Annotated in this window: 59 protein-coding genes, 1 other RNA gene and 1 pseudogene (1 of these 61 cut by a window edge); 27 read left to right on the top strand and 34 right to left on the bottom strand. The window is 66.0% G+C overall.

Annotation, left to right across the window (positions count from 1 at the left end; genetic code table 11):
• From EAH84_RS10265 to mtgA, 3 genes are all read left to right on the top strand, one after another.
• Window positions 1-299, top strand: partial view of an RluA family pseudouridine synthase gene (locus EAH84_RS10265; protein ID WP_140871788.1) — the 3' portion only. The gene continues 649 nt to the left of window position 1, outside the view; only the last 299 of its 948 coding nucleotides appear in the window; its start codon lies beyond the left edge, outside the window; it ends in the stop codon at window positions 297-299.
• Window positions 300-357: 58 nt separating this feature from the next.
• Window positions 358-1,260, top strand: a complete 903-nt coding sequence (gene rpoH, locus EAH84_RS10260; RefSeq protein ID WP_140871615.1) for an RNA polymerase sigma factor RpoH — start codon at window positions 358-360, stop codon at window positions 1,258-1,260.
• Window positions 1,261-1,367: 107 nt separating this feature from the next.
• Window positions 1,368-2,042, top strand: coding sequence for a monofunctional biosynthetic peptidoglycan transglycosylase (mtgA, locus tag EAH84_RS10255; RefSeq protein ID WP_140871612.1), 675 nt, complete (start codon window positions 1,368-1,370; stop codon window positions 2,040-2,042).
• 19 nt (window positions 2,043-2,061) lie between these two features.
• Here mtgA and EAH84_RS10250 read toward each other — a convergent pair whose 3' ends face one another.
• The 9 genes from EAH84_RS10250 to EAH84_RS10210 all read right to left on the bottom strand — a co-directional run bounded on the left by EAH84_RS10250 (window position 2,062) and on the right by EAH84_RS10210 (window position 7,831).
• Entirely contained in the window at window positions 2,062-2,304 is a 243-nt protein-coding gene (locus EAH84_RS10250; protein WP_140871609.1) for a hypothetical protein, read from the bottom strand.
• Window positions 2,305-2,379: 75 nt separating this feature from the next.
• Window positions 2,380-2,703 (bottom strand): YbaB/EbfC family nucleoid-associated protein, encoded by a 324-nt coding sequence (locus EAH84_RS10245; protein ID WP_140871607.1) that lies wholly within the window; start codon window positions 2,701-2,703, stop codon window positions 2,380-2,382.
• Complete coding sequence (locus tag EAH84_RS10240) at window positions 2,700-4,355, bottom strand: DNA polymerase III subunit gamma/tau (RefSeq protein WP_140871604.1); 1,656 nt, start codon at window positions 4,353-4,355, stop codon at window positions 2,700-2,702. Before EAH84_RS10240 ends, EAH84_RS10245 begins: the two co-directional genes overlap by 4 nt.
• 131 nt (window positions 4,356-4,486) lie before the next feature.
• Window positions 4,487-4,580: signal recognition particle sRNA small type (gene ffs / locus EAH84_RS10235), an RNA gene on the bottom strand.
• Window positions 4,581-4,629: 49 nt separating this feature from the next.
• Window positions 4,630-4,866, bottom strand: coding sequence for a hypothetical protein (locus tag EAH84_RS10230; protein ID WP_140871599.1), 237 nt, complete (start codon window positions 4,864-4,866; stop codon window positions 4,630-4,632).
• A gap of 48 nt (window positions 4,867-4,914) precedes the next feature.
• A complete protein-coding gene (locus EAH84_RS10225; RefSeq protein ID WP_140871596.1) occupies window positions 4,915-5,205 on the bottom strand; it encodes a hypothetical protein in 291 nt (96 codons plus the stop codon).
• A 111-nt stretch (window positions 5,206-5,316) separates the two neighbouring features.
• On the bottom strand, window positions 5,317-5,634 hold the full coding sequence (locus EAH84_RS10220; protein WP_140871594.1) for a 2Fe-2S iron-sulfur cluster-binding protein: 318 nt from the start codon (window positions 5,632-5,634) through the stop codon (window positions 5,317-5,319).
• Window positions 5,631-6,716 carry a cysteine desulfurase family protein gene (locus EAH84_RS10215; protein WP_140871592.1) on the bottom strand — a complete coding sequence of 362 codons (1,086 nt, stop codon included), beginning with the start codon at window positions 6,714-6,716 and terminating at the stop codon, window positions 5,631-5,633. The genes EAH84_RS10220 and EAH84_RS10215 overlap by 4 nt, the downstream gene beginning before the upstream one ends.
• On the bottom strand, window positions 6,713-7,831 hold the full coding sequence (locus tag EAH84_RS10210; protein ID WP_277753730.1) for a cysteine desulfurase family protein: 1,119 nt from the start codon (window positions 7,829-7,831) through the stop codon (window positions 6,713-6,715). Before EAH84_RS10210 ends, EAH84_RS10215 begins: the two co-directional genes overlap by 4 nt.
• A 71-nt stretch (window positions 7,832-7,902) precedes the next feature.
• On the opposite strand from EAH84_RS10210, the gene EAH84_RS10205 reads away from it, so the two are divergent.
• The gene (locus EAH84_RS10205; protein ID WP_140871589.1) at window positions 7,903-8,559 is read left to right on the top strand and encodes an alpha/beta hydrolase; all 657 of its coding nucleotides are present in this window, start codon (window positions 7,903-7,905) and stop codon (window positions 8,557-8,559) included.
• Window positions 8,560-8,763: 204 nt separating this feature from the next.
• Here the strand turns inward: EAH84_RS10205 and EAH84_RS10200 are convergent, their stop codons facing one another.
• Entirely contained in the window at window positions 8,764-10,134 is a 1,371-nt protein-coding gene (locus tag EAH84_RS10200) for a hypothetical protein (protein WP_140871586.1), read from the bottom strand.
• Between the two features lie 181 nt (window positions 10,135-10,315).
• Between EAH84_RS10200 and yaaA the strand changes: the two genes are divergently transcribed.
• The 5 genes from yaaA (at window position 10,316) to EAH84_RS10175 (ending at window position 15,813) form a co-directional block, all read left to right on the top strand.
• On the top strand, window positions 10,316-11,056 hold the full coding sequence (gene yaaA, locus EAH84_RS10195) for a peroxide stress protein YaaA (protein WP_140871583.1): 741 nt from the start codon (window positions 10,316-10,318) through the stop codon (window positions 11,054-11,056).
• Window positions 11,053-11,745: an SDR family NAD(P)-dependent oxidoreductase gene (locus EAH84_RS10190; RefSeq protein ID WP_140871581.1), complete on the top strand. Its 693-nt coding sequence runs from the start codon at window positions 11,053-11,055 to the stop codon at window positions 11,743-11,745. The genes yaaA and EAH84_RS10190 overlap by 4 nt, the downstream gene beginning before the upstream one ends.
• Window positions 11,746-11,870: 125 nt before the next feature.
• On the top strand, window positions 11,871-14,645 hold the full coding sequence (gene gyrA / locus EAH84_RS10185) for a DNA gyrase subunit A (protein ID WP_140871578.1): 2,775 nt from the start codon (window positions 11,871-11,873) through the stop codon (window positions 14,643-14,645).
• Window positions 14,642-14,995: a DUF952 domain-containing protein gene (locus tag EAH84_RS10180; RefSeq protein ID WP_140871575.1), complete on the top strand. Its 354-nt coding sequence runs from the start codon at window positions 14,642-14,644 to the stop codon at window positions 14,993-14,995. Before gyrA ends, EAH84_RS10180 begins: the two co-directional genes overlap by 4 nt.
• 65 nt (window positions 14,996-15,060) lie before the next feature.
• Window positions 15,061-15,813, top strand: a complete 753-nt coding sequence (locus tag EAH84_RS10175; protein ID WP_194150385.1) for a hypothetical protein — start codon at window positions 15,061-15,063, stop codon at window positions 15,811-15,813.
• 197 nt (window positions 15,814-16,010) lie between these two features.
• Here EAH84_RS10175 and alaS read toward each other — a convergent pair whose 3' ends face one another.
• The 3 genes from alaS to EAH84_RS10160 are packed head-to-tail and all read right to left on the bottom strand — an operon-like array spanning window position 16,011 to window position 20,846.
• Window positions 16,011-18,650, bottom strand: coding sequence for an alanine--tRNA ligase (alaS, locus tag EAH84_RS10170; RefSeq protein ID WP_140871572.1), 2,640 nt, complete (start codon window positions 18,648-18,650; stop codon window positions 16,011-16,013).
• A gap of 31 nt (window positions 18,651-18,681) precedes the next feature.
• Window positions 18,682-19,590: a diacylglycerol/lipid kinase family protein gene (locus tag EAH84_RS10165; RefSeq protein WP_161978375.1), complete on the bottom strand. Its 909-nt coding sequence runs from the start codon at window positions 19,588-19,590 to the stop codon at window positions 18,682-18,684.
• The gene (locus EAH84_RS10160) at window positions 19,587-20,846 is read right to left on the bottom strand and encodes a M24 family metallopeptidase (protein ID WP_140871566.1); all 1,260 of its coding nucleotides are present in this window, start codon (window positions 20,844-20,846) and stop codon (window positions 19,587-19,589) included. Before EAH84_RS10160 ends, EAH84_RS10165 begins: the two co-directional genes overlap by 4 nt.
• Before the next feature lie 73 nt (window positions 20,847-20,919).
• On the opposite strand from EAH84_RS10160, the gene EAH84_RS10155 reads away from it, so the two are divergent.
• Window positions 20,920-22,254 carry a dicarboxylate/amino acid:cation symporter gene (locus EAH84_RS10155; RefSeq protein WP_140871563.1) on the top strand — a complete coding sequence of 445 codons (1,335 nt, stop codon included), beginning with the start codon at window positions 20,920-20,922 and terminating at the stop codon, window positions 22,252-22,254.
• A 19-nt stretch (window positions 22,255-22,273) separates the two neighbouring features.
• Here EAH84_RS10155 and EAH84_RS10150 read toward each other — a convergent pair whose 3' ends face one another.
• The 12 genes from EAH84_RS10150 to EAH84_RS10095 all read right to left on the bottom strand — a co-directional run bounded on the left by EAH84_RS10150 (window position 22,274) and on the right by EAH84_RS10095 (window position 33,565).
• Window positions 22,274-22,909 (bottom strand): glutathione S-transferase family protein, encoded by a 636-nt coding sequence (locus tag EAH84_RS10150; protein ID WP_140871560.1) that lies wholly within the window; start codon window positions 22,907-22,909, stop codon window positions 22,274-22,276.
• Window positions 22,906-23,769 (bottom strand): class I SAM-dependent methyltransferase, encoded by an 864-nt coding sequence (locus EAH84_RS10145; protein ID WP_241656549.1) that lies wholly within the window; start codon window positions 23,767-23,769, stop codon window positions 22,906-22,908. The genes EAH84_RS10150 and EAH84_RS10145 overlap by 4 nt, the downstream gene beginning before the upstream one ends.
• Window positions 23,745-24,800, bottom strand: a complete 1,056-nt coding sequence (locus tag EAH84_RS10140; RefSeq protein WP_140871557.1) for a hypothetical protein — start codon at window positions 24,798-24,800, stop codon at window positions 23,745-23,747. Before EAH84_RS10140 ends, EAH84_RS10145 begins: the two co-directional genes overlap by 25 nt.
• Window positions 24,801-24,872: 72 nt before the next feature.
• On the bottom strand, window positions 24,873-25,772 hold the full coding sequence (locus EAH84_RS10135; RefSeq protein WP_140871554.1) for an SDR family NAD(P)-dependent oxidoreductase: 900 nt from the start codon (window positions 25,770-25,772) through the stop codon (window positions 24,873-24,875).
• 92 nt (window positions 25,773-25,864) lie between these two features.
• On the bottom strand, window positions 25,865-26,281 hold the full coding sequence (locus EAH84_RS10130; protein WP_140871551.1) for a hypothetical protein: 417 nt from the start codon (window positions 26,279-26,281) through the stop codon (window positions 25,865-25,867).
• Between the two features lie 116 nt (window positions 26,282-26,397).
• Window positions 26,398-27,090 (bottom strand): phosphate regulon transcriptional regulator PhoB, encoded by a 693-nt coding sequence (gene phoB / locus EAH84_RS10125; RefSeq protein WP_140871548.1) that lies wholly within the window; start codon window positions 27,088-27,090, stop codon window positions 26,398-26,400.
• A complete protein-coding gene (phoU, locus tag EAH84_RS10120) occupies window positions 27,090-27,788 on the bottom strand; it encodes a phosphate signaling complex protein PhoU (RefSeq protein WP_140871782.1) in 699 nt (232 codons plus the stop codon). Before phoU ends, phoB begins: the two co-directional genes overlap by 1 nt.
• A gap of 8 nt (window positions 27,789-27,796) precedes the next feature.
• Window positions 27,797-28,561: a phosphate ABC transporter ATP-binding protein PstB gene (gene pstB / locus EAH84_RS10115; protein ID WP_425326455.1), complete on the bottom strand. Its 765-nt coding sequence runs from the start codon at window positions 28,559-28,561 to the stop codon at window positions 27,797-27,799.
• The gene (gene pstA, locus EAH84_RS10110; RefSeq protein WP_140871545.1) at window positions 28,555-29,844 is read right to left on the bottom strand and encodes a phosphate ABC transporter permease PstA; all 1,290 of its coding nucleotides are present in this window, start codon (window positions 29,842-29,844) and stop codon (window positions 28,555-28,557) included. Before pstA ends, pstB begins: the two co-directional genes overlap by 7 nt.
• A complete protein-coding gene (gene pstC / locus EAH84_RS10105; RefSeq protein WP_140871542.1) occupies window positions 29,837-31,213 on the bottom strand; it encodes a phosphate ABC transporter permease subunit PstC in 1,377 nt (458 codons plus the stop codon). Before pstC ends, pstA begins: the two co-directional genes overlap by 8 nt.
• On the bottom strand, window positions 31,210-32,253 hold the full coding sequence (locus tag EAH84_RS10100; RefSeq protein WP_140871539.1) for a substrate-binding domain-containing protein: 1,044 nt from the start codon (window positions 32,251-32,253) through the stop codon (window positions 31,210-31,212). Before EAH84_RS10100 ends, pstC begins: the two co-directional genes overlap by 4 nt.
• 64 nt (window positions 32,254-32,317) lie before the next feature.
• Complete coding sequence (locus EAH84_RS10095) at window positions 32,318-33,565, bottom strand: ATP-binding protein (RefSeq protein ID WP_140871536.1); 1,248 nt, start codon at window positions 33,563-33,565, stop codon at window positions 32,318-32,320.
• A 110-nt stretch (window positions 33,566-33,675) separates the two neighbouring features.
• Here EAH84_RS10095 and EAH84_RS10090 point away from each other — a divergent pair, with 110 nt between their 5' ends.
• From EAH84_RS10090 to EAH84_RS10075, 4 genes are read left to right on the top strand one after another with little or no spacing between them, the layout of a single operon-like run.
• The gene (locus EAH84_RS10090; RefSeq protein ID WP_140871533.1) at window positions 33,676-34,104 is read left to right on the top strand and encodes a hypothetical protein; all 429 of its coding nucleotides are present in this window, start codon (window positions 33,676-33,678) and stop codon (window positions 34,102-34,104) included.
• 5 nt (window positions 34,105-34,109) lie between these two features.
• Complete coding sequence (locus EAH84_RS10085) at window positions 34,110-34,373, top strand: HPr-rel-A system PqqD family peptide chaperone (protein WP_140871530.1); 264 nt, start codon at window positions 34,110-34,112, stop codon at window positions 34,371-34,373.
• Window positions 34,370-35,224, top strand: coding sequence for an HprK-related kinase A (locus EAH84_RS10080; RefSeq protein ID WP_140871528.1), 855 nt, complete (start codon window positions 34,370-34,372; stop codon window positions 35,222-35,224). The genes EAH84_RS10085 and EAH84_RS10080 overlap by 4 nt, the downstream gene beginning before the upstream one ends.
• Window positions 35,221-36,210, top strand: coding sequence for a nucleotidyltransferase domain-containing protein (locus EAH84_RS10075; RefSeq protein WP_140871525.1), 990 nt, complete (start codon window positions 35,221-35,223; stop codon window positions 36,208-36,210). The genes EAH84_RS10080 and EAH84_RS10075 overlap by 4 nt, the downstream gene beginning before the upstream one ends.
• Here EAH84_RS10075 and EAH84_RS10070 read toward each other — a convergent pair.
• Window positions 36,207-36,899 carry an HAD-IA family hydrolase gene (locus EAH84_RS10070; protein WP_140871523.1) on the bottom strand — a complete coding sequence of 231 codons (693 nt, stop codon included), beginning with the start codon at window positions 36,897-36,899 and terminating at the stop codon, window positions 36,207-36,209. The two genes, EAH84_RS10075 and EAH84_RS10070, sit on opposite strands and share 4 nt — an antisense overlap.
• Before the next feature lie 63 nt (window positions 36,900-36,962).
• Here EAH84_RS10070 and glmU point away from each other — a divergent pair, with 63 nt between their 5' ends.
• The 7 genes from glmU to EAH84_RS10035 all read left to right on the top strand — a co-directional run bounded on the left by glmU (window position 36,963) and on the right by EAH84_RS10035 (window position 45,693).
• Window positions 36,963-38,315: a bifunctional UDP-N-acetylglucosamine diphosphorylase/glucosamine-1-phosphate N-acetyltransferase GlmU gene (glmU, locus tag EAH84_RS10065; RefSeq protein ID WP_140871520.1), complete on the top strand. Its 1,353-nt coding sequence runs from the start codon at window positions 36,963-36,965 to the stop codon at window positions 38,313-38,315.
• 31 nt (window positions 38,316-38,346) lie between these two features.
• Window positions 38,347-38,712 (top strand): ribbon-helix-helix protein, CopG family, encoded by a 366-nt coding sequence (locus EAH84_RS10060; protein WP_140871517.1) that lies wholly within the window; start codon window positions 38,347-38,349, stop codon window positions 38,710-38,712.
• Complete coding sequence (locus EAH84_RS10055; protein WP_140871514.1) at window positions 38,709-39,089, top strand: type II toxin-antitoxin system VapC family toxin; 381 nt, start codon at window positions 38,709-38,711, stop codon at window positions 39,087-39,089. The genes EAH84_RS10060 and EAH84_RS10055 overlap by 4 nt, the downstream gene beginning before the upstream one ends.
• 15 nt (window positions 39,090-39,104) lie before the next feature.
• Window positions 39,105-40,943, top strand: coding sequence for a glutamine--fructose-6-phosphate transaminase (isomerizing) (gene glmS, locus EAH84_RS10050; RefSeq protein WP_140871511.1), 1,839 nt, complete (start codon window positions 39,105-39,107; stop codon window positions 40,941-40,943).
• A gap of 34 nt (window positions 40,944-40,977) precedes the next feature.
• Entirely contained in the window at window positions 40,978-41,868 is an 891-nt protein-coding gene (locus EAH84_RS10045) for an ROK family protein (protein WP_140871508.1), read from the top strand.
• A 73-nt stretch (window positions 41,869-41,941) separates the two neighbouring features.
• Window positions 41,942-43,846 carry a putative bifunctional diguanylate cyclase/phosphodiesterase gene (locus EAH84_RS10040; protein ID WP_140871505.1) on the top strand — a complete coding sequence of 635 codons (1,905 nt, stop codon included), beginning with the start codon at window positions 41,942-41,944 and terminating at the stop codon, window positions 43,844-43,846.
• A gap of 2 nt (window positions 43,847-43,848) precedes the next feature.
• Window positions 43,849-45,693, top strand: coding sequence for an ATP-binding protein (locus tag EAH84_RS10035; protein ID WP_241656548.1), 1,845 nt, complete (start codon window positions 43,849-43,851; stop codon window positions 45,691-45,693).
• A gap of 14 nt (window positions 45,694-45,707) precedes the next feature.
• Here the strand turns inward: EAH84_RS10035 and EAH84_RS10030 are convergent, their stop codons facing one another.
• Complete coding sequence (locus tag EAH84_RS10030) at window positions 45,708-46,052, bottom strand: DUF2794 domain-containing protein (protein WP_140871499.1); 345 nt, start codon at window positions 46,050-46,052, stop codon at window positions 45,708-45,710.
• Entirely contained in the window at window positions 46,052-46,750 is a 699-nt protein-coding gene (gene epsC, locus EAH84_RS10025; RefSeq protein WP_140871496.1) for a serine O-acetyltransferase EpsC, read from the bottom strand. Before epsC ends, EAH84_RS10030 begins: the two co-directional genes overlap by 1 nt.
• A 151-nt stretch (window positions 46,751-46,901) precedes the next feature.
• Between epsC and EAH84_RS10020 the strand changes: the two genes are divergently transcribed.
• From EAH84_RS10020 to EAH84_RS10010, 3 genes are all read left to right on the top strand, one after another.
• Window positions 46,902-47,666: a sulfite exporter TauE/SafE family protein gene (locus EAH84_RS10020; RefSeq protein ID WP_140871494.1), complete on the top strand. Its 765-nt coding sequence runs from the start codon at window positions 46,902-46,904 to the stop codon at window positions 47,664-47,666.
• A gap of 56 nt (window positions 47,667-47,722) precedes the next feature.
• Window positions 47,723-48,625, top strand: a complete 903-nt coding sequence (locus EAH84_RS10015; protein WP_140871491.1) for a hydrogen peroxide-inducible genes activator — start codon at window positions 47,723-47,725, stop codon at window positions 48,623-48,625.
• A 96-nt stretch (window positions 48,626-48,721) separates the two neighbouring features.
• Window positions 48,722-49,357, top strand: coding sequence for a fasciclin domain-containing protein (locus tag EAH84_RS10010; RefSeq protein WP_140871488.1), 636 nt, complete (start codon window positions 48,722-48,724; stop codon window positions 49,355-49,357).
• Here the strand turns inward: EAH84_RS10010 and EAH84_RS10005 are convergent.
• The 3 genes from EAH84_RS10005 to pgsA are packed head-to-tail and all read right to left on the bottom strand — an operon-like array spanning window position 49,354 to window position 50,625.
• Entirely contained in the window at window positions 49,354-49,797 is a 444-nt protein-coding gene (locus tag EAH84_RS10005; protein WP_140871485.1) for a molybdenum cofactor biosynthesis protein MoaE, read from the bottom strand. The genes EAH84_RS10010 and EAH84_RS10005 overlap by 4 nt on opposite strands.
• Complete coding sequence (moaD, locus tag EAH84_RS10000; protein WP_140871482.1) at window positions 49,794-50,054, bottom strand: molybdopterin converting factor subunit 1; 261 nt, start codon at window positions 50,052-50,054, stop codon at window positions 49,794-49,796. Before moaD ends, EAH84_RS10005 begins: the two co-directional genes overlap by 4 nt.
• Before the next feature lie 4 nt (window positions 50,055-50,058).
• Entirely contained in the window at window positions 50,059-50,625 is a 567-nt protein-coding gene (pgsA, locus tag EAH84_RS09995) for a CDP-diacylglycerol--glycerol-3-phosphate 3-phosphatidyltransferase (RefSeq protein ID WP_140871479.1), read from the bottom strand.
• A 113-nt stretch (window positions 50,626-50,738) separates the two neighbouring features.
• Between pgsA and EAH84_RS09990 the strand changes: the two genes are divergently transcribed.
• A complete protein-coding gene (locus tag EAH84_RS09990) occupies window positions 50,739-52,028 on the top strand; it encodes an MFS transporter (RefSeq protein WP_140871476.1) in 1,290 nt (429 codons plus the stop codon).
• Here the strand turns inward: EAH84_RS09990 and EAH84_RS16100 are convergent.
• Complete coding sequence (locus EAH84_RS16100; protein WP_170209856.1) at window positions 52,025-52,192, bottom strand: hypothetical protein; 168 nt, start codon at window positions 52,190-52,192, stop codon at window positions 52,025-52,027. The genes EAH84_RS09990 and EAH84_RS16100 overlap by 4 nt on opposite strands.
• Before the next feature lie 95 nt (window positions 52,193-52,287).
• Between EAH84_RS16100 and EAH84_RS09985 the strand changes: the two genes are divergently transcribed.
• Together EAH84_RS09985 and EAH84_RS09980 are read left to right on the top strand one after the other, a co-directional pair.
• The gene (locus tag EAH84_RS09985; protein ID WP_140871473.1) at window positions 52,288-52,743 is read left to right on the top strand and encodes a GreA/GreB family elongation factor; all 456 of its coding nucleotides are present in this window, start codon (window positions 52,288-52,290) and stop codon (window positions 52,741-52,743) included.
• A 60-nt stretch (window positions 52,744-52,803) separates the two neighbouring features.
• Window positions 52,804-54,096, top strand: a complete 1,293-nt coding sequence (locus tag EAH84_RS09980) for a glycoside hydrolase family 130 protein (RefSeq protein WP_140871471.1) — start codon at window positions 52,804-52,806, stop codon at window positions 54,094-54,096.
• Between the two features lie 263 nt (window positions 54,097-54,359).
• Here EAH84_RS09980 and EAH84_RS09975 read toward each other — a convergent pair.
• Window positions 54,360-54,683 (bottom strand): annotated as a pseudogene (locus EAH84_RS09975) (integrase core domain-containing protein); the annotation flags it as partial.
• A gap of 58 nt (window positions 54,684-54,741) precedes the next feature.
• A partial coding sequence (locus EAH84_RS09970; RefSeq protein ID WP_140871468.1) for an integrase core domain-containing protein occupies window positions 54,742-54,973 on the bottom strand: 232 nt, incomplete at its 5' end.

Genomic DNA, 54,973 nt, shown 5'->3' with positions numbered 1-54,973 from the left:
ATTACACGACCATCGAGAAACTCGATGGCGCCGCGCTCGTCGCCTGTCGGCTCGAAACCGGGCGGACACATCAGGTCCGCGTCCACATGGCGTCGATCGGCCACGCCTTGCTCGGAGACCCGGTCTATGGTAGAACAAAAGGGAACCAGAAGCTGATGCTCGATACGCTCGGGTTTCACCGACAGGCGTTGCACGCAGCGCATCTGGGCTTCATTCATCCGATCAATAGCCTCGCTTTGGCGTTTGAAAGCGCAATGCCTGCAGACATGCAGGAACTGTTCAGTCAGCTTCACGTATAGACATTCAAGCGCTTCGCCGCACCGCGGCATACGCGCCTCCAGGGAAGGGAGAATTATCATGGCAGGCCGCAGCAACGTCCCCGCGACCATCCCTGCGCTCGGCAGCGAGGCGGGGCTCAACCGTTATCTCGCCGAGATCAAGAAATTTCCGCTGCTCCAGCCCGAGCAGGAATATATGCTCGCCAAGCGCTTCCAGGAACATGGCGATACCGAGGCGGCGGCGCAGCTCGTCACCAGCCACCTTCGCCTCGTCGCCAAGATCGCAATGGGCTATCGCGGCTATGGCCTGCCGACGTCCGAGCTGATCAGCGAAGGCAACATCGGGCTGATGCAGGGCGTCAAGAAGTTCGAGCCCGATCGCGGCTTCCGCCTCGCGACCTATGCGATGTGGTGGATTCGCGCGTCGATCCAGGAATATATCCTGCGTTCGTGGAGCCTCGTGAAAATGGGCACCACCGCCGCGCAGAAGAAGCTGTTCTTCAATCTGCGCCGGATGAAGTCGAAGCTCGACGCGTTCGAGGATGGCGACCTGAAGCCCGAGGACGTGACCAAGATCGCGACCGATCTCGGCGTCGCCGAGCATGACGTCGTGAGCATGAATCGCCGGATGGCGATGGGCGGCGACACGTCGCTCAACGTGCCGATGCGCGAGGATGGCGAGGGTCAGTGGCAGGATTGGCTGCAGGACGACGCGCCGTTGCAGGACAAGATCGTCGCCGACGCGCAGGAAGCCGACGTCCGCCACACCATGCTCGTCGACGCGATGGACGACCTCAACGACCGCGAAAAGCACATCCTCACCGAACGCCGCCTGACCGACGACCCCAAGACGCTCGAGGAATTGAGCCAGGTTTACGGCGTCAGCCGCGAACGCGTCCGCCAGATCGAGGTTCGCGCGTTCGAGAAGCTGCAAAAGGCGATGATGCGGCTGGCGGGAGAAAAGCGGCTGCTCGCGGCGTAGGCCGAAAACACGACACCACCCCGGCCTTTGCCGGGGTGGTACGTTCTTCGGTGGGCGGCCTTTCAACCGGCTTGAAGCCAACGCGCCGCAGCCTATGGTCGCGCGCGATGATTACCCTCCTCCGCATTCTCTTCAAATCCGCCCTCATCTTCGTCGTCGTCACGGTGGCGTGGGTGGGTGTGTACCGCTTCGTCCCGGTCCCCTTCACCTGGACAATGATGGGCGATGTTCTCAACTTCAACGGCGTCACCAAACAATGGCTGCCGCTCTCCCGCATGGACCCCGATATGCCCCGCGCCGCGATCGCGGGCGAGGACTCGCGATTCTGCGCGCATCACGGGTTCGACTTCGACGCGATGGCCAGCGCCGCCTATCGCAACGCCCGCGGCGGCCGGATCCGCGGCGGATCGACGATCAGCCAGCAGACCGCGAAGAACGCGTTTCTGTTCCAGGGCGGCGGCTATGTCCGCAAGGCGTTCGAGGCCTATTTCACCGTCCTGATCGAAACGCTGTGGGGCAAGCGGCGGATCATGGAGGTCTATCTCAATATCGCCGAAACCGGGATCGGAACGTACGGCGCGGATGCCGCCGCGCTGCGCTATTTCAACCACGACGCGACCCGGCTCAGCCCGACCGAGGCGGGCCGGATCGCCGCGGTGTTACCGCTGCCTAAGAAACGCGCCGCGATCGATCCGCGCGGCTTCGTGCGGCGGCACGGCAACAGCCTCGCCCGCTACGTCGGCACGGTGCGACGCAGCGGGCTGGACGACTGCCTGAAATAGGCGATTCCGCTCGGCCGGATTATTTGCCCGGCGTGACCGCGCTGCCGACCTTTTCGGCGGTATCCCCGACGCTCTCGGCCGCCGAGGTTACCGCGGCGGTCTTCGCATTGTCGTTCCGGCTCTGGTTGAGCAGGAAGAAACCACCGATCACGACCGCCGCGAGCAGAATGATCGCGATCAGCCACCCGGCCCCGCCGCCGCCGCTGCGCTCGACCACGGTGGTGTGGGTCGCGGGGGTCTCGACGATACGTTCTTCGGTCATGTTACGCTCCTCACTGTTGTGGGCCAAAAACGCCGTCGCCGATGGGATTGTTCCTTAACCGTAACGGTAGCGCGGTCAGAACGGCAACTTGAACCCCGGCGGTAACGACAACCCGCTCGTCATCTTGGACATTTCGGCACCCGACACCGCGTCCGCCTTGGTCCGCGCGTCATTGAACGCCGCGGTCAGCAGGTCTTCGAGCATCTGCTTCTCGCTGACCTGGATCAGCGAATCGTCGATCTCGATGCCGATGATCCGGCCCTTGGCCGACGCCTTGACCTTGACGAGGCCAACGCCGCTCGCGCCCTCGACCTCGATCGTGTCGAGCGTGTCCTGCGCCTTCTGCAGCTCGCTCTGGACGTTCTGCGCCATCGCGAGGATTTCATCGAGATTCTTCATGCACTGCTCCGTTGGCCTGGCCATTGTTCGAGTTCCGCATCGGGAAACGCGTTGAGCGCCGCTTTGATCATCGGCGATTCGAGGATTGCCGCCTTCGCCATGGCTTCCGCCGATTTCTCGGCTTCGTTGATCGTCGGATCGCCGGGCGAATCCGCGATCGAAACGCGCCATCCCTGCCCGGTCGCCGCCTTCAGCGTGGCGTTGAGATCGGCGAGCGTATCGGCGGAGATCGGGCGGCTCCCGCTCAGCACCAGCGCAAGCGGCTCGTAGCTCACGACCCGCGCGCCATGCCGCATCTTCGCCGCCAACGCGATCGCGCCGTGCTCTTCGAGCCGATCGACCAGCGATTGGAACGTGGCGGGCAACGTCGCATGGGCGACCGGCGTTGGCTCGGACGCGGCAATGGGCGTCGGTGCTGACATCGGAGCGGCGCTCGTCGCCGGCTTCGTCACCTTGCCGCCGACGATCTGCCGCGCCAGCTCGCCCGGATCGGGCAGCGTCGAGGCATGGATCGCACGCAGCAGCGCCATCTCCGCTGCCTCGATCGGCAACGCCGCCTTGGCGATCTCGTCATGCCCCCGCAGGAACAATTGCCACAGCCGATGGAGCGTCGGAAACGACAGCGCCGCCGCCCACTCGCGCCGCGCTTCGCGCTCTTCGAGCGGCTGCGCGATATCGTCGGGCGTGCCCACTTTCGCCAGCGTCACGCCATGCACCGTCTCGAGCAACGACCGGAACACCGACAGCGGATCGACGCCGTAATCATATTGACGTCGCAGCGACGCGAGCGTGCCCGCGCCATCGCCCGCCAGGATCAGCCCGAGCAGGTCACGCACCGCACCGCGATCGGACAGCCCCAGCATCTGGCGCACCGCGTCTGCGCTTACCCCACCCCCTTCGAGACCGGCGTGCGCGATCGCCTGGTCGAGGATCGACAGCCCGTCGCGCGCGCTGCCCTCCGCCGCGCGCGCGATTAGCATCAACGCTTCGGGATCGGCGACGACGCCCTCCTGCGTCGCGACCATGAGGAAATGCTCGGCAAGCTTGTCCGCGGTGATCCGGCGCAGGTCGAACCGCTGGCAGCGCGACAGCACCGTCACCGGCACCTTGTTCACCTCGGTCGTCGCGAACAGGAATTTAACGTGCGCGGGCGGCTCCTCGAGCGTCTTGAGCAACGCGTTGAACGCGTTCTTCGAAAGCATGTGGACTTCGTCGATAATGTAGATCTTGAACCGCGCCGAGACCGCGGCGTAGCGCGACGCGTCGATGATCTCGCGGACGTCGTCGACCCCGGTATGGCTCGCGGCGTCCATCTCGATCACGTCGATATGCCGCCCCTCGGCGATCGCGCGGCACGGTTCGCATAGCCCGCACGGATCGATCGTCGGCCCGCCGGTGCCATCGGGGCCGATGCAGTTCAATGCCTTGGCGATCAGCCGCGCGGTGCTGGTCTTGCCCACCCCGCGCACGCCGGTCATCAGGAACGCATGTGCCAGCCGGTCGCGCCGAATCGCGTTGCCCAGCGTCTGGACCATCGCATCCTGCCCGATCAACTGGTCGAACGTCTGCGGGCGGTATTTGCGCGCGAGGACGCGATACGCCTCGGGCTTGGCAGGCTGGGACGGTTCCCCGAGATCGAAGGAGTCGGACATCGACCCACCATGTAGAATGTCGCGCGCGGGGATGTAAGCGAAAGCTTGGGTGGGGCACGTCACGGCCAAGCCGTGACGTCAGACGGCGCGGTGCGCCGCTGGCCGCGCTTGCGCGCGGAACGCACGCTTCGCGGTGGGAGCCGGGACGACCCGCGGCGAAATCGTTGCGGCTGCTTCCTTCCGGACCTGACCGGGTTGGCGACGACCACGTCCGCCCGACTCCCGCCGCGCATATGGCGGAGCCGGACGGCGGGTTCAAGTCACCCGTGTCGCATCAATAGCGAACGCGATACCGCACGTTACGGCACACCCGCACGAGATGGTGATGACGCCAATGGGTGCGGCACACGTGGCGGGTCCGATAGCGGTAATGGCCCGCGGGACCGGTATGGGTCACCACGCGGGTGCGGGTCACCACGCGATGCTGGGCGGCGGTCGCGGGGGCGGCGAGCGCCACAGGCGCGAGCCCGGTCATCGCGATCGACGCGGCGGCGAGAACAAATATTTTCATCATTCTTCTCCTGTGATCTCCCGGACTAACGACGGATCGGCGGGCTGATCAGCGATAGATGCGGTAGCAACGCCGGACGGGGCCGTAATATCCGCGCTGAACGCGGCAGACGACCCGCGAGCGAACATTCGACCGATAGCCATAGGCATAGCCGCGTCTGTGATTGCGCTGGCCGTAGTGATGACCCCGATCGTTGTGACCGCGGTTGTAATTGTCGCGATCGTGGTGACCACGGTCGTAATTGCCGTCGCCGTGGCGCTGCGCCGCGGCAGGCGCGGCGGTGACGACCAGCGATCCGATCGCGAGCGCGCCCGCGCCGAGAATGGCGGTGATCTTCATGCGAATTCTCCTCTCATCGCCCATTATCGGGCATGAAACGACAGTCGCACACCCGCCGTGCACCAAGGCTGAACCCGTCGTTGCGCAACTGACAGTTTGGTATGCGCCGGGTCAGCGCTCGCGGGCGCCCGGTATCCGCACGGTCAACCCATCGAGCGCCTCGGTCAGCGCGATCTGGCACGACAACCGGCTGGTTCGCGTCGCGGCGTGGGCGAGGTCGAGCATATCCTCTTCCTCTTCGCTCGCGCGCGGCAGCCGGTCGAAGTCGGCGGCGGCGACGATGACGTGGCAGGTCGCGCACGCCATCTGCCCTTCGCACGTCCCTTCGAGCGGCTGGCCATAGGCCTGCGCGATCTCGAGCAGGGTGGACCCGACCGGCGCGTCGGCCTCGCACAGCCCGCCATCGCGATCGATAAAGCGTATCTTCACGCCGCGATCCGTTGGCGCGCCGCGGCGGCCGCGATCCGGTCGATCGCGGCGACGAACGCGGTCTCGTCGGTATAGCGCCCGAACCCCAGCCGGATCGACGACCGCGCTTCCGCCTCGGACAGCCCGATCGCGCGCAGCACGTGGCTCGACCGCCCCGACCCGCTGGCGCACGCCGACCCCGCCGACACCGCGATGTCGCGAAGCTCCGACATCAGCCGATTGACGTCGAGCCCGTCGCGGCGGACATTGATATTACCATGATAGCGGTGCTCGATCGATCCGTTGACCGTCCACCCCGCCAGCCGTTCGCGCGCCCCATCGAACAGTCGTGCGACCAGTACCGCATCCTCTTGATGACACGCCGTCATCAGTTGCGCCGCGACCCCGAACCCCGCACACAGCGCGGGCGACAGCGTTCCCGAACGTCCGCCTTCCTGGTCGCCGCCGTGGAGCAGCGGTTCGGGCTTCACCCCGTCACGCAGCCACAACGCGCCAACCCCCTTCGGGCCGTAGATCTTGTGCGCCGAGATCGCGACGAGGTCGCACGCGCCGGGAATCGGCACCCGGCCATAGCCCTGCACTGCATCGCACAGCATCAGCGCCCCCACATCGTGTGCCAATGCGGCGACCGCCTCGATCGGCTGGATCACCGCGATCTCGTTGTTGATCAGCATCGCCGCGACCAGCCCCGTCCCCGGCGTAATCGCAGCGCGCGCCGCGTCGAGATCGACCAGGCCATCCGCACCCACCGATAACACCGTGACCGCTCGTCCCCGCGCCCGTTCCGCCGCGACGGTGTCGAGCACCGCGGCGTGTTCGGTCGCGATCGTGACGATTCCGCCAGTCGTGCCGCGGATCGCCCAGTTGAGCGACTCGGTCGCCCCGCTCGTGAACGCGACGCGTCCCCCCGCGGGCAGCAACGCCGCGATCCGATCGCGCGCCACCGCTACCGCCGCCTTTGCAGCGCGACCTTCGCGATGCGCCGAATGCGGGTTGGCATACTGGGTTTCGAGCCACGGCAGCATCGCCGCCAGCGCTTCGGGCGCGAGTGGGGTCGTCGCCTGGTAATCGAGATAGGTCATGCCGCGAATGCCTGCGTCGCGCGCGCCACCGCACGCCACGCCGCGATGAACGCGTCGATATCCGTATCTTGTGTCGTCCGCCCGAAGCTGACGCGGACGACCTCGCGCGACGCCGCCTCGCTCCAGCCCATTGCGCCGAGCACATGGCTCGGCTTCATGCTGCCAGACGAACACGCGCTCCCCGCCGATACCGCGAACCCCGCCGCATCGAGCCGGATCAATTGTGCCGCCGCCGCTACTCCGGGCAAGTGATACGAGGCGATCGCAGAATGGCGCAGGCTCGCATCGGCGACCACCGTTCCCCCCGACCGTCGGATCGCATCATCGAGCCGCGCGCGCATCGTCGTCCAGCGCGCAATCGGCTCCGGCTCGCCGAGCGCCGCCGCATAGCCGAGCGCAGCAGGCAAATTCTCGGTGCCCGCGCGATACCCCCGCTCCTGCCCGCCACTCGGCTGGAGCGTTGCGAGATCGCGCACCAGCAACGCCCCCATCCCTGGCGGCCCGCCGCGCTTGTGCGCCGACAGCGCGACGAAGTCGGCGTGGGGCGCGAGCGCTTCGCTCGCGGGCATCTGCGCCGCATCGACGAGCAACAGCGCGCCCGCGGCGTGAACGATGTCGGCAATCGCAGGAATCGGCTGGCTGACCCCAGTCTCGCTATTCGCCCATTGCACCGCGACGAGCGCGTGGTCCCCATTTCCGAGCAAGGATTGCAGCGCGTCGAGGTCGACCAACCCATCCGCACCGACCGGCAACAGCGTTGCCTCCCCGCCCGCGCGCATCGCCGCGTCATGCTCGACCGACGACACGAATCGCCGCGTCGCCACCGATCGCCCCAGCGCGATATCCAGCGATTCGCTCGCCCCGCTCGTCAGCAGCGTCTCGCCGGTCCAGCCATAGGCCGCCGCGATATCCCGCCGCGCCTGTTCGAGCGCCGCGCGCGCCGCGCGCCCTTCGGCGTGCGGTGACGACGGGTTCGCCCATCGTGCCATCCCATCGGCCACCGCGGCGATCGCGGCGGGGGTCATCGCGGTGGTCGCAGCATGGTCGAGGTAGATGCGGGTCGGGGCGGCGGGACGGGTCAGCACGGGTTCCAATTGCGAAAAGTCGGTCCGCACCTATATAGGCGCGCATTCCCGCACGCTCCACCGGCGCGCGCCACCAGATCCGCGAGAGCCCGTTTAGCCCCATGCCAGAAGTCATTTTTCCCGGCCCCGAAGGCCGTCTCGAAGGGCGTTTCGCCCCCGCTCCCCGCCCGCGCGCGCCGGTTGCGATGATTCTCCACCCGCATCCGTCGTCGGGCGGCACGATGAACAACAGGATCGTGCAGGAACTCTACAAGACCTTCCAGCGCCGCGGCTTCGCGACGCTGCGCTTCAATTTCCGCGGCGTCGGCAAGAGCCAGGGCGTGTTCGACAACGGCATCGGCGAATTGTCCGACGCTGCGAGCGCGCTCGATTGGGTCCAGAGTTTCCACCCCGAGGCCTCGACCACCTGGGTCGCCGGGTTCGGCTTCGGCGCGTGGATCGGGATGCAACTGCTGATGCGCCGCCCCGAGATTCGCGGCTTCATCTCGATCGCGCCACCCGCCAACATGTTCGATTTCACCTTCCTCGCCCCCTGCCCCGCGAGCGGCATCATCATCCAGGGCGAGCATGACGAGGTCGTGACCCCCGGCGCGGTGCAGAAACTCGTCGACAAGCTGCGCACCCAGCGCCACATCACGATTCACCACGACACGATCCCCAAGGCGAACCATTTCTTCGAACATGAAATGGGCCTGCTGATGGGCAGCATCGACAATTATCTCGACATGCGGCTGGCCCCGGATTCGCCGATCAGGTGAAGCGCGGTAGATCGTTTCGCCGCCGCTGTCGCGGCGCGAGACGGTCGGCAGAAACGACCGATATTATTTCTGCACCATCCATGTCACTGTCGCTCTCTTCGAGCCAGCCCCGTCCCTCAATCCGGCGGAAGTAACAACCTCAACAAAAAGGGGCGATCGCGTTGCCACAACCGCCCCTCATTTGGTCGATACTGATCGCCCGGGTCAGCCCACGGATTTACTGTTGAGCGCGACCTTCCAAAACCCCGCGATCGCGGCGCGCGGCTGGCCGGTAACCTTATCAAACGAGGCCATTGCCCCCGCCTTGTCGCCACTGCGCGCCTGCGCGATACCGAGGTGGAGATTAACCTCGTCAGTCGTCACCCCACCCTTGGTGAGCGCCAGATTGTAGAGTTCGATCGCCTTGGCGTTGTTGCCATCGCCCAGATACGCATCAGCGGTCTGCGCCGCGACCTTGCCGTCCTTCGAAGCCTTGGCCTTCGTCTCGCTCGACGACAGCGCACCTTCGTTGCGGATCGCGGTCGCCGAGTCCGCTACCAACTGCTTGGACACCGAGCTACTCGCGGGGATCTTGCCCGATGCCAGGCCCGCCTTCACCACCGATTGTGCTTCGGTCGGCAGGCCGCGGGTGTAGGCAAGGTTGCCATATTCCTCGTAATCATACTGATCCGCGAGCGCGTTGGTCTGGCGCATCAGCCGGAACGCGTCGAGCCGCTGGTTCTGATCCAACTGCGCCGCCGAATCTTTCTGCAGGCCATAGGTAAACAAGACCTCGCGCCAATTCTTGGGCGTCGGATAGGCCGCAATATAGCGCTGAAGCAAATCGACAGTTAGAGCCACGTTCTTTTGCTGGTTCGACTTGGCAATAGCGTAGCGATAATATTCCTCGGTCGGCTTCTGGCCTGCCGCCTCCTGCGCCTTCAGCGTGGCGTTGAGATCGGCAAGCCCCTCGGTAGGATTGCCGCCCTGCAGCTTCGCCTTGATAATCAGCGGGTCAAGATTGGGATCGGTATAGCCCGCCTGCTTGGCCTGCGTCAGATACTGGATCGCGACCGGATACTGGCCACCGTTGAATGCCAATATACCGCGGCGATAGATATATTTGGCCTTATCCGCCTGCGGCGTGCTCGCTGACGCAATCAGCGCGTCGAGCGGCTTGGCCAGCACCGTCTCGTCGATCGGCGCCTTGGGATTGACCGCCTGCGCCACCGCCAGCTTCAAATTCTCGAAATCATAGCGCAACGCCGCGGCCACATATTTGTCGTCGTCGGTGGTCGCCGCGGCCTCGACCTGGCCGACCAGTGGCTCGGCGGTGGCGATATTCTGCTGCGCCGTCGCGATCGCGGTCTGCTTTGCCGCGGGATCGGTCGCCTGCTGCGCCGCGATGGCGCTCGTCGAGGCGGCGCGGATCGCGGTCTGCGCGGGCGCGGCGACGGCAACGACCGGCTTGCTCAGCTTGAACCCGGGCTTGTCGTCCTTCTTATTCTTCTGTGCCGTGGCGGGCGCGGCGATCATCAGGCCGCTGGCGCTCGTGGCGAGCAGCGCTGCCATCGCGAGCGTGGAAAACTTCAACATGCGCATATATCTCCTAAGGGGCATTTCCGTCCCAACGACCGGGCCGCTGTAATGCTCCGTCTCCGGCGGTTCAAGCGAGGCGGGCGACGGGCTACACCGCGCCGTAATGCCCACCAGCGCGTGAACCGGGATTGAACGCGCGCCGTTGAACCCCAGCGGCCGTCCGGCTAATCGCGGCCCCATGATCGCGACCCTTTCCCCCGCCAAGACGCTCGATTACGAGACCCCGCTGCCCGATGTCGCCGCCACCGTGCCGCGCTTCGCGGACGAGGCCACGCGACTCGCCGCCGCAGCCGCCAACCTGACCCAGAAGCGCCTGCGCGAACTGATGCACATCTCGCCCGCACTGGCGAAGCTCAACGCCGATCGCTTCGCTGCTTTTTCCGATGCACCGGAGCGGCCCGCGCTCTTCGCGTTCGCGGGCGACGTCTATACCGGGCTCGACGCGCCGACGCTGGAAGACCCGGCGATCGATTTCGCGCAAGATCATGTGAGAATGTTGTCGGGGCTCTACGGCCTGCTCCGTCCGCTCGACGCGATGAAGCCCTATCGCTTGGAAATGGGCACCCGCTGGGCACCGCGTCGCAAGGCGTTGACCGACTGGTGGGGCGACCGCATCGCCACGATGCTGTCCGCCGATGTCGAAGCGGAGGGCTCGGGCGCCGTGCTCAACCTCGCCAGCCAGGAATATTGGGCCGCGGTCGATGGTCGCCTCCCCGCCTCGGTCCGCGTGATCGACGTCGACTTCCACGACGGCGGCAAGTTCGTCAGTTTCTACGCCAAGAAGGCACGCGGAATGATGGCACGCTGGCTGGTGGAACATCGCATCGACGCGATCGAGGCGATGAAGGGTTTCGATACTGGCGGCTACCGGTTCGATGCCACGACGAGCGACCCGAACCGCTGGCGCTTCGCCCGATGACCGCGCCGCGCCATGCGCTGGTCATCGGCGCGTCGGGCGGGATCGGCGCGGCGCTGGTCGAGGCATTGCAGGACGAGGATGTCGCGGTCACCGCGCTGGCCCGATCCTTCGCGGGCGACCGGCATATTGATATCGAGAACGAAGCCAGCATCGCCGCCGCCGCGGCCCGTCTGACACACGCACCCGATCTGGTCATCGTCGCCACCGGCCTGCTCCAGGCGGGCGCGAACACGCCTGAGAAAACCTATCGTGATCTCCACGCCGCAACACTGGCGCGAGTGATCGCGGTCAACGCGATCGGCCCCGCGCTCGTCGCCAAACATATCCTGCCGCTGATGCCGAAAACGGGCCGCACCGTCTTCGCGGCGCTGTCGGCACGGGTCGGCAGCATCGGCGACAATCGCATGGGCGGCTGGTACGGGTATCGCGCCGCCAAGGCCGCGCTCAACCAGCTGATCCGCACGCTCGCGATCGAAGAAAAGCGGCGCAACGATCGCAGCATCGTCGTCGCGCTCCACCCAGGTACGGTCGACACCGCGTTGTCGCGCCCGTTCCAGGGTAACGTCCGCCCAGGCGCCCTGTTTACCCCGGCGCGCGCCGCGGTCCAACTGCTCGATGTCGTCGATGCACTGAAGCCGCCCGACAGCGGCAAGGTGTTGGATTGGGACGGCAAGGAGGTCACGCCCTAACCCGTCCACGCCAGCCTTATTTACCCCCCGTCGCGCGCGCGGATGCGCGGACGCGCGCGTGACATCGGGACCGGAGCGTTCTAGAAGGATGTGACTTCTCTGTAACAATCTGAAAGCGTCATATTTTGGCCGACGAGACCGCCCTCGCCGAACCCTCATCCAATCCCGAGGACATCTCGACGATCTCGATCGTCGATGAAATGAAGTCGAGTTATCTCGACTATGCGATGTCCGTCATCGTGGCGCGCGCGCTGCCCGATATCCGCGACGGGTTGAAGCCGGTGCATCGCCGGATTTTGTTCTCGGCGCAAGAATCGGGCTTCCTCTATAACCGCCCCTACCGCAAATCGGCGCGCATCGTCGGCGACGTGATCGGTAAATACCATCCGCACGGCGACAGCTCGATCTACGAAGCGCTGGCGCGCATGACCCAGGATTGGGCGATGCGGCTGCCGTTGATCGACGGCCAGGGGAACTTCGGGTCGATGGATCCCGATCCCGCCGCCGCGATGCGCTACACCGAGGCGCGGCTCGCGCGCTCGGCCAATTATCTGATGGAGGATCTCGACAAGGACACCGTCGATTTTCAGCCCAATTACGATGGGTCGGAGCATGAGCCGACCGTCCTGCCCGCGCGCTTCCCCAATCTGCTCGTCAACGGTGCAGGCGGGATCGCGGTCGGAATGGCGACCAACATCCCGCCGCACAACCTCGGCGAAGTGATCGACGCGTGCCTGGCGTACCTCGACAATGGCGCGATCACGACCGCGGAACTGATGGCGATCGTCCCCGGCCCCGATTTCCCGACCGGCGCGATCATCATCGGTCGTGCGGGCGCGCGTTCGGCGTATGAGACGGGGCGCGGCTCGGTGATCCTGCGCTCGCGCCACAAGGTCGAAACGAGCCGCGGCGACCGCCAGGCGATCATCCTCACCGAAATTCCCTATCAGCAGGGCAAGAACGCGCTCGTCGAGAAGATCGCCGACGCCGCCAAGGACAAGCGGATCGAGGGCGTCAGCGACATCCGTGACGAATCGAACCGCGAAGGCGTGCGGATCGTCATCGAATTGAAGCGCGATGCGACCCCCGAGGTCGTCCTCAACCAGCTGTGGCGACACACCCCGGCGCAAGGGTCGTTCGCGGCGAACATGCTCGCAATCCGCGGTGGGCGTCCCGAACTTCTCAACCTCAAGGATTTCATCGAGGCGTTCATCCAGTTCCGCGAACAGGTCATCACGCGGCGCTCGAAGTTCGAACTCGCCAAGGCCCGCGACCGTGCGCACATCTTGCTCGGCCTCGTCATCGCGGTCACCAACCTGGACGAGGTGGTGAAGATGATTCGCGGGTCGGCCAGCCCCGCCGAGGCGCGCACCAAACTGTCGTCGCGCGAATGGCCGATCGACCAGATCGCGCCCTATCTCCGTCTCGTCGAGGCGGTCGAGGGTGCGCAGGTCGGCGAAGGCTATCGCCTGTCGGATATCCAGGTCCGCGCGATCCTCGATCTGCGGCTCCATCGCCTCACCGCGCTCGGCCGCGACGAGATCGGCGACGAGCTGCAGGGCCTCGCGACGACGATCGCCGAACTACTCGATATCCTCGGCAATCGCGCGCGGCTATACGAAGTGATGCGCGAGGAACTGATCGACGTCCGCGCGATGTTCGCGACCCCGCGCCGCACCGAGATCGCCGATTTCGCCGCGGGAATCGATGACGAAGACCTGATCGAGCGCGAGGACATGGTCGTCACCGTGACGATGCAGGGCTATATTAAACGCACCCCGCTCGACACCTTCCGCGCCCAGGCGCGCGGCGGCAAGGGCCGCAGCGGCATGGCGACCAAGGAAGAGGATGTCGTCACCGAACTTTTCGTGACTTCGACCCACACCCCCGTCCTGTTCTTCTCGACGCTCGGCAAAGTGTATCGGATGAAGGTGTGGAAGCTGCCCGAGGGCGGCCCAACCACGCGCGGACGCCCGATGGTGAACCTGTTACCGCTGGGACCGAACGAGACGATCTCGACCGTGTTGCCGCTGCCCGAAGACGAGTCCGAATGGGGCGCGCTTCACGTCATGTTCGGCACCGCAAAGGGCAGCGTCCGCCGCAATTCGATGGATGCGTTCACCAACGTGCCCAGCAACGGCAAGATCGCGATGAAGTTCGAAGGCGACGACGAGGACGATCGGCTGATCGGGGTCGCGCTGCTCGACGCCAGCGACGACGTGCTGCTCGCCACCCGACAGGGCAAGGCGATCCGCTTTGCCGCAGAAGACGTCCGCGAATTCCAGAGTCGCAATTCGACCGGGGTGCGCGGCATCAGCCTCAAGCCCGACGATGCGGTGATGTCGCTGTCGATCCTGAAAGCGCTGCCCGACAGCGTGAAGGACACCACCGAGAACCGCGACGCCTATCTCCGCGCCGCGCCGTGGAAGGACAATGACGCCGAATCCTTGCTGTCGAGTGAGAACATGGCGGCGTTCGCGGAGCGCGAACAGTTCATCCTCACCGTCTGCGCCAACGGCTATGGCAAATTGTCGAGCGCCTATGACTATCGCCGCACCAACCGGGGGGGCCAGGGCATCACGAACATCGACAATATCGCGCGCAACGGCCCCGTCGTCGCGAGCTTCGCGGCGGCGAAGGGGCACCAGCTGATGCTCGTGACCGACCAGGCGAAGCTGATCCGCACCACGCTGGCATCGATGCGCGTCATCAGCCGCAATTCGGCGGGCGTAAAACTGTTCGACGTCGCCAAGGACGAACATGTCGTCTCGGCCGCGCGGATCGAGGAAACCGAAGAAGAGGCCGAGGTCGATCTCGGCGACGGCACTCAGGAGCTTGCGCCCGATACCGGCGCGACGATCGGCGAGGATGCGGCCGAGGGGCCGGAGGACGGCGAATGACCGCGCACCCCTTGACCGCGTACAAGGTGCTGACCGCGGATCAACTCGCGCAACTCGAGCGCGACGGGCGGTTCGAGGGCTCCCCGGTCGATCGTGCCGACGGCTTCATTCACCTGTCGACCGAGGCGCAGCTGCCGGGCACGCTCGACAAACATTATGCCGGCCAGACGGGGCTGTCGATCGCGGCGGTCGACCTGGGGTCGTTCGGCGATGCGTTGAAATGGGAGGCCGCGCGTGGCGGCGATCTGTTCCCGCATCTGTACACCCCGCTACTCCTCGAAACCGTGACGGCGTACGGCCCGCTCCAGCATGATGACAGCGGCAGACCGAGGCTCCCCATCGCCGGATGACCGCCTCGGGAGGGAACCCGTTCCGGCCCCTCAACGTTTAATCAAGGACAATTCAGGAGATTATGATGATTTCGCGATTCACGCTCATTGCCGGTGGCCTATCGCTGCTTCCCGCAGCGGCCCTCGCGCAGACCGCTCCCCCGGCAGCTGCCCCGTCCGCCGCTGCTAAGACGCCGACGGTAGGCGCGACGGTACTCGATTCGGCTGGCACGCCGATCGGCACGATTGCCAGCATCACCGCGCAGGCCATCGTGCTCGACATGGACGGCACTAAGGTCGCGGTGCCCCCCGCCTCGGTCGGTGCGACCGCCAAGGGTCTCGCGATGGCGATGACCAAGGCGAGCCTCCAGGCCGCGCAGGCGCAGCAGCAGGCACAGGCGCAAGCCGCGCTCCAGTCGCGCCTCGTCGCCGGCACCGCGGTCAGCGGCATCAACGGCGCGCCGATCGGCACGGTCAAGGCCAACGACGGTAGCCTCGTCACGTTGAGCACGAGCAAGGGAGACGTGAAGCTGCCGACCAACGGTTTCACGATGAACCAGACGGGTCAGGTGATGATCGCGATGACCGAGGCGCAGTTCGACGCCGCGGTCAGCGGAGCCTCCGGCGGGACCACCGGTGCGGACGCAACCACCGGCGCTGCGGCGACCACCACGTCGCCGGGAGTGAGCGGCACCACCGGCACGACCGGGACCGACACGATGGCACCGCCGGAAGCGCCCGCGACCACCACCGCCCCCGCGCCGTCCGCCACGCCGACCGCAGGAGCGAAGGCGACGATGAGCGGCAAATCGAAGGCCAAGGCGACGACGCCGCACTGAGTGTCGACGCTTATCCATACTAAAGAGCCCTCGTCACATGATGACGGGGGTTTTTTTGTGGCTGGACGAATAGACCGCGAAGACCTCAGGTTGATCAAGCGATGAACCGTTCGCCCTGAGCTTGTCGAAGGGCCTGAGACTCACCGTGCCTCGACAAGCTCAGCACGAACGGTTTTGGGTAAAACCAGCGCGCGTCGCTAGTCCGCCAACGCAGCCCGGATCGCGATAAGCGCCGCCGCCGCCTGGTCGCCGTCGGGGCCGCCGCCCTGCGCCATGTCGGGACGACCACCACCGCCCTTGCCGCCGAGCACATCGACCGCGATCCTCAGCAGGTCGACCGCGTTGCGGGTCGCCACCAGATCGTCGGTCACCCCGACCGCGATCGACGCGCGGCCGTCGTTGACCGCGACGATCGCGGCGACGCCCGATCCCATCCGCTGCTTCGCGTCGTCGACCGCGCCACGCAGCCCCTTGGCGTCGAACCCGTCGAGCACCTGACCCACGAACTGGATATCGCCGATCCGTTCCGGCCCGACAGCCTCGACGCCCGCGCCGCCACCCAGCGCCAGCGCCTTCTTCGCCTCGGCCAGTTCACGCTCGAGCCGCTTGCGGTCGTCGATCAGCGCCGCGACGCGCGCGGGCACCTCGTCGGGGGTGGTCTTGAGCGTTGCGGCGGCCTCGCGCAGCGTCGCGTCGCGCCCGGTCAGGTACGCGCGCGCCGCCTCGCCGGTCAGCGCCTCGATGCGGCGGATGCCCGACGACACCGCGCTCTCACCGACGACCTTCATCAGCCCGATGTCGCCCAGCGCAGTGACGTGGGTGCCACCGCACAATTCGATCGAATAGGTCCGGCCGCCCTCATGGCCCATCGACACGACCCGGACCTCGTCACCGTATTTCTCGCCGAACAGCGCCATCGCGCCCATCGCGATCGCCTCGTCGGGGGTCATGATCCGCGTCTCGACCGCGCCGTTTCCACGGATCTGCGCGTTGACCGCGGCCTCGACCGCGGCGAGTTCGTCGGCGCTCATCGCGACGGGGTGCGACACGTCGAAGCGCAGCCGATCGGGCGCGACCAACGACCCCTTCTGCGCGACATGCTTGCCCAGCCTGACCCGCAGCGCCTCATGCAGCAGATGCGTCGCCGAATGGTTGGCGCGAATCTGGCGCCGCCGCGCGACGTCGATCTGCAGCTTGACCGGATCGCCCGGCTTGATCGTGCCGCCGTCGACGACGGCGTGATGAACGAACAATTTGCCGAGCTGCTTCGAGGTATCGTGCACCGTCGCGCCAAACCCCGCCTCCCCGGTCAGCGTGCCCGCATCGCCAACCTGACCGCCGCTTTCGCCATAGAAGGGCGTCTGGTTGACGATGACGTCGACCGCGTCGCCCTCGCCCGCCCTGTCGACGCGCGCGCCATCCTTGACCAGCGCGACGACGACGCCTTCACCAATGTCCGCGCCATAGCCCAGGAATTCGGTCGCACCGCTTTCCTCGACGATGTCGAACCACAGATCGTCCGAGGCCTTTGCCCCCGATCCCTTCCACGCGGCGCGCGCGGCGCGCTTCTGTTCCGCCATCGCGGCGTCGAAGCCCGCGCGGTCGACGTGGAGACCCTGCGACCGCAACGCGTCCTCGGTCAGGTCATAGGGAAAGCCAAACGTATCGTAGAGCTTGAACGCGGTTTCACCCGCCAGCGTCGATCCCGCCGTCATCCCCGCGGTCGCCTCGTCGAGCAGCTTCAATCCCTTGTCGAGCGTCTGGCGGAACCGCGTTTCTTCCTCCACCAGCGTCGCCTCGATCATCGGCTGCGCACGGACCAGTTCGGGATAGGCCGCGCCCATCTCCGCGACGAGCGCGGGGACGAGTCGGTGCATCAACGGGTCCTTGGCGCCGAGCAGATGCGCGTGACGCATCGCACGCCGCATGATCCGGCGCAGCACATAGCCGCGGCCTTCGTTGGCGGGCAGCACGCCGTCCGCGACGAGGAAGCCGCTGGTCCGCAAATGGTCCGCGATCACCCGGTGACTCGCCTGGTTGTCGCCCGTGGTCGCGGTCTGCGTCAGCGCGCCCGACGCCGCGATCAGCGCCTTGAAGGTGTCGGTATCATAATTGTCATGGACCCCCTGCAGCACCGCGGCGATCCGCTCGAGTCCCATCCCTGTGTCGATCGATGGCTTGGGCAGATCACCGACGATCTCGTTCGCCTCCTGCTCATATTGCATGAACACCAGGTTCCAGATCTCGACGAAGCGATCGCCGTCCTCGTCGGGGCTGCCGGGAGGGCCGCCGGGAATATGGTCGCCATGATCGTAAAAGATTTCGGAGCATGGCCCGCACGGCCCGCTGTCACCCATCGCCCAGAAATTGTCCTTGGTCGCGATGCGGATGATCCGGCGCTCGGGGAGCAGCCGGGTCCACAGCCGATACGCCTCGTCGTCGGTGTGATAGACCGTCGCGGTCAGGCGGTTGGGGTCGATCCCCCAGATCTTCGTCAGCAGCGTCCAGGCGTGGTCGATCGCCCGTTCCTTGAAATAATCGCCGAACGAAAAATTGCCGAGCATTTCGAAGAAGGTGTGATGTCGCGCGGTATAGCCGACATTGTCGAGATCATTGTGCTTGCCGCCCGCCCGCACACATTTTTGGCTGCTCGTCGCGGTGACATAGGGGCGCGTCTCCAACCCCGTGAACACGTTCTTGAACGGCACCATCCCGGCATTGACGAACATCAGCGTCGGGTCGTTCTGCGGGACCAGCGGGGCGGAGGGCACGATCTGGTGCCCCGCGCTGCCGAAATAGTCGAGGAAGCCGCGGCGAATGTCGTTGGTCGAGATCATGACGGCGACTTAGGCGACCGCGGCCCGTCGCTCAAGCGGGGCGGTCGACCGGCGCGACGACACGCAGCGCGTCGGGTTCGCTTTGAAAGGTGATCGGCATCGTCATCGTCACGACCTCGCCGTCGAGCGCGATGTCGACATCGTGCGACCGCCCCTCCACGGTCAGCGTGGGGCAATCGCCGATCGCCGCGAAATCGTCGCCGCGATCGACCCGTCCGACCAGCATCCGGAGCGCGAACCCGACCAGCGCCAGCCGTCGCCGCGACGCGACCGCGAACACCGACAACGTACCCGCGTCGAGCACCGCGCGCTGCCCCAGCCGCCCCGCCCCCAACGCATACCGATTATTGCCGACGAACAGCATCGGGGTGACGATGTCGCGCGACGAATCGGGCAGGTCGAGCCGCAGGCGGTGATGCCGGATCCGCTTGAGCGCGGCAAAGCTCGCGGGCAGCGCGGCAAGCCATTTGGGAATCGCAAGCCGCTTGCGCTCGGCATCGCGAGCGATGACGAGCGAGGGATAGAGCCCGATCGATGCGTTGTTGATGAACGCCTCGCCATTCGCGCGCGCCAAGTCGATCGGCCGGATCGCGCCGCTTGCGATCAGCGCCGCCGCGCCGGGCAGGTCGAGCGGCACGCCGAGATCGCGCGCCAGATGGTTGCGCGTCCCCACCGGCAGGATACCCAGCGCCGTCTCGGTCCCCGCCAGGATATCGGCGGCACATCCCAAGGTGCCATCGCCACCCCCGACCACGACGATCGCCGCCCCGAGCGCATCGTGCACCGCGGTCTTGACGTCGCAGCCTGCCACCAGCCGCAGGTCGATCGCGACGCCGGCCTCCGCAAACGCCGCCGCGATCGAATCCGCCAGCGCCTCCCCCAGTGCCGCCGCCGTGCCACCGTCGCGATTGACGATCACCGGAACCCGCAACCCGCTCATTCGATCGGGTGGTCGATCGACATCGGCGGCGTGCTGAACCACCGGGGGCCGCGCGGCGTCATGTGGAAACAATCCTCCAGCCGCACCCCGAACTTGCCCGGCAAATACAATCCCGGTTCGTCGGAGAAGCACATCCCCGCCGCGAGTGGCGTGGCTTCGCCATGGACCAGGTTGACCGGCTCATGGCCATCCATCCCGATGCCGTGACCCGTGCGATGCGACAACCCGGGCAGCTTGTACCCCGGCCCATAGCCCAGCGACGCGTAGTAGCCGCGCACCGCATCATCGACGCTCCCCGCCGGCGCGCCGATCGTCGCAGCGGCGAACGCCACCTGCTGTCCCTTGGCGACCTGATCCCAGACCGTGCGCTGCGCCGTCGACGCCGCGCCGTGGACCCAGGTGCGCGACACGTCGGACTGATAGCCTTGTACGGTGCACCCGCAATCCATCAGCAATATCTCGCCATCGACGACGCGGTGGACCTCGCGGCTACCGTGGGGCAGCGCCGCGGCGGGGCCGATCAGCGCCAGCGCGAATTCGGGGTCGCCCCCCAGCTTGCGGGTTGCCGCATTCATCAGCGCGCCGACCTCGCCCCCGGTCATCCCCGCCTCAACCCGCGGGTAGGTCCAGTGATACGCCGCGATCGTGACGTCGGTTGCGCGCTGGATCAGCGCGATCTCGGGCGCGGTCTTGATCATCCGGCATCCGCGAACGACCGGGTTGGCGCTGACGATCGGCGTATCGGGCAGCACGCGTTTCAGCCCGTCGAACGCGAAGAAGCGCACTGTCTCCTCGATCCCGACCGCCCGCCCCGCGAGCTTACGCTCCTTCAGGAACCCCGCGATCACCGCAAGCGGGTTCTCGTCCTCCTGCCACACCCGGACATCGGCCCGCACGCCGAGCGATTCGCGGATCGATGGCTCTTCGAAGAACGGCGTGACGATACACGGCTCGCCCTCGACCGGGATCACCGCCGCGGTCAGCCGCTCGCTCCGGCTCCACCGCACCCCAGTGAAATAAACCAAGCTCGATCCCGATTCGACCACGATCGCAGCCATGCCGTTCGTCTTCATCAGCGCTTGCGCGTGCTGCAACCGCGCGGCGCGTTCCGCCGGGCCGATCGGCACCGCATCGCGGGTGATGTCCGACAACGCCGATAAGTCGGGCTCGGCAGCGCGCAGGACACCCGATCGAGCGATCAGCGGCACCGCGAGCGTCGCGGCGATCAACGAACGGCGGGTGGGGGCAAAAACCATCGACGATCGATACGGCGCTTGACCCGGCGGCGGCAATCCCCTTCCCTCATGCGCACGTACAGGGGAGTATCGAATGGGCAAGCGCCTGACATTCTGGATCATGATCGCGCTCGTCGCCGGGCTCGTCGTCGGTTGGGGCCTGCATATAGCGATCGACGACGGATCGCCTGCCTCCGCGGCTCGGCTGACCGAGATCGCGGGCTATTTCTCGATCCTGACGACGCTGTTCCTGCGACTGATCAAGATGATCATCGCGCCGCTCGTCTTCTCGACGCTGGTGATCGGCGTCGCGCACATGGGGGATACCTCGGCGCTGGGCCGCGTGGGGCTCAAGGCGGTCGGCTGGTTCGTCTGCGCCAGCCTGTTCTCGCTGCTGCTCGGCCTACTGCTCGTCAACGTGCTCCAGCCGGGCGTCGGGTTGAACCTGCCACTGCCGCCGGTGACCGCAGCCAGCGGAGTAGAGCGTGCGGCGTTCAACCTCAGCGATTTCGTCAGCCACATTGTGCCAGCCTCGATGATCGATGCGATGGCGACCAACGAAATCCTCCAGATCGTCGTGTTCTCGCTGTTCATCGGCGTCGCGATCACCGCGGTCGGCGACAAGGCCGCACCGCTGGTCAAGGCGGTCGAGGCGCTGGTCGCGGTGATGCTCCAGATCACCAACTACGTCATGCGCTTCGCCCCGATCGCGGTATTCGCGGCGGTCACCTCGACGCTCGCCGAACGCGGGCCGAGCGTGATCGGCGATCTCGCCTATTTCATGGGCACCTTCTATCTCGGGCTGATCCTGCTGTGGCTCAGCCTGATCGGGGTCGCCTTCGTGCTGCTCGGGCGGCGCACCAGCCACCTCGTCCGTTATATCCGCGATCCGCTGATCCTCGCCTTCTCGACCGCGTCGTCGGAAGCCGCCTATCCGCGGACGCTGGAGGCGCTCGACAAATTCGGGGTGCCGCCGCGGATCGCAAGCTTTGTCCTGCCGCTCGGCTATTCGTTCAATCTCGACGGGTCGATGATGTACATGACCTTCGCGTCGCTGTTCATCGCGCAGGCCTACGGCATGCATCTCGGGATCGGCGAGCAGGTGACGATGCTGCTGGTGCTGATGGTGACGTCGAAGGGGATCGCCGGGGTCCCCCGCGCGTCGCTGGTCGTGATCGCGGCGACGCTATCGATGTTCCGGATCCCCGAAGCGGGGCTGCTCCTGATCCTTGCGGTCGACCATTTCCTCGACATGGGCCGATCGGCGACCAACGTGATCGGCAACGCGGTCGCGGCCTCGGTCGTCGCGAAATGGGAGGGCGGGCTCGACCCGCGCGAGGACGCCGACATCGTCGCGATCCCCGCGCCCAGCGGCCACGGCCCCGCGGTGGCGGTGCAATCGTTCGACCAGATCGGGCCGACCGCCTAACCGTTACGCAACGGGCGGATCACGCGTAAGCGTACGGTCCGCCCTTCGCCAGTCCCGCCTGGTACGCCGGTCGCGCGTGGACCTTGTCGAGCCACGCGATCGTGTGCGGTCGCGATCCATCGAGACCCCCGCGACTGCGCGCCGCCTCAAGCGGGAAACTCATCATGATGTCCGCCGCAGTCATCTCGTCACCCGCGAACCAGGGCCGCTGCGCGAGTTCGCGTTCGACATAATCGAGATGGACGTCGATCATCGGTTGAATCCGCCTGGTCGCGCGCTTGCCGAACAACGGGATCCGCCCGAGCACCAGCTTCAGCAGCAACGGCGGCATCATCGATCCTTCGGCATAATGGAGCCAGAACCGGTACCGCAGCGCCGCGTCGCGGTTGGCTGGCGCGCCCAGCTTGCCATCGGCCTTGTCGACCAGATATTCGACGATCGCGCCGGTCTCCGCGATCACGCGCCCGTCGCTCCCGCTGTCCTCGATCACCGGCGATTTGCCGAGCGGATGGATCCGCTTGAGTTCGGGCGGCGCCAGCATCGTCTCCGGGTTTCGCTCATACCGCTTGATCTCGTAGGGCAGCGCCAATTCCTCGAGCATCCACAAAATCCGCTGCGAACGCGAATTTTCCAGATGGTGGACGATGATGGTCAACGCTGATCTCCCGGTGCGCGAGCCCGCCAGATCCAGGCGGCTGCCGGGAAGACGATCTCGTCATGCTCGCGATGCTTGTGAAGCGCGTCACGCAGCTTGTCGAGCATCGCCGCACGCGCGGTCTCGGGCGCATCGCGCAGCGCGCCCGCGATCGACCCGATCCGCCGGAAGAACGATACCGCGTCCTCGACCGGATCGTCACCCGCTCCCGCGACATAGCGATAATCGACCGGTTCGCCCGTCACGCCCTGCCATCCGGCGTCGGCGAGCATCGTCTCCACCCAGCGTTCATCGGCAAAGCCGAATGGCCCGGGCGCATAACAAGTCGCAGGTGTCGGCGTCTCGCCGGTCACCACCGCCACCAGCGCCGATGCCCAGGGATTGAGCGCGGCGGCGCGAAAGCACGAGAACACCAGCGGCGCGCCGGGACTGGCGGCCCGGCAGAACGCCGCAAAGGTCGCGGCAGAATCGGCGAAGAACATGACGCCATGCCGCGAACAGATCAGCGAGGGCGACGGCAGATCGTCGAGCGCCCCGCCACCGTCCCCGACGACGAAGCGGACGTTCGCGATGCCTGCCGCGCGGGTTCGGGCGACGCCGACCAGCTCGGCCGACAGATCGACGCCCACGACATCGAGGTCGGGGCGGGCGGAGGCCAGCGCGATGCTCGTTCCCCCCGCGCCGCAGCCGATATCGAGCGCGACCCCATGCGCAGGCGCCGCGGCGAGGATCGCGGCGTCGAGCTGGCGGGACAGCGTGGCGAAGCTGCGGTCGGTGCGGCGCCATTCGGCCGCCCAGACGTCGCCGACCTTGCCCGACCAGTCGCTCGCGGTCGTCACGCCGATGGTGCTTCGGTCCACGGGTGAGCATCCGCCGCGCTGATCGGCGGCAACCGCGCGCCCAGCCCGCCGAGCGTTCCGACCACGAGCCGTCGGATCGGATGCCAGAACGCCGACAGGCATAGCAGCGCCGACCCGATGACGAACGCGGTGAACGCCGCGCTGAGTTCGATCGCTCCCGCGCTGCGGAAGAGCGCGTACATCGCGTAGAGAACATAGGCGAGGCTGGAGACGAGGAGCGCGCGCCGGTCGATCGCCAGCGCGACGAACCCGAACGCGACGTAGAGCGCGAGCACGACGATCGCGACGCCGACGCCGATCTCGGCACCGAACACGCCGATCAGGTTGAACAAGGCATGCGCGATCATCGGCGCCGCGACGAGGTGGAGCCAGAACGCGACGTCGGCGCGGCGCGTCACCCGCGCACGATCCGACAGGTCCCACCGCATCGCGACCGCAAACACCGCCAGCCCGCCGATCAACAGCAACGGATAGATCGCATCGCGCATCGCGGGGATCGCCGCCAACGCGAGCGCGATCACGGTTGCGACGACTGCGGCTGCCCCCGCCGCAACAGTGATCGGCACCATAAACCGCCGCCAGTGCAGCAGTGCCGCCAACGCCGCCGCCAACGCTACGCCCGCGCCCGCGAGTGCCCCGAGCCGGTCCGACACATGAGGTGCGACCGTCTCGATCAGCCCCGCACAAGCCCCGGCCACGCCACCGACAAAGGCGAGCAGCAGCAGGATGCTCGGCAGCGCCATCCGGCGGCGCGCGGTAAAGAATTCGGCCAGCGCCCACGCGGCCCCCGCGACCAGAACGCCGCCCAACGCCGGCGTGATCCTCATCCCGATCTGCGCCACCGCGACCAGCAACAGCACGACCGCGATCGACACGAAGATGTCGTTGAACCCCGTCAACAGCCGGAAATGCTCCTCGTCGACCGCGGGCTCGCCATGCCCCGCCGCGACATGCGCCCGAAGCGCCGCCGCCGCCTCGACCGATAACGCCCCCGCCGTGATCGCCCCGTCGATATCGCTCTCGCTATACATCAGCATTCCTCCCATTGTGGAGGAATGCTGTCAGATGCGTGTTACCAGGTCAATACACCGTAGCTCCCCTCGTCAGCCCCCCTGCAGCGCTTTGCCGATCAACATCGACTGCTCCGCCCCGGTCTGCGGCACGATTTCGCCGTGACGATCGGTGATCGCGTCCCAGTTCGCCGCAACGCCATCGACCGACAAATCGTCGCCGGTCAGCAGCTTGCCCGGGGTCAGGGTCACGTAGGATGACTGGAACACGCCCGCCCCCGCGCCGACGATCGCGTTGGTCGGCGCGTCGTCGCTGACCAGGAACAGCGCGGCGGGGGCGACCTTGTCGGGGGCGAAGGCTTCGAACGCCGCCTCGGGGAACAGGTCCGCGGTCATCCGCGTCCCCGCGACCGGGGCGATCGTGTTGCACTTGATATTGTTCTTGGCGCCCTCGATCGCGAGCGTCTTGGTGAGCCCGGCGAGGCCCAGCTTCGCCGCGCCGTAATTCGCCTGGCCGAAATTGCCGAACAGGCCGGTCGACGAGGCGGTCATCAGGATGCGCCCGTAATTCTGCTCGCGCATCGTGTCCCAGCACGCCTTGGTCGCGAACGCCGATCCGATCAGGTGGACGCGCACGACGAATTCGAAATCGGCGGGCTCCATCTTGGCGAAGCTCTTGTCGCGCAGCACGCCCGCATTGTTGATCAGGATGTGGACCCCGCCCCAGCGTTCCTTGGCCTTGGCGACCATGTCGACCATCTGGTCATATTCGGCGACGTTGCCGCCGTTCGACATCGCGACGCCGCCCGCGGTTTCAATCTCTTCAACGACCTTGAGCGCCGCATCGGAATGCCCGGTGCCGTCGCGCGACGCGCCCAGATCGTTGACCACCACCTTGGCGCCACGGCGCGCGAGTTCCAGCGCGTAGCCGCGACCCAGACCGCCGCCCGCGCCGGTCACGATGGCTACCTTGTCGTCGAATCGGATGGTCATGGGAAAAGGCGCTCCTTCACGCGAAGATGGAGCGCCTTCCCTAGATAGTATCCGGCGGCGTGCAACCGCCCGGTCACGTCAATTGGGGTCGATCAGCGTCCGCCCGGCTGCATGCACTTGTCGTACTGGCCCTTTTTGCAGAGCGGATATTTGGCGAGCGGCGCAGGGGCCGGATAGGCCTGATCCGGGGTCGGCGCAGGACGATAGACGGGCGTCACGCCGGGGGTCATCGTGCCGCTCATTGCTGGCGCACTGGGCTGATAGCCGCCCGGCGTCATCGTCGAACCCTGCATCGAACCCGAGGTCGGCTCTGACGCCATCGAGCTCGGCGCCATCGAATTGTTCTGCATCGCCTGGTTCTGCGCCGGCGTTGGATCGGACGATCCGGGCATCGGATCGGTCGTCGGCTGCTGGGCGGGCATGGTCGACTGATCGGGTGTCGTCGGCATGGTCTGCGCCGCGAGCGGGGCAGCAAACAGCGCGGTGGCTGCCAAGAGAATGAACTTCATCGACTGTCTCCTAGATCTGAACGCGACTTACGCGTTCACGCTCCACCCCAACGCACCACCCGCGCTGTGGGTCCATCGTTTCGCAGGCGATTCGGTCGCCACGCCCGACGCGTGCGTCAAATTCCTGAATCGAGCGCATACCCTGCGGAGCGGACGGTCCGGATGATGTCGGGCAGGTCGCCGACATTGATCGCCTTGCGCAGCCGCCGGATATGGACGTCGACCGTCCGGCTTTCGATATCGCTGTCGTGACCCCACACCGCGTCGAGCAATCGTTCGCGGCTGAAGACCCAGCCGGGATGTTCGAGGAAATGCTTGAGCAGCCGGAATTCGGTAGGGCCGAGCGATACGACCTCGCCGCCGCGGCGGACCTTGTGGCCCACCGTATCCATTTCGATATCGGCATAGGTGAGCGCCTCGCCCGCCAGCGCGGGGCGCACGCGGCGCAGGACCGCCCCGACCCGCGCGACGAGTTCGCGCGGCGAAAACGGCTTGGTGACGTAATCGTCCGCGCCGGTTTCGAGGCCGCGGACGCGATCCTCCTCCTCGCCGCGCGCGGTAAGCATGATGATCGGTACGTTGGCGGTTTCAGGCATCCGGCGCAGGCGACGGCATACCTCGATTCCCGACAGTCCCTCGACCATCCAGTCGAGCAGGACGATGTCGGGCGCCTTTTCCTTGGCGAGCAACAACGCTTCCTCGCCATCGGGGGTCTGGGTGACCTCGAAATCCTCGCGCTTGAAATGATAGACGAGCAACTCGGCGAGCGCCGCGTCATCTTCGACCAGCAGCATCTTGACGTGGGCCATCAGCGGGGCTCCTGTTGGGTGGCTTGGCCACCGCGATCGCGATCGGCCATCTGCGTGCCGGTTGCGGCAAAATAGACCATCTCGGCGACATTGGTCGCATGATCGCCGATCCGTTCAAGATTCTTGGCAACGAACAGCAGGTGCGCGACCTGCCCGATCGTCTTCGGATTTTCGACCATATGGGTAACGAGCGTGCGAAAGATGCTGTCGTAGAAATCGTCGAGCGCGGCATCGCTTTCGACGACCCGTAGCGCCGCTTCTGCATCGCGCGCGGCAAACGCATCCAGCGCGTTGCGAACCATTTCGCCCGCCATCCGCGCCATCGCGGGCAGGATCGAGACCGGCTCGATCCGCTGCTTGCTTTCGATCAGCGGCACGCGTTTGGCGATGTTCTTGGCATAATCGCCGATCCGTTCGACCACCGCGGCGATCTTGAGCGCGGCGACGACCTCGCGCAGGTCGTTCGCCATCGGTGCGCGCAGCGCGATGATCTGAACCGCAAGCCGCTCGACCTCCGCCTCGATCGCGTCGATCGACTTGTCTGCGGCGCGCACCTGTGCCGCAAGGGCCGGATCGGAGCGTTGCAGCGCCTGCATTGCCTGACCGATCGCGCTTTCCGCCAGCCCGCCCATCTGGCTGATGAGCCCACGGAGGCGACCGATGTCGCTGTCGAATGCCTTGACGGTGTGTTCCATGATGCGATCCCTCAGCCGTACCGGCCGGTGATGTAATCCTTGGTCCGCTCGGCGCGGGGATTGGTGAAGATGTCGGACGTCGCGCCGAATTCGACGAGATGGCCAAGATGGAAGAAGGCGGTACGTTGAGACACGCGCGCCGCCTGCTGCATATTGTGGGTTACGATGACGATCGCGTAACGGCCCTTTAGTTCGTGGATCAGCTCCTCGATCTTGGCGGTCGCGATCGGGTCGAGCGCGCTGCACGGTTCGTCCATCAGGATCACCTCGGGATCGACCGCGATCGCGCGCGCGATGCAGAGCCGCTGCTGCTGGCCCCCCGACAGCGCGGTGCCGCTGTCCGTCAGCCGATCCTTGACCTCGTCCCACAGGCCCGCGCGGCGCAGCGACCCTTCGACGATGTCGTCGAGTTCGCCCTTGGCGTGAGTAAGGCCGTGGATCCGCGGGCCGTAGGCGACGTTTTCGTAGATCGATTTGGGAAAGGGGTTCGGCTTCTGGAATACCATGCCCACGCGCGCGCGCAGTTGGACGACGTCCATGCTCGGCGCGTAGATATCCTCCCCATCGAGATAGATTTCGCCCTCGACCCGCGCCGACGGCACGGTGTCGTTCATCCGGTTGAGCGTGCGAAGGAAGGTCGACTTACCGCAGCCCGATGGGCCGATGAACGCGACCACCTCGTCTTGCGTCACGTCGATTGACACGTCGTCGATCGCACGCGTCGCGCCATAATAGACGCTGACGTTGCGGGCCGTGATTTTAGGCGTGGTCACCAGCGGGTCTCGAATCGGTTGCGGAGGTAAATAGCAAAGCCGTTCATCGCGAGCAGGAACAGCAACAGCACGATGATCGCGGCACTGGTCTTTTCGACGAAGCCGCGATTGACCTCGTCCGACCAGAGGAAAATCTGGACCGGCAGGACGGTGGCGGGATCGGTGATCCGGTCGGGCGGTGCGGCGATGAAGGCGCGCATGCCGATCATCAGCAGCGGCGCGGTTTCTCCGAGCGCGCGCGCCATGCCGATGATCGTGCCGGTCAGGATCCCCGGCAGCGCAAGCGGCAGGACATGATGAAATACAACCTGGACCGGCGACGCCCCGACCGCGAGCGCGGCATCGCGGATCGACGGCGGCACCCCCTTGATCGCGTTGCGCCCCGCGATGACGATCACGGGCATCGTCATCAGCGCCAACGTCAACCCGCCGACCAGCGGCGCGGATCGTGGCAGGTGAAACGTACCGAGAAACACCGCGAGTCCCAGCAGACCGAAGATGATCGATGGGACCGCGGCGAGATTGTTGATCGACACCTCGATCAGGTCGGTCCACCGGTTCTTGGGCGCATATTCTTCGAGATACAGCGCCGCGAAGACGCCGACCGGGAACGCCAGCGCGAGCGTGACGATCATCGTCATCAGCGATCCCTTGAAGGCACCCCAAATCCCGACGCGCGTCGAATCGGTCGAATCGGCGTCGGTCAGGAATTTCAGGTTGAACCCGCGCGATAACGCGCCCGCGGCAGCGAGCTTGGCGACCTGCGCTTCGGCGGCGGGGGTCCCCTCCCCCTTGGCGGCGACGTCGATATCGGCGGCGGCGGAGACGTCGATCATGGCGCGCCTGTTGAGCAGCGTCGGATCGGCCTCCACCGCATCGCGCACATGGAGCCAGGCGCCATCCGACAGCAGTTCGGCGCCGCCCGCGCCATAGGCGGCGGTCGCGGCGGCATCGACCGCACCCTCGATCCCCGCGCCCGCCAGCGCCAGATCCGCTCCCCGAACAACGACGCGATCCGGGGTGATATCGAGCTGGAGCGCGATCGGCAGCGTGATCCGCGTCTCGACGAAGCCGCTCGCACCCTGCCACAGCATGGACATAAGCAGGAAGGCGAGGAAGCCGACCGACAGCCATACCGCGGCGAGCCCCATCAGCCGGAACCGACGCTCGGCGGCGTAGCGCCGCCGCGTCCGCCGCCGCGACGCGCCGGTCGTCCAGTCGGTCGGGCGACGCTGGTCCGGTTCGGAATTGCCGGTCGGCGCTTCAGGGACGAGCGCACTATTCATACGCTTCGCGATACCGTTTCACGACCGTCAGCGCGACGATGTTGAGCAGCAGCGTAATCACGAACAGCGTCAGCCCCAGCGCGAACGCGGCGAGCGTCTTGGCGCTGTCGAATTCCGCCTCCCCGGTCAGCAGGTCGACGATCTGTTTCGTCACCGTCGTCGTGCTGGCGAACGGATTGGCGGTCAGCGTCGCTACCCCGCTCGCCGCCATCACGACGATCATCGTTTCGCCGATCGCGCGGCTGACCGCGAGCAGCACTCCGCCGACCACACCGGGCAGCGCGGCGGGCACCAGCACCTTGCGGATCGTCTCCGAACTGGTCGCCCCCATCGCCAGGCTGCCGTCGCGCATCGCGGCGGGCACCGCGGACAGCGAATCGTCCGCCATCGACGACACGAACGGGATGATCATGATCCCCATCACCAGTCCCGCCGCCAGCGCGCTTTCCGACGACGCATCGGCGATCCCGATCGACACGCCGAGCTGGCGCACCGCGGGCGCGACGGTCAGCGCCGCGAAATAGCCGTACACCACGGTCGGCACCCCAGCGAGCATCTCCAGCGTCGGCTTGATCCACCGCCGGGTCGAGGCGCGCGCATATTGCGTCAGGTAGATCGCGCTCATCAGCCCGAACGGGATCGCGACGACCATCGCGATCACCGCGCCGATGAAGAACGTCCCCCAGAACAGCGGTACCGCGCCCAGGCTTGCACCGGGATCGCGGGCACTGATCACCTGCGGGCTCCAATGCGTGCCGAACAGGAATTCCCACGCCGGCACGATTCGGAAGAACCGCCCCGCCTCCCACAGCAGCGACGCGACGATCCCCATGGTCGTCAGAATCGCGATCAGCGACGCGGTGAGCAGCAGGATCATCACCACGCGCTCGACCTGGGTTCGCGCCGCGAAGCCGGGTCCGACGCGGGTGAAGGTAAATGCGCCCCCCGCGAAAGCGAGGAGCAACGCGATCCCGCTTGCGATCCAGTCGAATCGCGACTGCGCCGCGGCATAGACCGGCGCCAGCGTGCGCGCGAGTTCGTGGAACGCGCCATAGCTGCGCCCCTGCGCCAGGCTGCGCGCCTCCGACAGGATCGAGGCGCGATCGAAGCCGGGCGGTGGCAACTGGCTCGCGGCGGGGTTTGCCAGCACCGCATCGGTAACGAGCGCCGGCGAGGTCAGCGCCCAGATCGCGAGAAAGACGAGCGGCGGCCCCACCGTCCACAGCGCGACGAACCAGCCGTGATGGACAGGCTGCGAGCTGAAGCGCCGCGTCGAGCCGCGCCGAAACGCCGCGGCGCGCATCCGGCCCGCCAGCCACCCGATGAGCGCGAGCCCGATCACCAGAATAACGAGCGACAGCCCGCTCACGACAGCGCGCCCGGATCGAGCGGGGTCTCCTGCGCGATAATCGCAGCGGATCGGGCCTGGATCGCGGGCGGCGCGGCGATCAGTCCGCGGCGGACCAGCGGACCATCCTTGCCCCAATTGGCGGCATAGCGTTTCAGGAAATCGCGCAGCCCCGGCACCGCGTCGAGATGCGCTTTTTTTACATAGAGGTAGAGCGGGCGCGACCCCGGATAGTCGCCCGATGCGATCGCGGCATAGGTCGGGGCGACGCCGTTGATAGGCACGCCCCTGACCGTCCCCGCATTCTCTTCGAGATAACTGTAGCCGAACACCCCGATCGCGGTCGGATCGGCGGCGAGCTTCTGGACGATCAGATTGTCGTTCTCCCCCGCATCGACATACGCGCCGTCCTCTCGGATTCGGGTGCAGCGTGCCTTGTGCGCATCGGGGTCGGTCTTGGCGAGCTGCGCTGCCCCCGGATCGGTCTCCTCGCAACCCCGCGTCAGGATCAGTTCGGCAAGCGCATCGCGGGTGCCGCTGGTCGACGGCGGGCCGAAGACCTTTATCGCGGTCGCGGGTAACGCCGGATTCACATCGGCCCAGGTCTTGGCACGGTTGGGCCGCCCCCCGGGAGCGGCCGCGAGCGCACGATAAATGTCGGCAGGGGTCAGCGCCATCGCCGGGCCTTTGATCGATTCGGCGAACGCGATGCCGTCAATCCCGACCTGGATTTCCATGATGTCGCGCGCGCCATTCGCGGCGCACGTTGCATATTCGCTCGCTTTCATCCGGCGCGATGCGTCCTCAAGATCGGGGTGCGCCGCGCCGATGCCGGCGCAGAATAATTTCATCCCCGCACCGGTGCCGGTCGATTCGATCACCGGCGCACGTGCGTCGGGGTTGTTGGCGACGAATCGTTCCGCGATCAGCGTCGTGAACGGATAGACGGTCGACGAACCGACCGCGGTGATCTGCGCCCGTGCGCCCGCCCCCCCGCCATTGGCCTGGTCGGCACAGCCAGCAAGCGCCGCGAGCGCGCCGAGACAGAGATAACGGTACATCGATTCCTCAAACGCCACGTCAGAACCGCTAGCGCCGTTGCACTGGTCCTTTGTGACATTGACGTTACCCTTTGATGACACCCGCTTCGACGGTGGCCACGTTGTCGGCCGGGGGCAGCACGATCAGCACCGTGGTGCCGACCCCCACCCGGCTCGAGATATCGAGCCTTCCGCGATGCCGTTCGACGATATGCTTGACGATCGCGAGCCCCAGCCCGGTCCCGCCGAGCGATCGGCTGCGACCCGCGTCGACCCGATAGAATCGCTCGGTCAGCCGTGGGATATGTTCGGGCGCGATGCCCTCCCCTTCGTCCACGATCGACAGGCGCACCATGCCCGATGGCTCCGCGGCCAGGCGGATGGTGACCGGGGTCTGCGACCGTCCATATTTCATCGCGTTGCCAACCAGATTGTGGATCAACTGCGACAATTGCGCGCGATCGCCGGTGATCCGCGGCGTTGCGTCATCGATGTCGAGTTCGACGTCGCTCGCCCGCGCATGCCCCGAATCCTCGATTTCGTCGCGCACCTCGCGAATCATCGCAGCCAGATCGACCGCATCCGGGGGAAGCCGGTATTTCTCGGCCTCGATCCGGCTCAGCGAGATGAGGTCTTCCACCAGCCGCTGCATCCGCCTGGCCTCGTCGAACATCACCTTCAGGAACCGGGTCCGGATCGCGGGATCGGCGCCCGCCTCTTCGCCCAACGTCTCGATGAACCCCAGGATTGAGGCGAGCGGGGTCCGCAGTTCGTGGCTGGCGTTGGCGACGAAATCGACCCGCATCCGTTCGGCGGCGTAATTGCCGGTCTGGTCGATCAGATGGACGATCCGGGCGCAATCGGTGGTTTCCCCGGTTCGCATTTCCCAACGCTGATCGGGGCTTCCCAATCCCACCAGCTCCACCGGGCGGTCGGATACCCCGCCAACCCCGCCCGCAACCCCGCCGCCCAGCCGGTGCGCCGCTGCGGGATGGCGGATCGCGACCCGCACGTGCTCGCCAAGGATGTGCCGACCGAGCAGTGCATAGGCCGCACGGTTGGCGAAGGTGACAACCCCGGCCCGCACCAGCATTACCGGCTCGACGATCGCATCCAGCACCTCGCGGACGAGCCCTTCGGCATCCGCATCGGGTGCAGGCGCGGCGGGACTACCGTCTTCCCGCGTGCCGATCGCCATCAGCACTGCCGCGATGCCCCCGACCAGCGAGATCAGCGCCTCATCGATCCGTCCGCCCACCAACAACACCATCGCCGCGGCGATCACGACCACGATGGTCGCGCCCGTCAGGCGCTGCGCGAATCGGGTCATCATGACCGTGGTCTTAGACCGCGCAGCACCCGGAGTCAGCGTCCCGGAACGGCACGCTGACCTGCTTGCCAGCACTAACGCTTTGTGAAAGGTCGCCTGCTATAGATGCGACGATGACCGACCAGAATCATTCCGATCAGAACGTGACCGGCGGCAGTGACGATCCGCCTGACAGCGTGCCGACCCGCCGTCGGCTGCTCCAACTCGGCGCGATCGGCGCAGGCGCGGTCGTGTCGATCCGTCCGGCGTTGGCACAGACTGCGGGATCGGTGCTTAATTGCGAGATCCCGGTACCTGATGCGGGTCATGCGGGCGGATTCATCGCCGACGATGGCAGCGTCGTCGCTGCGGGCACCAAAGGCGCGTTCGCGCCGCCCGGACGCCCATTCAAGGGTGAAGAGGTCAAACGCGCGATGGCAGGGAACCAGCTTCCCGGCACGAGCTATGAGAGCAACCGCGCCTACACCAACTATATCCGCCGGTTGCAGCGCGGCCAGGGCGGCTTCACCTGCTTCGCCTCGTTGCAGATGCCGCGCGGCTGATTTCGGTGCGGTACCGCGCGCCCGGCGCCGATGCGCTGATCGCGACCGACCTCGATCACTTCACCGCGCTATTTCATCGCACCTCGGGGATCACCCACCTTCTCGCCTCCCCCGCGCCCGAAATCCTCGCGACGCTAACCACGCCGATGACGCTGGACGAGCTGATGGCTGCGCTGGTGCGTGACTATGCACTCGCGGACCCTGATCGCGCTGCGCTCAGCGCTCGACTTGACGAACTGATCGCATCCGGGCTCGTCTCGCCTGCATGAAGCACGCGCTGTCCGTCCGCATCGGGCCGGTGGGATTCCGCATCGGATCGGACTGGCGCGCGCCGATCGAGCAGCTGACTGATCTTTACCGCGATTATCCGACCGCTCCCATCGCGGACTACACCGTCCGCCTGTTTGCCAGTCGCGCGTGGCGGCGCTGGGTGCGCCCCTCGGTAACGATCGGCGGCGATTACATGCTGCCCGAGGCCGCGCCGCTGCCGCTATCGCAAGGGCTGCTTGCCGCGGAAATGGCAATGAACCTCCAACTCGCGCTCGGGCATCGACGCCATCTGTTGCTCCACGCCTCGGTCGTCGAGCGCGACGGGCGCGCGCTGCTGATGACCGGCGAATCCGGGGCGGGGAAATCGACGCTTGCCACGCTGCTCGCCGCCCACGGCTGGCGCTTCATGGGCGACGAATTCGCGCTACTCGATGGCGAGACCGGGCAAATCCACGCGTTTCCGCGGCTCATCAGCCTGAAAGGCACCAGCGTCGCCGCCGCGACTTCTGCGTGGCCCGATGGCCGATTCGGGCCGTTGCTCGCTGGTACGCCGAAAGGCGACATTCGCCACCTGGTACCCCCCGTGGATGCGATCGCGCGGATGGACGAACCCGCGATCCCGGCGTTGCTGCTCTTCCCCCGCCATGGTTTCGCCGCCGACACGCGCGAGGTGCCCGCGAGCGAAGCGTTCGTGCGGTTGACCCAGGCATCGACCAACTATGTCGCGCTGGGCGAGGCGGGGTTCGCCGCACTGACCGGGCTCGTCCGCGCGATCCCGGCGCGCGCGATCGACTATCCCGACGGCGCGACCGCGATCCGTCAGGTCGAAGAACTGTGGGCGCGAACATGACCGATGCGTCGATCCTGGTGGCCGCGCTGCGCGATCCGCAATCGCTGCCGCTGGAGACCGACTGGACCGCGCTGATCGCCATGGCGCGCGCCGAACAGTTGCTGGGCACGCTCGCCTACCGACTCGACGGATTGCCCGTTCCCGAAATCGTCGCGCGACTGTTCGACGACGCGCGTAGTTCCGCCGAACAGGGCCGCCGCATCGCGCTGTGGGAGGCGGAGATGGCGCGCCGCACGCTCACGCCGCTCGGCTGTCCTGTCGTGCTGCTCAAGGGCACCGCCTATGTCGCGGCGGGGCTGTCCGCGGGGCGCGGGCGATCGATCGGCGACCTCGACATCCTGGTGCCCCGCGCCTCGCTCGACGCGGTCGAGGCCGCGCTGCTCGCGGCGGGATGGGAATGGGTAAAGCCCGATCCGTATGACGACGTCTATTACCGCCGTTGGATGCATGAACTGCCCCCGCTGATCCATCGCGAGCGCGACCGGATGATCGACGTCCATCATACGATCCTTCCGCCGACCGCGCGCTCGTCCCCCGACGCGGCAGCGCTGATCGCGGACGCGGTGCCGCTGGGCAACGGGCTGTCGATGTTATCGCCCACCGACATGATCGTTCATGCCGCGACGCATCTGTTGGCCGACGGCGACCTCTCCGGGGGGCTGCGCAACCTGTGGGACATCCACTGCCTGATCGACGAATTCGGCACCGCAGGGCTCGACGCGAGGGCGCGCCATCACGGCCTGTCGCCCGCGGTCCTGCGTGGCGGACGGCAAGCGCACGCGTTGTTCGGAACCGAAATACCCGCAAGTTGGCGCGGATGGGATCCGCTCGACCCCTGGTTCCAGCGCCGCCTGCTCGCGCGCGACGGCTGGGGTCGCGCGACCCGGCCCGCGACACGATTCGGCTTCTACGTCCGCTCGCACTGGCTGAGGATGCCCCCCGCGATGCTGGCGCGTCACCTGTGGACGAAGTGGCGCAGAAGCTAGCGCGCCGCCAGCCGCTTCAGCGTCGGCACCAGCTCGGCATACCCGTCGATGATCGCATCCGCGCCCAGGTCGGCGACCGGACGATCGAGGAAACCGAAGCTGCACGCCACGACGGGCACCCCCGCGGCCTTTGCCGCCTCCACATCGTAAATCGAATCGCCCACGAACGCCGCGGTGCCGCCGCCCAGCCGCGCGATCATTTCGTGGATCGGCGCGGGCGAGGGCTTGCCCCGCCCGTGCCCCAGCGTATCGCCGCCGATGATCGTCACGAACCGCTCGCTCAGACCCAGGGCGGCGATCAGCTTTTTCGCGAGCGCCTCGGTCTTGTTGGTGACCACCGCGAGCCGCACGCCGCACGCCGCCAAGCTATCGAGCGCGGCGAGGCAATCGGGGAATGGCGCGGTCTCGACCGCGATATGATCGGCATAATACTCCAGCAATCGTCGTTGGAGCATGTCGAGTTCGTCGGTGGTACAGCCGCCGGTCGCCGCCAACCCCTGCGCGAGCATGTGGCGCGAACCACCCCCGATCATCGTCCGCACCCGCTCGACCGGTAGCGTGTCGCGTCCGGCGCTCGCCAACGCGTGGTTGACCGCGGCGGTGATGTCGCCGCTGGTGTCGAGCAATGTCCCGTCGAGGTCGAACCCGACGATGTCGAAGGGCGTGCGAGCAGATGAATGTGGCGCCATGGCCGACGCGCCTGCCAGCCTGGCTATGGAAATGGCAACTCTTTCGTGGCAGTCGCCCCAGGTATGACGACACCACTCGCCGCGATCATCCTCGCCGCCGGCATGGGCAAGCGGATGAAATCCGACCTGCACAAGGTCCTCCATCCGATCGCGGGGCGTCCGATGCTGCTCCACCTGATCGACAGCTTTGCCGTCGCGGGCGCGACGCATCAGGTCGTTGTCGTCGGCGCACGACGCGATCAGGTCGAGGCGGCGGTGGTGCCGTTCGGCGGGATCATTGCGGCGCAGGACGACCAGCTCGGCACCGCCCACGCCGCGCTGATGGCCAAGGACGCGCTGGCCGATTTCGATGGCATCGCGATCGTCGCGTTCGGTGACACCCCGCTGCTCCGCCCCGAGACGATCGCGGCGATGGCCGCGCGGCTCGACGCGCCGGGCGCCCCAAGGGTCGCGGTGCTCGGCTTTCGCCCCGACGACGTCAAGGCCTATGGCCGGATCGTCGCGGATCGGGACGGCACGATCGCGAAGATGGTCGAGTTCAAGGATGCGTCGACTGAAGAACGAGGGGTAAACCTCTGCAATTCCGGCGTCACCGCGGTCCGCGCGCGCGATCTATGGTCCCTGCTCGAACGCGTCGGCAACGATAATGCGGTGGGCGAATATTACCTGCCCGACATCGTCATGCTCGCGATCGCGGACGGCGACCGCGCGGTGGTGGTCGAAACCGACCCCGATGAGGTGATCGGGATCAACAGTCGCGCCGAACTCGCTTATGCCGAAGAACGCTGGCAGGCCGCGCGGCGAACCCAGGCGATGGCTGACGGCGTGACGCTGATCGCCCCTGCTACGGTCTGGTTCGCGTACGACACGCGGATCGGACGCGACGTAATGATCGCCCCCAACGTGGTCTTCGGACCCGGCACCACGATCGCGGACGGCGCGACGATCCACGCCTTCAGCCATATCGAAGGCGCGACGATCGGTCGTCGCGCGGAAGTCGGCCCCTATGCCCGCCTGCGCCCAGGCGCGGTGATGGGGATCGGATCGAAGGTCGGCAACTTCGTTGAGATGAAGAAAACCGTGCTCGGCGATGGCGCCAAGGCCAACCATCTCAGCTATCTCGGCGACGCTGAGGTCGGCGCAGGCGCGAACATCGGGGCGGGCACGATTACCTGCAATTATGACGGATTCTTCAAATATTGTACGAGCATTGGTGAGGGCGCATTCATCGGCTCCAACTCCGCCCTCGTCGCCCCGGTTTCGATCGGCGCGGGTGCGATCGTCGCCGCGGGATCGGTGGTGACCCAGGACGTCGCCGCCGATGCCCTCGCGCTCGTCAGGCCCGCGCAAAGCGAGAAGCCCGGCTGGGCCAAACGATTTCGCGACAGGATGACCGCGAAAAAGACCGCCCGTTGACGCGATATACGGCTGTGATATCATCGCTGCCATGACGCGCATTCTCGCCGACCTTCCAGATGAGGATATCAAGTGGCTGGATGCGCGCGCCGCCGAACAGGGCAAGTCGCGTGCGTCGGTGCTGCGCGAGGCGGTGTCGTCGTATCGCGCCGAAGCGCCGACGGATTGGCTCGATGCGGGGTTCGGCTTGTGGAAAGACCGCACCGATATCGGCGAGGCGGTCGAATGGCAGCGGCGAGAACGCGCATCGTGGACGCGCGCATGGGATGCCGATTACGCGGACGTGAAGGCAGAATTTCCGGATTTGTTCGATGCCGAGGATGATCGACAACGCCAGATTTATCTCGACATGGTGGCAGGGAAATATCCCGATCCCAAGATTCCAGAAGCCCGGTGACCAGCTACAGTTTCGATGCGAACATCCTGATCGATGCGCTCATGGGGTTCGAGCCGGCGCGGGAGGAAATTCGGCGTGGATTGCAGAACGGCGCTCGGGTCTGGGTCAGCCGAATGGTGTGGATCGAGGTCATGTCCAAGGGTTCGGTCGGTCAGCTAAGGAGCGCCGAAACATTCCTGTCGGGGTTTGGCGTCGACGAGCTCGATGCGGAAGTCGCGGCACGGGCCGCGACGCTGCGGCGCGATCGACAGCGGCTGCGATCACCCGATGCGATTATTCTCGCATCGGCTCAACTACGCGGACACATTCTCGTCACGCGCAATACCAAGGATTTCCCGGTTGGTATGCCGGGAATTCGCGTCCCTTACACCCTTTAGTTCACGAGACATCTCATGTGTGGAATTGTTGGCATCCTGGGCAACGACGACGTGGCGGAGCGGTTGCTCGACGGGCTGCGGCGGCTCGAATATCGCGGCTATGATTCGGCCGGGATCGCGACCGTCGTCGGTGGCGCGATCGAGCGGCGGCGCGCGTCGGGCAAGCTCAACAACCTTGCCAGGGAACTCGGCGAGCATCCGTTACCCGGCAACGTCGGGATCGCGCACACCCGCTGGGCGACCCACGGCGGCCCGACCACGAGCAACGCCCACCCCCATGCCACCGACCATGTCGCGGTGGTTCACAACGGCATCATCGAAAACTTCAAACCACTCCGCGACGAACTGATCGCGCGCGGTCGGGTGTTTACGAGCGAAACCGACACCGAAGTGGTCGCGCACCTGGTCAGCGAGCAGGTCGAGGCGGGCAAATCCCCTGAAGAGGCGGTGCGCGCCGTCCTGCCACGGCTCCACGGCGCGTTCGCGCTCGCGATCCTGTTCCGCGAATATCCCGACCGGCTGATCGGCGCGCGCCTTGGCTCGCCGCTCGTCGTCGGCTACGGCGCTGAATCGGACGATGGCGCTGAGATCTATCTCGGTTCCGACGCGCTTGCGCTGGCCCCGCTGACGCAGCGGATCGCGTATCTCGACGAGGGCGATTGGGTCGTGTGCACGCGCGACGGGCCACAGGTCTATAATCAGGCGAACGAGCCGGTCGAGCGTGCGATCACCATCTCGGGCATCACCGGCGAGCTCGTGTCGAAAGGCAATCATCGGCACTATATGCTCAAGGAAATCTACGAACAGCCGATCGTCGTCGCGCAGACGCTCCGCTCGTATCTCCAGCAGCTTGAAGGCCGCGTCTCGCTGCCGATCCCCGAATTCAGCCTGAACGCGATCAAGCGCGTCACTATCGTCGCCTGCGGGACCAGCTATTACGCGGGGATGGTCGCCAAATACTGGTTCGAGCAATTCGCGCGAGTGCCCGTCGACATCGATGTCGCATCCGAATTCCGCTACCGCGCGCCGGTGATGGAGCCGGGTGGATTGGCGCTCTTCATCAGCCAGTCGGGCGAGACCGCCGATACGCTCGCCGCGCTCCGCCACGCCAAGGCCGAAGGCCAGACGATCGCGGTCGTCGTCAACGTGCCGACCAGCACGATGGCGCGTGAGGCCGACCTGCTGCTGCCGACCCACGCCGGCCCCGAGATCGGCGTCGCCTCGACCAAGGCCTTCACCTGCCAGCTTGCGGTCCTCGCCGCGCTCGCGACCAATCTGGCGCAGGCCAAGGGCCTGCTGACTCCCGAGGACGAACGCGCGATCGTTCGCCATCTCGCCGAGGCTCCCGCTTCGTTGAACGCCGCGCTCGCCTATGATGAATCGATTGCCGCGATGGCGCACACCATCGCGGGCGCGCGCGACGTCCTGTATCTGGGACGCGGCACCGATTATCCGTTGGCGCTCGAGGGCGCACTGAAGCTCAAGGAAATCAGCTACATCCACGCCGAAGGCTACGCCGCAGGTGAAATGAAGCACGGGCCGATCGCGCTGATCGACGAGAACGTCCCCGTCATCGTCATCGCGCCGTCGGGGCCACTGTTCGACAAGACGGTGAGCAACATGCAGGAGGTCCAGGCACGCGGCGGCAAGGTCGTGTTGATCAGCGATTACGACGGTATCCAGGCCGCGGGCGAAAACTGCATGGCGACGATCACCATGCCCAAGGTCCATCCGCTGATCGCGCCGCTGGTCTATGCGGTGCCGGTTCAGCTGCTCGCCTATCACGTTGCGGTCGCCAAGGGCACCGATGTCGACCAGCCGCGCAACCTCGCCAAGAGCGTGACGGTCGAGTAGCGTCGCTGGCGATCACGAGGGAAAGGGCACGCCGATGGCCGACGCACCGCTGGTAGCGGGAATCGAATTGGGCGGCACCAAGTGCAATTGCATCCTGGCGCGTGGCCCCGACTCGATCGAGGACGAAGTCCGCATCCCCACCACCGCGCCCGCTGAAACACTGGCCGCGATCGAGCAGGTTCTGGCGGGATGGAGCGGCTTTGCCAGCATCGGCATCGCCAGCTTCGGGCCGATCTCGATCGATCGCGACGCGGGCGATTACGGCAGCATCACCGCGACTCCCAAGCCGGGCTGGTCGCGGACCGATATCGTCCGCCGGATCGAGCGCCGGTTCGGGGTGCCGGTCGGGTTTCACACCGATGTCGTCGGCGCCGCGCTGGCAGAGGCGAAATGGGGTGCGGCCAAGGGCCTTGCCGACATCGCCTATGTGACCGTCGGTACCGGAATCGGGGTCGGGCTGATCGCGGGTGGCAAGCCGGTCGACGGCCTGACCCATGCCGAACTCGGTCATATTCGCCCCGTTCGTATCGATGGGGACGACTGGATCGGCAATTGCCCGTTCCACGGCGGCTGCGTCGAGGGGCTCTGCGCCGGCCCAGCCATCGCCGCGCGCACCGGGACCAGGGCCGAACATCTGCCCGCCGACCACCCCGCCTGGGATCTCGTGGCGCACGGTCTCGGGCAGCTTCTCCATACGCTGGTGCTCACCGGTATCCCGCGCCGGATCGTGATGGGTGGCGGGGTGATGGTCGGGACCAGTCATCTGTTTCCCCGCGTCCGCGCCGCGATGATCGACAGTCTCGCCGGTTATGTGCCGCTGCCCGAAGTCGGGTTGTCGCGCTACGTCGTGCCCCCCGCGCTCGGCAACAACGCCGGGCCGCTCGGCGCGATCCTGCTCGGGGCGCAGGCGCTCGAGCGCGGATAGCGCACGTCGTTAACGGGCTTTTAACCGCACTCGCTTACGCCCTCGCAATGATATCCGAGGGGAAGATGTGTTCATGAGCGGTTTCGATGACGCCAAGCGTATCCTGATCGTCGACGACGAACCGGCGATGCACGACAGCTATAAGCGCAGCTTCGCCCCCCAGCGTGGCGAGAGCGAGGACGCGCTCGACACGATGGCCGCCGAATTGTTCGGCGACGACGCCCCCGATTCGGTCGAGCAGACCGCCGAATTCGCGCTGACACATATGCTCCAGGGCCTCGACGCGGTTGCCGCGGTCGAAGCCGCGCTGGCCGCGGGGACACCCTATTCGGTCGCCTTCATCGACGTCCGCATGCCCCCCGGCATCGATGGGCGTGAAACCGCGATGCGGATCCGCGCACTCGATCCCGAGATCAACCTCGTCATCGTCACCGGCTATTCCGATTTTTCGCCAATCGAGATCAGCAAGGTCGCAGGACCAGCCGACAAGATCTTCTACATCGCCAAACCGTTCGAGGTGGCGGAGATCGTCCAGACCGCGACTGCACTGGCGAAGCGGTGGGAGGTCGACCGCGAACTCGCCGCCACGCGCGCGATGCTCGATCGCCAGGTCATCCAGCTCCAGGAACAGGGAGCCGAACTCGCCGCGAACGAGAGCCTCGCGATCCACATGGCGACGCATGATTCGTTGACCGATGCGCCCAACCGCCTCGCCTTCCTCCGCGCGCTCGCGGATCGAGTGAAGCGCGAGGGCATGTTCGCGACCGCGATGATCGATCTCGACCGGTTCAAGACCGTCAACGACACGCTCGGCCACCTCGCCGGCGACGCGCTGATCCGCGATATCTGCGCGACGCTTCAGGCGACCGCCCCCGACGGCGCGGTCGTCGCGCGGCTCGGCGGCGACGAATTCGGCATCCTCTTCGACACCCCCGGCGACCAGGCGGCGGTGATGGCCTGCGACCGCATCGTCGCGGCGTGCGCGGGGACGCGCCAGGTGTTCGGCAATTCGGTTCAGAGCGGTGCGTCCGCCGGGGTCGTCGTCGTCGAAGGCGGCTGCGATCCGATCGATGCGATGCGTCGCGCCGATCTGGCGCTGAACGATGCCAAGCGCAACGGGCGCGGCATCGCCCGCCTGTTCGACGAAAGCATGGACGAGGGCATCCGCTTTCGCCGCCGGATCGAAAACGGCCTCGGCGGTGCGATCGAGAAGGGCGAACTCAGTCTAGTGTATCAGCCGATCGTGTCGCGCGATTCGATCGAAATCGTTGGATTCGAGGCGCTGGTGCGCTGGAACACGCAGGAATACGGCCCGATCAGCCCCGCGGTCTTCATCCCGATCGCGGAAGAATCGAACATCATTCACGAACTGGGCGACTGGATCCTTGCCCAGGCGCTCGAGGTGCTGAAGCAATGGCCGGGGCAATATGTCTCGGTCAACTTCAGCCCGCGCCAGTTTCGTCGGCACAATTTCGTCGGGCACATCATGCAGAGCGTCCAGCATGCGGGCATCGAACCCGCGCGGCTGCAGATCGAGATTACCGAAACCGCGATCTTCGATGACGCCGATCGTGCTGCCGACACGCTCTACAAGCTGCGCCAGATGGGTTTCCGGATCGCGCTCGACGATTTCGGGACCGGCTATTCCTCGCTCTACAACATCCGCAAGTTCGCGCTCGACAGCCTGAAGATCGACCGCAGCTTCATCGACGGCATGGGCCGCGAGCGCGAGAGCGCGGCGATCGTCCATTCGATCATCCATCTGGGGCACGCACTGGGGCTCGAGGTGATCGCCGAGGGCGTCGAGACCGAGGCGCAGGTTCAATCGCTCCGGATCGCGGGCGCAAGCCACCTCCAGGGCTATTTCTTCTCGCGTCCCGTACCCGCCGAACAAGCACTCGCGCTGGCAACGCAGCGTTTCATCGGCGGCGAGGAAATCGCGATCGTGCCGGAGGCCGCGACCGGAACGGAAGGCTGATCGTGGCGCGCACCCGGGGCCGGGGATTGCAGCCGACATCGCTCGGGGGCAAGCTCGTCGCGATCCTAACCGCGGTCGGCGTCGCTGGCGCACTCGGCATCACGTTGCTGCTGGCGTTCGTTATCACCCCCAACTTCAATGCATTGGAGGCAAATGCGAACGCCGGGCATATCGATCGCACCCGCGCCACGCTGACCGATTACGCCAACAAGCTCGAAAGCGCAGTCCGCGATTACGGCGATTGGACGCAGAGCTACGCGTACATGGCAGCGCCTACCACGGCGTTCGAACAGGAAAGCTTCTCGCCGCTCGCGATGTCGAACCTGGCGGTCCAAGGGATGGCCTATGTTCGCCCCGATGGCAGCATCCAGATCGCGCGCTGGTACGATCCCGCGACTGGCGGTGAGCGCGCCGATCTGCGCGCGGCGCTGATCGACACGATCGCGCGAACCGATCTCGCGAAGGTCGTCGGAACCGACAATTCGGGGCGCTTTTACGCGCGACTGGGATCGGTCGTTGCCGCGATCGGCGTCGCACAGGTCCGTCGATCGGACGGCACCGGTCGACCGCGCGGCTATGTGCTGATGGCGCGCGAATTCACCTCGAAGCAGATTTCGGCGCTGCTCCAGCTGGACGCGACGATCGACCGATCGCGCGTTACCGATACGGAGATCGTCGACAAGGGTCGCCTGACCACCGCGATCGCGGTCCCGATCTTGGGTGCGGACGGCCATGCGGTCGCCGCGGCGCGGTTCACCGTCCCGCGCGACATATCGTTGCTCGGGCGCCGGATGCTGATGCTCGCGGTCGCGGGATCGACGCTGCTACTGCTGATCGTGCTGCTGGTGCTGCGGCGGACGCTGGGGTGGCTGGTGATCGCACCGCTGCTGTCGGTCGAACAGCATATGCAAAAGGTCAGGGTTTCGGGTTCGCTGGCGCTGCTCGATGACGAGGGGCGCAGCGATGAATTCGGCTCGCTCGGACGCAGTTTCAACGCGATGCTGTCGCAGTTGAAGGATTTGCGCGAACAGATCGAGGTACAGAGCTTCGCGCTCGGGCGCAGCGAAAGCGCGGTCGCGGTGATGCACAATGTCCGCAATGCCTTGAACCCGATCTCGACGATCCTCAGCCAAGGGATCGCACAGCCCCCCCCGATCGATCGCGTCACCGTCGAGCGCGCCGTGATCGAACTCGGCAAAGCCGACATGCCCGCTGCGCGCCGCGAAAAGCTCGCGGCGTTCGTCGCCGCGGCCGTCGCCGCCGAGGTGGCGGGGCGCGAGGCGATGCGCGGCGAACTCCACGTCGGGCGCGAAGCGATGGCGCATGTCCTCGAAATCATCGGCCAGCAACAGGCCAGCGCGCATGAACGCCCCCCGCTCGATCTGGTCGACGTCAGCGAAATCGTCGCACGCAACGCGTCGATCGCGCGCTATTCCCAAGGCGCGTCGATCGCGTTCAGTTTCCCGGGCCTGCCCCACCGCGCGCTCGCCAACCGCGTGATCCTGAGCCAGGTGATCGGCAACCTGCTCGGCAACGCTGCCGAAGCGATCGGCGCAACGGGGTCCGACAGCGGCTCGATCGACGTCACGATCCGCGAAACCGACACCGCGGTCGAAATCACGCTCCGCGACAACGGCGAAGGGTTCGATGCCGATGTCGGCGCGACGCTGTTCCAGCGTGGCTTTTCGACCCGTCAGCACAAGTCCGGTGGGCTCGGCCTCCATTGGTGCGCCAATTCGATGACCGCGATGGAGGGATCGCTCAGGCTGGAAAGCGAAGGCAAGGGCCGCGGCGCGATCGCGGTGCTGACGCTCAAGGCACCGATCGCGGACGCGCTCGCGGCCTGATCACCCCGCGACGTTCAGTTCTCGACGATCTTCATCAATCGCCGCTCGACCGGCGCGAGGACCGGGCCGAGGTCGTGCCCCCGCTTCAACACCATCCCCTGTTCACCGGTCAGCGACCACATCCCCTGCCGGTTACGCAGCGCCGGGCGTTTCTCGATCCGTACTTCGGGGCGCTCGGACGCACGGCGGAACGCGGCGAAGATCGCGGCGTCCGCCCCAAGCTCGATCGCATAGTCACGCCAATGCCCGGCGGCGACCATGCGGCCATAGAGGTCGAGAATACGGGTGAGTTCGGCGCGGTCGAAGCCAATCTGCAACGGCTGGCCGCGGGCGGCGGGAAACGGCGTAACGGTCCCCATCAGGCGCGATATTGCTCGTCGTCGCCCTCGGCGCCGCGTTGCTCTTCCAGCAGCGCATCGAGCCGCTTGCGCATCGTTTCGAGCTCGCACCGCAGCAGTTCGACCTTCTGCGTGGCGGGATCGAACATCTCGCTGCACGGCGTACCATAGGGAACGAAGCGCGTTGGTGGCGCGATGCCGCCGTCCACCGTGGTCGCGCGCGCAGGGATGCCGACCATCGTCGCGCCTTCGGGCACGTCGCGGGTCACCACCGCATTGGCGCCGACCCGCGCCCGCCGGCCGACCGTGATCGGCCCAAGCACCTGCGCGCCCGACCCGATGATGACGCCGTCCGCCAGCGTTGGATGCCGCTTGCCCGCGATGCCGTTGTCGGGGCTGGTGCCACCCAGCGTCACGCACTGATAAATCGTCACGTCATCGCCGATATGGGCAGTCTCGCCGATGACGACGAAACCGTGGTCGATAAAGAAATTGCGGCCGATCGTCGCACCGGGATGAATATCGATCGCGGTCGTCGCGCGCGCGAAATGATTCACGATCCGCGCGAGCAGGAACAGTCGCCTCCGGTACAGCCGGTGCGCGATCCGGTGCCAGCCCAATGCCCAGACGCCGGGATAGGTGAGCACCTCCGCGCGCGAATGCGGGGCCGGATCGCGTGCGCGAATCGAATCGAGATAGGTAATCAACCGGCTTGCCATGTGGCATTCCCCTCGTACGAAACGACGATCTAGGAATTCAGTTTGGCGAATTCTAGGAGCACTCGGTCGCAAAACCGGCTCGGTAAAGTCTATCTATCTTGTAGGAATTAGCGCGGCGCGTCAGCATCTGGATGGATAGCGGAGACGATCCATGCCCGATCTCGCCAGTTTCGATCTATCGAGCCTGCTCCCGTTCGTCGCCGTCGGCTTCGCCGCGCAGGTCGTCGACGGCGCGTTGGGAATGGCGTTCGGAGTCATCTCGAACACCATGCTGCTATGGATCGGGGTTCCCCCGGCTGCTGCTTCGGCGGGAGTCCACACGGTCGAGACGTTCACGACCGCAATCTCCGGGATCAGCCACACGCTGCACCGCAACGTCAACTGGCAACTGTTCATGCGGCTGGTGATCCCCGGCGTCGTCGGTGGAGTGCTCGGTGCCTATGTCCTGTCGAACATCGACGCCAGTATCGCCAAGCCTTTTATCCTCGCCTATCTCGCCGCCATAGGGCTGTACCTTCTCTGGCGCGCATGGCGCTATCCGCCGCAGGCGCGCGAGCCGAGTGTCGTCGAGCCGCTCGGGTTTATCGGCGGCTTCCTCGACGCCGCGGGGGGCGGCGGCTGGGGGGCGGTGGTCACCAGCAATCTACTATTCCAGGGTGCCTCGCCGCGAACCACCATCGGCACGGTCAACACCGCGGAATTCTTCCTGACCGCCACGATCTCGATTACCTTCATCACCCAATTGGGGTGGCGGGCGTTCACCATCGCGACGGTGGGGCTGCTAATAGGCGGGGTCGTCGCCGCGCCGTTCGGGGCGATGCTGGCAAAGCGCGTGCGGCCCAAACGGCTGTTGCTAATGGTAGGCACGGTCCTGACCATCACCAGCCTGTTCGGCCTATACCGCGCGGTGTTTTGATCAACCGAATTACAATATCAACATCTACAAATCGACTTTACCGATTACGAGTCCATATGGCCGCAACCTATCTGCCCACGCTGAAACAGCTCCACTATCTCGTCGCGCTGCGCGAACACGGTCATTTCGGGCGGGCGGCGGAGGCGTGTTTCGTGACCCAGTCGACGCTTTCGGCGGGGCTGCGCGAACTCGAAACGCTGGTCGGCGTGGTGCTGGTCGAACGGACCCGCCGCGTCGTACGGTTCACCCCGCTCGGCGACCGGATCGCGGACAAGGCGCGCCGGGTGCTGCGCGAAGCGGAAGAACTCGGCGACATGGCGCGCGCCGCGGGGCGCCCGCTATCGGGGGAAATGCGGATGAGCGTGATCCCGACGATCGCGCCGTTCATGCTACCGCGCATCCTGCCCCGACTACGGCAGGATTATCCCGATCTTCGCCTGTTCCTGCGCGAAGAGCCGAGCGCCGCGGCGTGCGACGGCCTGCACAGCGGGCGAACCGATTGCGTGCTGCTCGCGCTCCCCTATTCCTGCGGCGACATCGCGAGCGCGACATTGTTCGAGGACCGGTTGTTCGTCGCCTACCTGCCCGCCGACATGGCGAACCCCGCGCCGATGATCCCTGCAGCGGCGATCGACGAGAGTCGGCTGCTGCTACTCGAGGATGGGCATTGCCTCAAGGATCATGCGCTGGCCGCGTGCAACCGACCCGAATTGCGCGCCGAGGCGACGATGATGGGCACCTCGCTCCATACCATCGTCCAGATGGTCGACAATGGATTGGGCATGACGATGCTGCCCGAAATGGCAATCGAGGCGGGCATCCTCGATCATACCGGGATCGAGGCGCGCCCGCTCGACGCCGCCAACGCGGTGCGCCGGATCGCGCTGGTATGGCGGCGTGCAAGCCCGCGCGAACGCGATTTCCAGCTGCTCGCCACCGCGCTGGCGGCAGCGCGCTGATCTCGGCGACGGCACCGCGACAAGGGCCGAACTGAAACTATTCCGGGTGTGAACCGTATCTCCCGCAAGACCCGAACCACCACCAGGAGATATTCGATGACTCGCGCGCCCTTTTTGATCACGACCGCCGCTGCCGCGCTCGCGCTGGCTGGCTGCAGCACGATGAACGACGACATGGCCGCGCCTGCGTCGATGTCGAGCAACACGAGTGCCAGCACCAAGGCGTCGACGATGACCCCCGCGGGCAACCCCACCGTCGGGGGTGCCGCGATGATCCAGACCAAGACGATCGTCGAGAACGCTTCCGCCGCGCCGAATCTCACGACGCTGGTCGCCGCGGTGAAGGCCGCGGGGCTCGTCGACACGCTGTCCGGGCCTGGCCCCTTCACCGTCTTCGCCCCGACCAACGACGCGTTCGGCCTGCTCGCCCCCGGTACGGTCGACACGCTGTTGAAGCCCGAGAACAAGGCGTCGCTGGTCAAGGTCCTGACCTATCACGTCGTTCCCGGCACGATCACGTCGGCGATGCTGATGAAGATGATCAAGGATGGCGGCGGTTCCGCGACGCTGACGACCGTGGCGGGCCAGCCGATCACCGCCACGATGGAAGGCAGCGCGGTCAAACTGACCAGCGCGACCGGCAATGTCAGTTTCATCCAGACCGCCGACGTGCGCCAGTCGAACGGCATGGTCCACGTCGTCAACGGCGTGCTGATCCCGACGCTCGGCTAATCGACACTCCAGCGCGCCGCGGCCTGATCGTCCGCGGCGCGCGCTTCCACCCACCGCGGCTCGGCTCCGCGCGTTTCGCGCTTCCAGAACGGCGCGTCGGTTTTGAGCCGATCGATAAGATAGGCACACGCGTCCAGCGCGGCGCCGCGATGCGCCGCGGCGGTCGCGACGAACACGATCCGCTCGCCCGGGCGCATGGGGCCGACCCGATGGACGATCGTCGCCGCTGCCAGCGACCATCGCTCGGTTGCCGCCGCCGCTACCTCCGCCAGCGCGGCCTCGGTCGCACCCGGATAATGCTCTAGCTCCAGCGTCGAAACCCCGTCGTCGCTGCGCACCAACCCGGTAAACGTCGCGACCGCGCCGTTCTCCCCGGCCTCGACCAGTTCCATTTCCGCGGCAATGTCGATCGGCTCCGGCCCGACCGCGATCCGGATCATCCGCCCGTTACCGGCGGAAAGAGCGCGATCTCGCGCGCAGCGCCAATCGCCGCGGTCAGCGGCACAAACCGCTGGTCGACCGCGGCGCGCAACCGATGGCGATCCCCGAATGCCTCGGCATAACCCGCGCCGCGCGTCGTCGCAAGCCAATCGACCAAATCCGCGACGCTGGCGAGCGACGCGGGTGGATCGACGTCCTCCTCGCCCCGTCCGATCCGTTCGCGCACCCAGGCGAAATAGAGCAATCGTACCCGCATCGCGTCAATCCATGTGCCGCAGACCGGCGCGGAGATAATCCCAGCCGGTGATCAACGTCAGCACCGCCGCGCCCCACAGGCAGACGAGTCCGACCGACTTGACCCACCAAATCGCGGGCAATGCGCCCGCCAGGATCAACGCCCCGAACGCGACGAGCTGCAACGTCGTCTTCCATTTGGCGAGCTTCGACACCGGCAGCGACACCTGCAGCCCGGCGAGGAATTCGCGCAACCCCGACACCGCGATCTCGCGGAGCAGGATGATCAGCGCCGCGATCAGGTTGACCCCGGTAATCAGCGCCAGATCGTCGTGGCGGGTGCCGACCAGCATCAGGATGACCGCCGCGATCATGATCTTGTCCGCGATCGGATCGAGGAACTGGCCGAGCTTCGACACCGTGCCGCGCGCGCGCGCGACATAGCCATCGAAATAATCGGTCAGCCCCATCAGGCAATAGAGCGCAAAGGCGATTCCGAATCCCGCCTCCCACCGCGGCCACCATAGCAGCGCGACGAGCAGCGGTACCGCAACGATCCGCGAAAGCGTCAACAGGTTGGGAAGCGTCAGCATCGCCTTCCCCTACTCCCGACCATCGCGCGGTGGAACCGGCTTTGTCATTGGCGCTGTCCGCGCCACTCGGCTATGCCGCCGCGTCACTGCCACGATCGAGGCCGTTTGCGATCATGTTGAATGCGTTGGGGTTGCTGAAGCAACGCCGGTTCCTGCCCCTGTTCACGACGCAATTTCTCGGTGCGTTCAACGACAATCTGTTCAAACAGGCGATGGTGCTGTTCGCGACCTACCGCATCTTCAACGACCCCGCGACCGAACAGGTGTTCAACGGCGTCGCGACCGTCCTGTCGACGCTGCCCTTCATTCTGTTCTCCGCGCTCGCGGGGCAACTCGCCGACAGCCACGACAAGGCGCGGATCATCCGCATCGTGAAAACGGCGGAGATCGGCATCATGCTCGTCGGCGCGGGCGGGCTGATGCTCGCGCAGTCCGGGCACAGCTATGCCGGAATCGTGATGATGTTCGGCTGCGTGTTCCTGCTGGGTATGCATTCTACGTTCTTCGGGCCGATCAAATACGCGATCCTGCCGCAGCATCTGCCCAATCGCGACGTGCTGGGTGCGACCGGACTGGTCGAGGCGGGCACCTATATCGCGATCCTGTTCGGGACGATCCTAGCCGGATATATTTCGGTCGAGGCGGCCGCGATCGGGGTGCTCCTCGTCGCGGGGATCGGCTGGTTCAGCGGCCGCGAGGTCGCCCCCGCCCCGCGCGAAGGCCCCCATCTGACGATCAACTGGAACCCGTTCACCGCCTCGTGGCGGTTGATCAGCGCGACGATGCACATCCCGCGGCTATTCCTCGCCATCCTCTCGATCAGCTTCTTCTGGACGATCGGCGCGGTGCTGATCATCATCTTCCCGCCGCTCGTGAAGAACGTGCTCACGACGACGCAGGAGGTCGCGAGCCTGTTCACGGCGACGCTGTCGATCGGGATTGCGATCGGCTCGGTCGTCATCAACACGCTGCTGCGCGGCAAGATATCTGCTAAATATGCCCCCGCCTCGGTGATCGCGATGGGGATCAGCGTCGTGCTGTTCTCGCTCTTGGTACGGCTGTGGATTCCCGCCGAACCCGGGCATTTGTACGACTGGACCGAATTCGTCGCGCAGCCACGCGCGATTCCGATCATGCTGTCGCTATTGGCGATCGCGGTAACCGGCGGCATGTTCGTGGTGCCGCTCTACGCCTTCCTGACGACGACGGTGACCCGCGATCACACCGCGCGGACGGTCGCTGCGAACAATGTCGTCAATTCAGGCGCGATGGTCGTCGGCGCGCTCGCGGTGATTGGGATCACCGCGCTTGGCGTCTCCCCAGAAAACATGCTGTTCGTCGTTGCCGGTATGTGCCTGATCGCGGCTTGGCTGGCGCAGCGCCTTCACCTGGCCTGCGACTAGCAGATGAACGTATAGAAGCAGGTGAAGAAGGCCGCGAAGCTCAGCGCGAAGAGCTTCCAGTCGTTGTCGTCGCTGGCGTGCGCGCGCGCCACGATCGGCGGGGGCAGCGTCACGCGGAAAGGATGGCGGGCGGCTTCGTTGGTAAGAACTAATCGTCTGGTCATGATGGAGCTTAACGATTTGTTGACGATTTCGACCAGCGACAAAGAAGGTTAAGCCGCGCCTGTCCGGCTCTGGCACAGTTTTGAAGGTAGCGATGATGAGCGTGGCGTTTCGCCGGGATAGCGATGAAGAGCATCTCGAGCCCAAATTCGAAATCCCGATCCCGACCGGTCCCAATCTGGTCACCGCGCACGGTCGGGCGTTGATCGACGCGCGGATCGCCGCACTCGAATCAGCATTGGCCGGATTGGACGATGACGGCGCGAAGCCGATCCAGCGCGATCTACGCTATTGGAAGACCCGGCGCGCGACGGCGGCCGAGACTCTCGCGCCCGCCGACGGCAGCATCGGATTCGGCTCGATCGTCGACATCCGGCTGATGGGCAAGCCGCGCGTGATCCACATCGTCGGCGACGACGAGGCTGATCCCAAGGCGGACCGGATCGCCTTTTCCGCCCCGCTGGCGCGTGCACTGATCGGAGCGGAGGTCGGGGACGCCATGCCCTTCAACGGTCGCGACGACGCGATCGAGATCGTCGCCATCCGTGCGTAACCATCGCGGCGCCTCGATCGTACAGTGATCGAGCTGGCGCGCCCGCCCCAGGAGAAAAGCATGCCAATCGGCACCGACATCATGACCCACTCCGCGCTGATCCTCCGCCCCGATGCGGCACGGACGGTGATTCGCCCGTTCGATCTTTCCGACCCCGATGGATTCGACGACCAGGTCAAGTCTCGCCCCGAACGGATCGCCGACCGGATCAAATCGCTCGACGACGATGCGCTATACGCCGAACTCGCCCGGATCATGGCCAACTTGCGCGATCGCCACCACGACGCCGACGACACCGTGTTGCGACGCTTCGCCGAGATCAAGGACACCGGCGATTGCGCCTCGGTCGATCTCGACCGCGCCATGTTGATCGGCGCGTATTTCTCCGAAGAATATGCATTTGAGTCCGCTGCACTGTTCAATCCCAGCATGATCGCACACCCCGATCAGGACGGCGTACCGGACGGCGGCATCCGCTTCATCCTGTCGCTCCGCGGGATCGGCGAGGGCCATTTGTCCTCGGTCACGTTCCGCACCGGACTGTGGGATCCCGCGGGGGGGTTCGTGGTCGATGAACCAAGCCCGATCGCGGTCGGACCGCGGATCGAGCGCCACGACGACTTCGAGGATGGCGTGATCCGCGTGAACTGCGAAGCCAGTCGCGACATCTCCGAATCGATCCTGTTCCCCATCACCGCCAGCCAGGCGCGCGGAGTCGAGGATGTCCGCCTCTGCCGTTTCGTCGATGACGACGGGCGCGTATCCCACCTTGGCACCTACACCGCGTACGACGGATCGACCGCGCGCAGCGAGTTGCTCGAGGCGGACGGGTTCCGATCGATGACGTTGCGCCGAATGACCGGCGACGCCGCTGCGGGCAAGGGCATGGCGCTCTTCCCGCGCAAGATCGACGGTCGCTATGCGATGCTCGGGCGACAGGACAACGAGAACCTGCGGCTGCTCTATTCGGACAGTCTCACCCATTGGGAGGGCGGCGATGTGATCCTCGCACCCGAATATTTCTGGGAGTTCATCCAGATTGGCAATTGCGGATCACCGATCGAAATCGACGAAGGCTGGCTGGTGCTGACCCACGGCGTCGGGTCGGTCCGCAACTATTGCATCGGCGCCGCGCTGCTCGACAAGCGCGACCCGGCAAAGGTGCTCGGCCGGATGGCGCTGCCGTTGGTCCATCCCAGCCCCAAGGAGCGCGACGGCTATGTCCCCAACGTTGTCTACAGCTGCGGCGGCCTGGTTCAGGACCGCACACTCCTGCTGCCCTACGGCGTCGCCGACAGTTTCACGACGTTCGCGCACGTCGCCGTCGACGATCTGCTGGCGGCGCTGAAGTAGAGGAGTCTGGTGGCACTTCGGCGCCCGGCGATGGCCACGACGGGGTTCGACCACCCAAGAAAACCGATGGTGCGGGCGGTGGGAATCGAACCCACACTCCTCTCGGAACCGGATTTTGAGTAGGTCGAGACTACCTTAAGTGTTTGATATTAAGCGATTTATTCTAAAAAATGGATTTTTGTGTAAGGTTTTGTGTAAGTGTGTAAGACATGTGTAAGGCTTTCCTACAAAAAGTCGGACGTGCCTTAGACTGTTGTTGCCCCCTAAAGGCCTGACAGAGCCTCGCAGGTTTTCGCGATGAACTCGCGGGGTGATCGGTAGCGCAAAGCGCGGTGCGGATGCACGTCGTTATAATGGGCGAACCAGCCGGGCAGCTGCTCGATGACGGTCCTGGCATCCGGTCTTGGGTTCACGCGGACGTAATCGCGCTTCAGCGTGCGGACGAACGCCTCCGCCATGCCGTTCGACGGCGGGCTGCTGACCGGCGTGGTGCGCGGGATCAGCCCGATGTCGCGGGCGAACGCGCGGGTATCGCGTGCGGTGTAACAGCTCCCGTTATCGGTGAGCCACTCGATCGGCTCGGAGAGGTGGCTCCGGTCGTCTGCACAGGCTCGCGGCTTGGATAAGTGGATCGCCGCTGGTTGATCATGCCGCTGCGAGAAGCGGCTGGTCGAAGTATATCTGGTCGGGCGTGCGGCCGCCAAGAGCTGAGTGCGGCCGGATGCCATTATAAAATGCGAAGTATCGGCCGATGCCGGCGCGGGCCTCGGGGACCGATGCGTAGGCGTGCAGATATACCTCCTCGTATTTCACCGAGCGCCAAAGGCGCTCAACGAACACGTTGTCGCGCCAGCAGCCCTTGCCGTCCATACTGATG

It is taken from the genome of Sphingomonas oligophenolica (assembly GCF_006438955.1).
Classification (GTDB): domain Bacteria; phylum Pseudomonadota; class Alphaproteobacteria; order Sphingomonadales; family Sphingomonadaceae; genus Sphingomonas; species Sphingomonas oligophenolica_A.
Note: the sequence above shows the minus strand (reverse complement) of the source record. Positions and strands in the feature narration are given on the sequence as shown.

Excerpts from the sequence above, each read along its gene's own strand:
- rpoH (WP_140871615.1), top strand. The coding sequence starts at position 358 with ATGGCAGGCCGCAGCAACGTCCCCGCGACCATCCCTGCGCTCGGCAGC.
- mtgA (WP_140871612.1), top strand. The coding sequence starts at position 1,368 with ATGATTACCCTCCTCCGCATTCTCTTCAAATCCGCCCTCATCTTCGTC.
- EAH84_RS10250 (WP_140871609.1), bottom strand. The coding sequence starts at position 2,304 with ATGACCGAAGAACGTATCGTCGAGACCCCCGCGACCCACACCACCGTG.
- EAH84_RS10245 (WP_140871607.1), bottom strand. The coding sequence starts at position 2,703 with ATGAAGAATCTCGATGAAATCCTCGCGATGGCGCAGAACGTCCAGAGC.
- EAH84_RS10240 (WP_140871604.1), bottom strand. The coding sequence starts at position 4,355 with ATGTCCGACTCCTTCGATCTCGGGGAACCGTCCCAGCCTGCCAAGCCC.
- EAH84_RS10230 (WP_140871599.1), bottom strand. The coding sequence starts at position 4,866 with ATGAAAATATTTGTTCTCGCCGCCGCGTCGATCGCGATGACCGGGCTC.
- EAH84_RS10225 (WP_140871596.1), bottom strand. The coding sequence starts at position 5,205 with ATGAAGATCACCGCCATTCTCGGCGCGGGCGCGCTCGCGATCGGATCG.
- EAH84_RS10215 (WP_140871592.1), bottom strand. The coding sequence starts at position 6,716 with ATGACCTATCTCGATTACCAGGCGACGACCCCACTCGCGCCCGAAGCG.
- EAH84_RS10205 (WP_140871589.1), top strand. The coding sequence starts at position 7,903 with ATGCCAGAAGTCATTTTTCCCGGCCCCGAAGGCCGTCTCGAAGGGCGT.
- EAH84_RS10200 (WP_140871586.1), bottom strand. The coding sequence starts at position 10,134 with ATGTTGAAGTTTTCCACGCTCGCGATGGCAGCGCTGCTCGCCACGAGC.
- yaaA (WP_140871583.1), top strand. The coding sequence starts at position 10,316 with ATGATCGCGACCCTTTCCCCCGCCAAGACGCTCGATTACGAGACCCCG.
- EAH84_RS10190 (WP_140871581.1), top strand. The coding sequence starts at position 11,053 with ATGACCGCGCCGCGCCATGCGCTGGTCATCGGCGCGTCGGGCGGGATC.
- EAH84_RS10180 (WP_140871575.1), top strand. The coding sequence starts at position 14,642 with ATGACCGCGCACCCCTTGACCGCGTACAAGGTGCTGACCGCGGATCAA.
- EAH84_RS10175 (WP_194150385.1), top strand. The coding sequence starts at position 15,061 with ATGATTTCGCGATTCACGCTCATTGCCGGTGGCCTATCGCTGCTTCCC.
- alaS (WP_140871572.1), bottom strand. The coding sequence starts at position 18,650 with ATGATCTCGACCAACGACATTCGCCGCGGCTTCCTCGACTATTTCGGC.
- EAH84_RS10165 (WP_161978375.1), bottom strand. The coding sequence starts at position 19,590 with ATGAGCGGGTTGCGGGTTCCGGTGATCGTCAATCGCGACGGTGGCACG.
- EAH84_RS10160 (WP_140871566.1), bottom strand. The coding sequence starts at position 20,846 with ATGGTTTTTGCCCCCACCCGCCGTTCGTTGATCGCCGCGACGCTCGCG.
- EAH84_RS10155 (WP_140871563.1), top strand. The coding sequence starts at position 20,920 with ATGGGCAAGCGCCTGACATTCTGGATCATGATCGCGCTCGTCGCCGGG.
- EAH84_RS10140 (WP_140871557.1), bottom strand. The coding sequence starts at position 24,800 with ATGTATAGCGAGAGCGATATCGACGGGGCGATCACGGCGGGGGCGTTA.
- EAH84_RS10135 (WP_140871554.1), bottom strand. The coding sequence starts at position 25,772 with ATGACCATCCGATTCGACGACAAGGTAGCCATCGTGACCGGCGCGGGC.
- EAH84_RS10130 (WP_140871551.1), bottom strand. The coding sequence starts at position 26,281 with ATGAAGTTCATTCTCTTGGCAGCCACCGCGCTGTTTGCTGCCCCGCTC.
- phoB (WP_140871548.1), bottom strand. The coding sequence starts at position 27,090 with ATGGCCCACGTCAAGATGCTGCTGGTCGAAGATGACGCGGCGCTCGCC.
- pstA (WP_140871545.1), bottom strand. The coding sequence starts at position 29,844 with ATGAATAGTGCGCTCGTCCCTGAAGCGCCGACCGGCAATTCCGAACCG.
- EAH84_RS10100 (WP_140871539.1), bottom strand. The coding sequence starts at position 32,253 with ATGTACCGTTATCTCTGTCTCGGCGCGCTCGCGGCGCTTGCTGGCTGT.
- EAH84_RS10095 (WP_140871536.1), bottom strand. The coding sequence starts at position 33,565 with ATGATGACCCGATTCGCGCAGCGCCTGACGGGCGCGACCATCGTGGTC.
- EAH84_RS10090 (WP_140871533.1), top strand. The coding sequence starts at position 33,676 with ATGACCGACCAGAATCATTCCGATCAGAACGTGACCGGCGGCAGTGAC.
- EAH84_RS10080 (WP_140871528.1), top strand. The coding sequence starts at position 34,370 with ATGAAGCACGCGCTGTCCGTCCGCATCGGGCCGGTGGGATTCCGCATC.
- EAH84_RS10075 (WP_140871525.1), top strand. The coding sequence starts at position 35,221 with ATGACCGATGCGTCGATCCTGGTGGCCGCGCTGCGCGATCCGCAATCG.
- EAH84_RS10070 (WP_140871523.1), bottom strand. The coding sequence starts at position 36,899 with ATGGCGCCACATTCATCTGCTCGCACGCCCTTCGACATCGTCGGGTTC.
- glmU (WP_140871520.1), top strand. The coding sequence starts at position 36,963 with ATGACGACACCACTCGCCGCGATCATCCTCGCCGCCGGCATGGGCAAG.
- EAH84_RS10060 (WP_140871517.1), top strand. The coding sequence starts at position 38,347 with ATGACGCGCATTCTCGCCGACCTTCCAGATGAGGATATCAAGTGGCTG.
- glmS (WP_140871511.1), top strand. The coding sequence starts at position 39,105 with ATGTGTGGAATTGTTGGCATCCTGGGCAACGACGACGTGGCGGAGCGG.
- EAH84_RS10045 (WP_140871508.1), top strand. The coding sequence starts at position 40,978 with ATGGCCGACGCACCGCTGGTAGCGGGAATCGAATTGGGCGGCACCAAG.
- EAH84_RS10040 (WP_140871505.1), top strand. The coding sequence starts at position 41,942 with ATGAGCGGTTTCGATGACGCCAAGCGTATCCTGATCGTCGACGACGAA.
- EAH84_RS10030 (WP_140871499.1), bottom strand. The coding sequence starts at position 46,052 with ATGGGGACCGTTACGCCGTTTCCCGCCGCCCGCGGCCAGCCGTTGCAG.
- epsC (WP_140871496.1), bottom strand. The coding sequence starts at position 46,750 with ATGGCAAGCCGGTTGATTACCTATCTCGATTCGATTCGCGCACGCGAT.
- EAH84_RS10020 (WP_140871494.1), top strand. The coding sequence starts at position 46,902 with ATGCCCGATCTCGCCAGTTTCGATCTATCGAGCCTGCTCCCGTTCGTC.
- EAH84_RS10015 (WP_140871491.1), top strand. The coding sequence starts at position 47,723 with ATGGCCGCAACCTATCTGCCCACGCTGAAACAGCTCCACTATCTCGTC.
- EAH84_RS10010 (WP_140871488.1), top strand. The coding sequence starts at position 48,722 with ATGACTCGCGCGCCCTTTTTGATCACGACCGCCGCTGCCGCGCTCGCG.
- EAH84_RS10005 (WP_140871485.1), bottom strand. The coding sequence starts at position 49,797 with ATGATCCGGATCGCGGTCGGGCCGGAGCCGATCGACATTGCCGCGGAA.
- moaD (WP_140871482.1), bottom strand. The coding sequence starts at position 50,054 with ATGCGGGTACGATTGCTCTATTTCGCCTGGGTGCGCGAACGGATCGGA.
- pgsA (WP_140871479.1), bottom strand. The coding sequence starts at position 50,625 with ATGCTGACGCTTCCCAACCTGTTGACGCTTTCGCGGATCGTTGCGGTA.
- EAH84_RS09990 (WP_140871476.1), top strand. The coding sequence starts at position 50,739 with ATGTTGAATGCGTTGGGGTTGCTGAAGCAACGCCGGTTCCTGCCCCTG.
- EAH84_RS16100 (WP_170209856.1), bottom strand. The coding sequence starts at position 52,192 with ATGACCAGACGATTAGTTCTTACCAACGAAGCCGCCCGCCATCCTTTC.
- EAH84_RS09985 (WP_140871473.1), top strand. The coding sequence starts at position 52,288 with ATGAGCGTGGCGTTTCGCCGGGATAGCGATGAAGAGCATCTCGAGCCC.
- EAH84_RS09980 (WP_140871471.1), top strand. The coding sequence starts at position 52,804 with ATGCCAATCGGCACCGACATCATGACCCACTCCGCGCTGATCCTCCGC.